The sequence below is a fragment of the Janthinobacterium sp. HH102 genome (genome assembly GCF_001758625.2).
In the GTDB taxonomy this organism is placed as follows: domain Bacteria; phylum Pseudomonadota; class Gammaproteobacteria; order Burkholderiales; family Burkholderiaceae_D; genus Janthinobacterium.
Genome location: NZ_CP062062.1, coordinates 4,616,718 through 4,674,388 on the forward strand (window position 1 = coordinate 4,616,718; position 57,671 = coordinate 4,674,388).

The 57,671-nt window shown below is 64.3% G+C and carries 47 protein-coding genes (2 of these 47 cut by a window edge); 18 read left to right on the forward strand and 29 right to left on the reverse strand.

Features of this window, described 5'->3' with window-relative positions; translation table 11 throughout:
* Positions 1-498: the 5' portion of a DUF2867 domain-containing protein gene (locus JAB4_RS21035; RefSeq protein WP_070224024.1), read on the reverse strand. 21 nt of this gene lie to the left of the window's left edge; the window shows 498 of its 519 coding nt (coding positions 1-498); its start codon is at positions 496-498; its stop codon lies beyond the left edge, outside the window.
* A gap of 66 nt (positions 499-564) precedes the next feature.
* On the opposite strand from JAB4_RS21035, the gene JAB4_RS21040 reads away from it, so the two are divergent.
* Both JAB4_RS21040 and JAB4_RS21045 read left to right on the forward strand, forming a co-directional pair.
* Positions 565-1,215: a TetR-like C-terminal domain-containing protein gene (locus JAB4_RS21040; RefSeq protein WP_083286954.1), complete on the forward strand. Its 651-nt coding sequence runs from the start codon at positions 565-567 to the stop codon at positions 1,213-1,215.
* A gap of 71 nt (positions 1,216-1,286) precedes the next feature.
* Positions 1,287-1,688, forward strand: a complete 402-nt coding sequence (locus tag JAB4_RS21045) for a hypothetical protein (protein WP_070224027.1) — start codon at positions 1,287-1,289, stop codon at positions 1,686-1,688.
* Positions 1,689-1,691: 3 nt separating this feature from the next.
* Here JAB4_RS21045 and JAB4_RS21050 read toward each other — a convergent pair whose 3' ends face one another.
* The 18 genes from JAB4_RS21050 to JAB4_RS21135 all read right to left on the reverse strand — a co-directional run bounded on the left by JAB4_RS21050 (position 1,692) and on the right by JAB4_RS21135 (position 33,363).
* Positions 1,692-2,225, reverse strand: coding sequence for a hypothetical protein (locus JAB4_RS21050; RefSeq protein ID WP_070224029.1), 534 nt, complete (start codon positions 2,223-2,225; stop codon positions 1,692-1,694).
* 128 nt (positions 2,226-2,353) lie between these two features.
* The gene (locus tag JAB4_RS21055) at positions 2,354-2,842 is read right to left on the reverse strand and encodes a DUF6396 domain-containing protein (RefSeq protein WP_139143554.1); all 489 of its coding nucleotides are present in this window, start codon (positions 2,840-2,842) and stop codon (positions 2,354-2,356) included.
* A 115-nt stretch (positions 2,843-2,957) separates the two neighbouring features.
* A complete protein-coding gene (locus JAB4_RS21060) occupies positions 2,958-3,452 on the reverse strand; it encodes a sel1 repeat family protein (protein WP_139143553.1) in 495 nt (164 codons plus the stop codon).
* Between the two features lie 4 nt (positions 3,453-3,456).
* Entirely contained in the window at positions 3,457-5,049 is a 1,593-nt protein-coding gene (locus tag JAB4_RS21065; protein WP_070308400.1) for a DUF6396 domain-containing protein, read from the reverse strand.
* Between the two features lie 2 nt (positions 5,050-5,051).
* On the reverse strand, positions 5,052-7,109 hold the full coding sequence (locus JAB4_RS21070; RefSeq protein ID WP_070224040.1) for a phospholipase D-like domain-containing protein: 2,058 nt from the start codon (positions 7,107-7,109) through the stop codon (positions 5,052-5,054).
* 25 nt (positions 7,110-7,134) lie between these two features.
* Entirely contained in the window at positions 7,135-9,909 is a 2,775-nt protein-coding gene (tssI, locus tag JAB4_RS21075) for a type VI secretion system Vgr family protein (RefSeq protein ID WP_070224041.1), read from the reverse strand.
* Positions 9,910-10,057: 148 nt separating this feature from the next.
* On the reverse strand, positions 10,058-12,211 hold the full coding sequence (locus JAB4_RS21080) for a S46 family peptidase (protein ID WP_070224043.1): 2,154 nt from the start codon (positions 12,209-12,211) through the stop codon (positions 10,058-10,060).
* Positions 12,212-12,298: 87 nt separating this feature from the next.
* Positions 12,299-14,422, reverse strand: coding sequence for a PAS domain S-box protein (locus JAB4_RS21085; protein ID WP_227742009.1), 2,124 nt, complete (start codon positions 14,420-14,422; stop codon positions 12,299-12,301).
* Positions 14,419-17,013: a chemotaxis protein CheB gene (locus tag JAB4_RS21090; protein WP_070224045.1), complete on the reverse strand. Its 2,595-nt coding sequence runs from the start codon at positions 17,011-17,013 to the stop codon at positions 14,419-14,421. The genes JAB4_RS21085 and JAB4_RS21090 overlap by 4 nt, the downstream gene beginning before the upstream one ends.
* A 138-nt stretch (positions 17,014-17,151) precedes the next feature.
* On the reverse strand, positions 17,152-18,573 hold the full coding sequence (locus tag JAB4_RS21095; protein ID WP_070224047.1) for an efflux transporter outer membrane subunit: 1,422 nt from the start codon (positions 18,571-18,573) through the stop codon (positions 17,152-17,154).
* The gene (locus tag JAB4_RS21100) at positions 18,570-21,821 is read right to left on the reverse strand and encodes an efflux RND transporter permease subunit (RefSeq protein WP_070224048.1); all 3,252 of its coding nucleotides are present in this window, start codon (positions 21,819-21,821) and stop codon (positions 18,570-18,572) included. The genes JAB4_RS21095 and JAB4_RS21100 overlap by 4 nt, the downstream gene beginning before the upstream one ends.
* Positions 21,818-24,934 carry an efflux RND transporter permease subunit gene (locus tag JAB4_RS21105; RefSeq protein WP_070224050.1) on the reverse strand — a complete coding sequence of 1,039 codons (3,117 nt, stop codon included), beginning with the start codon at positions 24,932-24,934 and terminating at the stop codon, positions 21,818-21,820. Before JAB4_RS21105 ends, JAB4_RS21100 begins: the two co-directional genes overlap by 4 nt.
* Positions 24,931-26,292 carry an efflux RND transporter periplasmic adaptor subunit gene (locus tag JAB4_RS21110; protein WP_070224052.1) on the reverse strand — a complete coding sequence of 454 codons (1,362 nt, stop codon included), beginning with the start codon at positions 26,290-26,292 and terminating at the stop codon, positions 24,931-24,933. The genes JAB4_RS21105 and JAB4_RS21110 overlap by 4 nt, the downstream gene beginning before the upstream one ends.
* Positions 26,293-26,728: 436 nt before the next feature.
* Entirely contained in the window at positions 26,729-27,262 is a 534-nt protein-coding gene (locus tag JAB4_RS21115) for a GNAT family N-acetyltransferase (protein WP_070224054.1), read from the reverse strand.
* Positions 27,263-27,351: 89 nt separating this feature from the next.
* A complete protein-coding gene (gene sppA, locus JAB4_RS21120) occupies positions 27,352-29,226 on the reverse strand; it encodes a signal peptide peptidase SppA (protein ID WP_070224056.1) in 1,875 nt (624 codons plus the stop codon).
* Between the two features lie 75 nt (positions 29,227-29,301).
* Positions 29,302-30,780: a sodium:solute symporter gene (locus JAB4_RS21125; RefSeq protein ID WP_070224058.1), complete on the reverse strand. Its 1,479-nt coding sequence runs from the start codon at positions 30,778-30,780 to the stop codon at positions 29,302-29,304.
* Positions 30,781-30,848: 68 nt separating this feature from the next.
* Entirely contained in the window at positions 30,849-32,066 is a 1,218-nt protein-coding gene (locus JAB4_RS21130; RefSeq protein WP_070224059.1) for a YeeE/YedE family protein, read from the reverse strand.
* A gap of 85 nt (positions 32,067-32,151) precedes the next feature.
* The gene (locus JAB4_RS21135; RefSeq protein ID WP_070224060.1) at positions 32,152-33,363 is read right to left on the reverse strand and encodes an MFS transporter; all 1,212 of its coding nucleotides are present in this window, start codon (positions 33,361-33,363) and stop codon (positions 32,152-32,154) included.
* Between the two features lie 144 nt (positions 33,364-33,507).
* On the opposite strand from JAB4_RS21135, the gene JAB4_RS21140 reads away from it, so the two are divergent.
* Entirely contained in the window at positions 33,508-33,744 is a 237-nt protein-coding gene (locus JAB4_RS21140; protein WP_034749909.1) for a DUF3820 family protein, read from the forward strand.
* Positions 33,745-33,752: 8 nt separating this feature from the next.
* Here JAB4_RS21140 and JAB4_RS21145 read toward each other — a convergent pair whose 3' ends face one another.
* Complete coding sequence (locus JAB4_RS21145) at positions 33,753-34,136, reverse strand: glutaredoxin (RefSeq protein WP_070224062.1); 384 nt, start codon at positions 34,134-34,136, stop codon at positions 33,753-33,755.
* 123 nt (positions 34,137-34,259) lie between these two features.
* Here JAB4_RS21145 and JAB4_RS21150 point away from each other — a divergent pair, with 123 nt between their 5' ends.
* Entirely contained in the window at positions 34,260-34,787 is a 528-nt protein-coding gene (locus tag JAB4_RS21150; RefSeq protein WP_070224064.1) for a hypothetical protein, read from the forward strand.
* Between the two features lie 13 nt (positions 34,788-34,800).
* Here JAB4_RS21150 and JAB4_RS21155 read toward each other — a convergent pair whose 3' ends face one another.
* Entirely contained in the window at positions 34,801-35,622 is an 822-nt protein-coding gene (locus tag JAB4_RS21155) for an APH(3') family aminoglycoside O-phosphotransferase (protein ID WP_070224065.1), read from the reverse strand.
* Positions 35,623-35,632: 10 nt separating this feature from the next.
* Complete coding sequence (locus tag JAB4_RS21160) at positions 35,633-36,121, reverse strand: Lrp/AsnC family transcriptional regulator (protein WP_070224067.1); 489 nt, start codon at positions 36,119-36,121, stop codon at positions 35,633-35,635.
* 77 nt (positions 36,122-36,198) lie between these two features.
* On the opposite strand from JAB4_RS21160, the gene JAB4_RS21165 reads away from it, so the two are divergent.
* The gene (locus JAB4_RS21165; protein WP_070224069.1) at positions 36,199-37,095 is read left to right on the forward strand and encodes a DMT family transporter; all 897 of its coding nucleotides are present in this window, start codon (positions 36,199-36,201) and stop codon (positions 37,093-37,095) included.
* On the opposite strand, the gene JAB4_RS21170 is transcribed toward JAB4_RS21165, so the two are convergent.
* Together JAB4_RS21170 and JAB4_RS21175 are read right to left on the reverse strand one after the other, a co-directional pair.
* On the reverse strand, positions 37,073-38,374 hold the full coding sequence (locus JAB4_RS21170; protein ID WP_070224071.1) for an ATP-binding protein: 1,302 nt from the start codon (positions 38,372-38,374) through the stop codon (positions 37,073-37,075). The genes JAB4_RS21165 and JAB4_RS21170 overlap by 23 nt on opposite strands.
* A complete protein-coding gene (locus tag JAB4_RS21175; RefSeq protein WP_070224073.1) occupies positions 38,371-39,048 on the reverse strand; it encodes a response regulator transcription factor in 678 nt (225 codons plus the stop codon). Before JAB4_RS21175 ends, JAB4_RS21170 begins: the two co-directional genes overlap by 4 nt.
* Before the next feature lie 203 nt (positions 39,049-39,251).
* Here JAB4_RS21175 and JAB4_RS21180 point away from each other — a divergent pair, with 203 nt between their 5' ends.
* From JAB4_RS21180 to JAB4_RS21190, 3 genes are read left to right on the forward strand one after another with little or no spacing between them, the layout of a single operon-like run.
* The gene (locus JAB4_RS21180; RefSeq protein ID WP_070224074.1) at positions 39,252-39,830 is read left to right on the forward strand and encodes a porin family protein; all 579 of its coding nucleotides are present in this window, start codon (positions 39,252-39,254) and stop codon (positions 39,828-39,830) included.
* Between the two features lie 8 nt (positions 39,831-39,838).
* Positions 39,839-40,618: a MipA/OmpV family protein gene (locus tag JAB4_RS21185; protein ID WP_227742010.1), complete on the forward strand. Its 780-nt coding sequence runs from the start codon at positions 39,839-39,841 to the stop codon at positions 40,616-40,618.
* Between the two features lie 5 nt (positions 40,619-40,623).
* Positions 40,624-41,304, forward strand: a complete 681-nt coding sequence (locus tag JAB4_RS21190) for a hypothetical protein (RefSeq protein ID WP_070224076.1) — start codon at positions 40,624-40,626, stop codon at positions 41,302-41,304.
* Between the two features lie 12 nt (positions 41,305-41,316).
* Here JAB4_RS21190 and JAB4_RS21195 read toward each other — a convergent pair whose 3' ends face one another.
* Positions 41,317-42,540 (reverse strand): MFS transporter, encoded by a 1,224-nt coding sequence (locus tag JAB4_RS21195; protein ID WP_070224079.1) that lies wholly within the window; start codon positions 42,538-42,540, stop codon positions 41,317-41,319.
* 98 nt (positions 42,541-42,638) lie between these two features.
* Between JAB4_RS21195 and JAB4_RS21200 the strand changes: the two genes are divergently transcribed.
* Both JAB4_RS21200 and JAB4_RS21205 read left to right on the forward strand, forming a co-directional pair.
* A complete protein-coding gene (locus JAB4_RS21200; protein WP_070224081.1) occupies positions 42,639-43,547 on the forward strand; it encodes a LysR family transcriptional regulator in 909 nt (302 codons plus the stop codon).
* A gap of 64 nt (positions 43,548-43,611) precedes the next feature.
* The gene (locus JAB4_RS21205) at positions 43,612-44,145 is read left to right on the forward strand and encodes a DUF4256 domain-containing protein (RefSeq protein ID WP_070224084.1); all 534 of its coding nucleotides are present in this window, start codon (positions 43,612-43,614) and stop codon (positions 44,143-44,145) included.
* 11 nt (positions 44,146-44,156) lie between these two features.
* Here JAB4_RS21205 and JAB4_RS21210 read toward each other — a convergent pair whose 3' ends face one another.
* Together JAB4_RS21210 and JAB4_RS21215 are read right to left on the reverse strand one after the other, a co-directional pair.
* Entirely contained in the window at positions 44,157-46,313 is a 2,157-nt protein-coding gene (locus JAB4_RS21210) for an EAL domain-containing protein (RefSeq protein WP_070224086.1), read from the reverse strand.
* 154 nt (positions 46,314-46,467) lie between these two features.
* The gene (locus JAB4_RS21215) at positions 46,468-47,394 is read right to left on the reverse strand and encodes a LysR family transcriptional regulator (RefSeq protein WP_070224088.1); all 927 of its coding nucleotides are present in this window, start codon (positions 47,392-47,394) and stop codon (positions 46,468-46,470) included.
* 166 nt (positions 47,395-47,560) lie between these two features.
* On the opposite strand from JAB4_RS21215, the gene JAB4_RS21220 reads away from it, so the two are divergent.
* From JAB4_RS21220 to JAB4_RS21245, 6 genes are all read left to right on the forward strand, one after another.
* Entirely contained in the window at positions 47,561-48,262 is a 702-nt protein-coding gene (locus JAB4_RS21220; RefSeq protein WP_070224090.1) for a pirin family protein, read from the forward strand.
* Between the two features lie 27 nt (positions 48,263-48,289).
* A complete protein-coding gene (locus JAB4_RS21225; RefSeq protein WP_070224091.1) occupies positions 48,290-48,676 on the forward strand; it encodes a DoxX family protein in 387 nt (128 codons plus the stop codon).
* Positions 48,677-48,832: 156 nt separating this feature from the next.
* Positions 48,833-51,076 carry a PhoX family phosphatase gene (locus JAB4_RS21230; RefSeq protein ID WP_070224092.1) on the forward strand — a complete coding sequence of 748 codons (2,244 nt, stop codon included), beginning with the start codon at positions 48,833-48,835 and terminating at the stop codon, positions 51,074-51,076.
* A 220-nt stretch (positions 51,077-51,296) separates the two neighbouring features.
* Positions 51,297-51,950, forward strand: a complete 654-nt coding sequence (gene ribA, locus JAB4_RS21235) for a GTP cyclohydrolase II (RefSeq protein WP_070224093.1) — start codon at positions 51,297-51,299, stop codon at positions 51,948-51,950.
* A 72-nt stretch (positions 51,951-52,022) separates the two neighbouring features.
* Positions 52,023-53,420 (forward strand): serine protease, encoded by a 1,398-nt coding sequence (locus JAB4_RS21240; protein ID WP_070300466.1) that lies wholly within the window; start codon positions 52,023-52,025, stop codon positions 53,418-53,420.
* Complete coding sequence (locus tag JAB4_RS21245) at positions 53,417-54,397, forward strand: FHA domain-containing protein (protein WP_070224095.1); 981 nt, start codon at positions 53,417-53,419, stop codon at positions 54,395-54,397. Before JAB4_RS21240 ends, JAB4_RS21245 begins: the two co-directional genes overlap by 4 nt.
* A gap of 94 nt (positions 54,398-54,491) precedes the next feature.
* Here JAB4_RS21245 and JAB4_RS21250 read toward each other — a convergent pair whose 3' ends face one another.
* A complete protein-coding gene (locus JAB4_RS21250) occupies positions 54,492-55,148 on the reverse strand; it encodes a CCXG family PEP-CTERM protein (RefSeq protein WP_070224184.1) in 657 nt (218 codons plus the stop codon).
* Between the two features lie 515 nt (positions 55,149-55,663).
* Here JAB4_RS21250 and JAB4_RS21255 point away from each other — a divergent pair.
* Entirely contained in the window at positions 55,664-56,002 is a 339-nt protein-coding gene (locus tag JAB4_RS21255) for an MmcQ/YjbR family DNA-binding protein (protein WP_046683867.1), read from the forward strand.
* Here JAB4_RS21255 and JAB4_RS21260 read toward each other — a convergent pair whose 3' ends face one another.
* Positions 56,003-56,623, reverse strand: a complete 621-nt coding sequence (locus tag JAB4_RS21260) for a TetR/AcrR family transcriptional regulator (RefSeq protein ID WP_070224096.1) — start codon at positions 56,621-56,623, stop codon at positions 56,003-56,005.
* Positions 56,624-56,713: 90 nt separating this feature from the next.
* Between JAB4_RS21260 and JAB4_RS21265 the strand changes: the two genes are divergently transcribed.
* Positions 56,714-57,671 carry the 5' portion of an MFS transporter gene (locus JAB4_RS21265; RefSeq protein WP_070224097.1) on the forward strand. 257 nt of this gene lie beyond the right edge of the window, so 958 of the gene's 1,215 nt are visible here — the first part of the coding sequence; its start codon is at positions 56,714-56,716; the stop codon falls past the right edge of the window.

Below are 57,671 nucleotides of genomic sequence, written 5' to 3' on the forward strand. Positions count from 1 at the left end.
GGCGCGCGCCAGCGAATGCCGTACGATCAGCTTGTGAAACGGCCGGATCAGCAGGATATAGGCACGCCCCACCCGGTTATGGCAATGCACGACGCTGGAGACGGTCACGTTGCCATGGCGGCCCGCGTCGCGGTTGCGCAGCACCGACAGGCGAAAGTCCAGGTGGCTGTCATCCTCGCCCAGGATGATCTCGTCGTCGCTGACGGCATAGATGCGGAAGATGCCGATGCGCTTGCCGGGCCGCGCTTCCATCTGTTTTGCCGTCCGGATGCCGAAACGCGCCACGATGGCGTCGCGCAGCACCATCAGCTTGCGCGCCCAGCCCGGCTGCTTGCCCAGCAGCTGGCGCGCCAGGCTCTGCATGTCCATCTGGCGCGCCTGCGCGGTGGGCAAATCGACGGCGTAGGCGTCGGCCAGGTTGCTGCCGGGATACAGCGGGGCGATGCTGGCGCCTGGCGGCAAGTCCACGGTGCGGACGGCAATGTTCATCTCATGCATGTGCTCTCCATGTTTTCAGTGATAACATGCCATCATACACGACAATGTGAACAGCGATAACATCGAATGACAACAACGAGCACCTATCATCACGGCAACTTGCGCGACACCCTGGTCGCCACCGTCATCGCGCAACTGGCGCAGCAGCAAGACGCCGCCCTGTCGCTGCGCGAACTGGCGCGCACGGTGGGCGTCTCGGTCGCCGCCGTGTACCGCCACTTTCCCAGCAAGGAAGCCCTGCTGGCCGAGGTGGCGGCGGCCGGTTTCGCCAGCCTGATACAGAAATGGGAAACGCAGCTGCCGCCGCCGGGCAGCTTGCCGGCCGAACAGCGCTTTCAATTGCTGGGCCAGCAATACATCGAATTCGCCCTGGCCGCGCCGGCCCACTACCGGCTGATGTTCGAGCACCAGGACGTGCGCCAGTTCCCCGCCCTGCAGGAAGCGGCGCAGGCGTGCTTCCAGTACGTGCTGCAGACGGCGGGCGCCGCCGTGCGCGAAGCGGGCCTCGACCCGCGCTGGGACAAGGCCGCCGCCAGCGCCGGCTGGTCCTTGGGCCATGGCTACGTGATGCTGCTGCTCAGTGGCCGCCTGGCCATGGCGGACGGCGGCGACGCGCTGTCGCCGGCCATGGTGCCGCGCTTTTTTCAATTGCCGGTGGAGGCGCTGCGGCAGGCGCCGCCGTCAGGAGCTTTTGACTCATGCACAACATCTCGATAGACACGCTCTCCGTAATCGCCAGGCAATGCCTTGCCGTCACGTGCCTGCAACGCTTTTGCCGGCACTTTGATGTGGATCATCCTGCCCTGTCCGCGTTCGCCGCTCACGTGTGGAAAGTGGCGCAGGTCGGGCCAGAGGATTTTGCCGCCTGGGAACGGGGCTTCGCTTCCCTGGCTGTGACGGGCATGGGCGATCCCTGGCCGGAAGACGTGCGTGCGCCACTGCCCGGGCACCTGCTGGGCACGCTGGAAGCGCTGGTGCAGCATGTGCTGGAAACGAGCGCCTGTACCTGGCATGGCGATGACCTTGCGGCCAGCAGGCGCCAGCTGGAAGCCGTCTTTGATATCTGTGCCAGGCATGACGTCGCCGTGCCGCAGCTTGGGCGCTATGCGCAGCCGGATGCGGCGCTGCGCGGCGGCTGGGGGCCGGTGCTCACGGACGAAGAAGTCAGGGCGTGGCAAGCCCTGATATAGCGCTCACGCCAGAAAGTCTTGGCGCACCTGTTCGAGCAGGCGCTCCTCTTCATCCGTATCGGCATCGATTTGCGTGACCACGGTCCAGAACGGCGCACACGTCTTGATCTGCTCGAAAGCACGGCTCGTTTCCAGCCGCACCATGGTTTTCCTGAGGCTGTGCAGATAGCCTTCCTCGATGGCGCAGAGCAGCTCGTCATCGGCAGCGTCGATCAGCTCGCTTAAAGCATCTTCGATCCTTGCGTAGCCCTCCTCCCACAATTGCCCGATTTCCGGCACGTCGGCTTCCATGCACTCGTTCGACCAGTCCGGAGGATAGTAATCGCGCGCCCTGTTACCGGGATCGGTGTCAAAGCTCAGCGAAATGGACGGGAACGATACGGCATTGAAGGCAAAGGCTGAAAATGCCTGATCCTTGAAAGCGGACGCGCCCAGCAGCGCCAGCGAGGCATTGGCCAGCCTGAACCAGGTTGCTTCAACGTCATAGGCTGTTTCAAACGCGTGCCAATCCGGCGGTAAATCGGGAGTCTGGGGCATGGGAACCTGTCGAAAAAGAATAGCGGTGGATAGTGCGCGGAATTATACGTGGGGCAGCCCATGCGGCAGGTCGTGGCGCGTGCACAGTGCGGGCGATGCCGGGGAGGCAAACCGGCGGGACGCTGCGCCTAGCCGGCGGCCAGGAAGTACGGTTTTTGTAACTGCGAGGCGTCGCTTGGCTGCGGGGTAGCTGGTGGTGGGCTGATGCCCTTGGCGGCATGCAGCAAGGTATCCCTGTCGCCATTCCAGGGCGGCAGATCGGCGGGCGGGAGCGGCAAGACCTTGTCCAGATTAGGAAAGCGCGCATTGGGATTGAATCCAAGTTCACGGCTAAGTACGCCGTAACGTTCCGCTCGCGCTTTATCAATGTACGGAACCAGCATATTTGCAAGATCAAACGGATCGCCGAATTCAATCGTGAGTTTGTTTGCGCATTTCTCGCAGCCCAGCCTTACTCCGGTATGTAATACTTGCAAGGCACGCTCTTTGGTTTCAGTTGTTCTTTCCCCATCAGACGTGCCGTCAGGCGTTCTTAATACAACATATAAATAAGATAAATCATATGCGGATGGGCCATATCCCTGCCCCAGTGCACACTCCATCATCTTGATTGCCACAGGAATATTCCCCCCACATTTCAGCACCCGGATAATCCTTCCCCGCAGTGAGTTTTTCTCCTAAAAAACCCAGCGCTTGGGGGTTACCCATCTGCGCCGCCTTTTGCCAAAAGGCTTAGGCACGCGTGATGTCGCCGTTAACGCCCGTGCCATTCGCGTAATACGTCCCCATCCGGTCATAGGCGGCAGGTATGCCCAGGCGCATCGCCTTTTCCACCAGTTGCACCGCTTCTTCCTCACCATATACAGGATCACGCCCTTCCACATACAGGCTGGCCAGATTGAGCATCGCCTTCCAGTGCAATCGCTCTGCCGCCTGACGCGTCAAATCGACGATTTTTTTGTAATCGCGGTCTTCCACAAAAATTTCAGGATCTTCCATGGCGCGCGCTTCGAGAAACCAGTCCTCGGCTTGCACATCGATGGGCGGCACCTTGCTTGCCTCGATTTCACAGATGAAGTCCGCGACATGCGGATTGAAGAGCGGCAGGCTCTGGTTACGTGGCAAGACTTTGTCGTTAGGCATTTTGCAGGCAAGCAGGCAGCACAAGACAATAAGCGACGCAAGGCGTCCTCTCGCGGCAGCCATGCTGGATTGATTGCTATCCATTGCCTTATCCAAGATCAGGAAGGGACGCATCCATCAAATGCCACGTCACGTCGTCGTCAGGCAAATCGAGCAGCCAGTCGCGGCGTGGTCGCGGGAACGGCGCGCCCTGGTTCAGCCACGCCTGGCGCCAGTACTGGTTGACGATGGCCCGCAGCGGATGGTCGGCCGCCAACCACGGTTGCCAGACGCCGCTGACCGGACAGACCTGGTCGCAAACGCAGCTCAACAAAGGCTCGGGCCGCGCCACCTCGCGCAGCAAACCCTGCACCGTGCGCGGTTCCACGGCGCCATGGTTGTGCCGTATCGTCAGGCACTGCTCCCACGTCACGGGGCCATAACGGCTGTTTCCGTCAGCATCGAGCACGCTGAAATGGCGGAACGCTTCGCCTTCACTGAACAGCCGGGCCGGTTCCGTCAAATCCTGCCCAGCGGCCGGTTGCCAGTATGCGGAAAACGGCGCAGTCGGTGCGTCGCTGTGCAAGCCGGTGGGACGCAGCGCATAGTCGGCGGCCAGGAAATATGGTTTTTGCAACAAAGAGGAGGCGCTTGGCTGCGGCATGGCGGGCGGCGGGCGGACACCCTTGGCGGCATGCAGCAAGGTATCCCTGTCGCCATTCCAGGACGGCAGATCGGCGGGCGGGAGCGGCAAGACCTTGTCCAGATTAGGAAAACGCGCATTGGGATTGAATCCAAGTTCACGGCTAAGTACGCCGTAACGTTCCGCTCGCGCTTTATCAATGTACGGAACCAGCATATTTGCAAGATCAAACGGATCGCCAAATTCAATCGTGAGTTTGTTTGCGCATTTCTCGCAGCCCAGCCTTACTCCGGTATGTAATACTTGCAAGGCACGCTCTTTGGTTTCAGTTGTTCTTTCCCCATCAGACGTGCCGTCAGGCGTTCTTAATACAACATATAAATAAGATAAATCATATGCGGATGGGCCATATCCCTGCCCCAGTGCACACTCCATCATCTTGATTGCCACAGGAATATTCCCCCACATTTCAGCACCCGGATAATCCTTCCCCGCAGTGAGTTTTTCTCCTAAAAAACCCAGCGCTTGGGGGTTACCCATCTGCGCCGCCTTTTGCCAAAAGGCATAGGCACGCGTGATGTCGCCGTTAACGCCCGTGCCATTCGCGTAATACGTCCCCATCCGGTCATAGGCGGCAGGTATGCCCAGGCGCATCGCCTTTTCCACCAGTTGCACCGCTTCTTCCTCACCATATACAGGATCACGCCCTTCCACATACAGGCTGGCCAGATTGAGCATCGCCTTCCAGTGCAATCGCTCTGCCGCCTGACGCGTCAAATCGACGATTTTTTTGTAATCGCGGTCTTCCACGAAAATTTCAGGATCTTCCAAGGCGCGTGCTGCGAGAAACCAATCCTCGGCTTGCGCATCGATGGGCGGCACCTTATTCGCCTCGGTTTCACAGATAAAATCCGCTACATGGGGATTAAAAAGCGGCAAACTTTGGTTCCGTGGCAGGACTTTGTCGTTAGGCATTTTGCAGGCAATCAAAGGAGCAAAGAGAAGAACTGCCAACGCAACAAATGGCAGGCGAAAGAAGACAGTATTTTTTTTACTCATGATCAGCCCAGGCGTATGGTGGAGCTGCGTTTGTCTTCCAATGGCAGCAGGAAACCGGTCATTTTCTTTAAAAGTGCATTTTCAGATTTATCCCATTTTTTCTTGCGATTTGCGCCCATCAGCTCCACCCACTTCCGATAAGCATCCACAATCTCCGCCTTCGTCCCCTCCCCGCCATCAACCAATCCCCCGCTATGCATGCGCCACACCCGCTTGCGCAAATCGCGGGCCACGCGGTGGTCGACGGTGGCGATATTGATTTCGCTATCGACGGCCATGCTGCGCTGGTTCAGGTTGGCGCTGCCCAGCGTCATGAACACGTCGTCGACCAGCATCAATTTGGAATGGATGTAGATTTCACGGTAGCGCCAGCGGTCCTTGTCAAACGCACTGACATTGAGCATGGCCACCGATACCTTCAGCCCGAATTCGCTTTCGAGTGTCATCACGCCGGGTTTGTTGATGCCGTTGGCATGCTGCACCACGTCGGGCAACTTGACTTCCACCTCGTTGGTGATGCCGAATCCGCCTCTGACATGCCGGGTTTTCGGCTGCTTGTTGTAGTCATCGATCATGGTGTTTTGACCCGTCATGCCAGCGTGCTGCCCCAGCGCCGCCAGCGTATCGTGGGTGCGCGGCACCATCTGCGCGCGCTCCGGCACGGGGATGACGATGAATACATGCATGACCGGCATATCACGCATGGTCTTGCCAGCTTTCAGGCTTCCGGCCTTCCAGGCGGCGACCACCGTCTTGCGCTCGGCCAGCAAGTGCCGGGCCCATTCTTCATACTGGAAATACTGGTTTTCCACGTACAGGTAGCCGGCCGCCAGGCTGGCCTGGGTCACGGCGCGAAAATAGGTTTCCTTGATCGTCTTGTCCTGCTCCTCGGGCTGCGTCAGGACGATCTGCACGGTGGAGTCGCTTGGCTCGGCCTTATCCAACAGCCGCGCCGGTGGGCTGCCACATGGCAACTCCCAGCTGACACAGGATTTGGAAGCCGAACGCGTGCGGTCGTCGATCGCGCGATCCCACGCCTTCACGAAATTATTGTAGAGCGCGATCAGCGCACGGCCGCCGTCGATGCGGCAGGCGTAATCCTGATAGGGCTTCAAGGTGGCGAAGCCGCCATCCGCGGCCATTCCCTGCACACACTCGCGCCGCTCGTTGACGCCGCCCTGTTCGCGGCGCGTATCGTCGAGCAGATGGGCCGTCGTGTCCCAATAATCGGTCACCGAGTTCAGGCCCATCACGTAACCGACGGCCTTGGCGCCCTCTTCATGGTCGAAATCGATCAGGACCGGCTTCTGGTGGTGCGTGCCCAGGTATTGCATGCCGGGCTTTTCGATTTCCCCCATCGTCAAGCCGTGCGGCTGGTTGATTTCGGTCGCGATACTCTTGCTGATCGCGGCGCTGTCGCCGTGCCGCAAACGAATCTCCAGGCGCCCCAACAAGCCATGGAACGCGGCCGCATACCAGCTGTGGCAATATTCTTCACGCGCCAGCATCGGGATATCCTCGGGCCGGACGATATCGCCCCTGAAAGCACTGCTTAAAACAAGTTTTTTCCTGACTGCCTCCTGCAACATCGCCAGGCTGGCTTTTGCGCTGATGTCATCAAAGCGCTGTCCACCGGTTTTCCATGGCGAGGTACCGTGCGAATGGCCCGGCATAGTGCGCGCTATCGGCGAACCGATCCGGTCATACCAGACCAGCAAGCGCACCCTGACGTGACGCCGCGTGGTGGCGTCGATCAGCAAGTCGCCAAACGTTTCGCCCCGCGGCCAGGTGGCGCTGTTGCCGCGCACCAGTTCCATGCCCGGGTCGAAACCCCAGCAGCACAGGTCGATCGAATGTTTAGCCTTGGCGATCTCGCCGGCGATGTCGGCGAACCCTTCCTGTCCGCAAATGAACAGTGTCAGCTTGTTGTTGTGCGTAATCGGATGAGTGGCCTTGCCCTTCAGGTTGCGGTTTTCCAGCAGCCACTGGAGCGAACTCGTCGCAGTCCGTCCGACTTCGTCGATATGGGTGGTTTCGATGCGGCCGCTCGATTCCGGCATGGCGCTCTCCAGTCAGTGTCGTGAATCATTGAACCCAGCGGCTGTCGCTGGTGTCGTCGAACGCGCGCAAGCCGCGGTTCGACAGCGTGTGTTCGCCGCCCGGCGCCGCGTCCGGGTCGAAGCGTGTGCTCGCCTGCAATGAAAACTCTTCGCCATTGCCAAGGACGACACGGTAGCGGGGCGTGCCGTCCTGATGCGCGATCAGGATGCGGCCGAATTCGTCGGTCAAGCCGCGTTCGACTTCGGCTTCCCCGTTGTACAGCGTGTACGGCACATTGGCGTACTGGCCGCCATCCGCATGGGCCTGTATCGTATGCTGCAATTGCCCCGCTACCGGCGCGACGGGCGGTTCCAGCTCCGGCTGCGGCCGGTTCTTTGGCGCCAAGGTTTCCAGGTTTCCATGGAACAGCGTCGGCGACGCAGTAAAAAACTGTACCTTGTCGCTAATTTCAAGCATGCAATTGGCGCCATGCAGACGCACGCCTTTGCGGCCGCGAATATGCACCCAGTCGGTCTGACTGATCAATTCCAGCACCTTGTGAGCAACGATATCGACCGCATCGGTTTGCGCCGCGATCTGCACCGGGCCGGCTGCGGCGATCAGTTTCATGCCCGCCTTGTGGACGAACAGGCGGAACGCCGCGCCGATGCTGGCGAACAGGCCGCCGCCGGCCGCCAGCGACAGGTCGCGCCCGGTCGTCAGCGCCGTGTGCTCGGCGCTGGCGATATGCGTCGATTGCGCGCTCGTCGTTTCGATACCGGCCGGACTGGCCAGCACCAGATGCGGCTTGGATAGTTCGGGAAATGCGCTTTCGCCACTGCCGGCACCGCCCTTGATCCCGGCATGCTGGTCATTGAGCACATCGGCGGCGGCGCCCTGCTGGGCGGCGCTTTCTTGCGCCCCGTAATGCTGCGCCAGGGCGGCAAGCGCCTTGTGCCGTTCAGCAGCCTCGGCCAGCCGACGCAAGGTTTCATCCATGCTCTTGATATGCGAGGCGGCGCCATGGCGCGCTTCGGTGGTCAGCAACATGCCGCGGCCGGCGCGCGCCACGCCCCAGGCGTCTGACGCCAGTTCCCAGCCCTCGCCACGCGCATCCTTGCGCCCGCTGGCGTCTTCGATGCGGCTGATGCAGCCGAGCGACAATTGGCTGTGCTGATGATCGCTTTTCAGTTGCGCCTGGATGCGCTGGTGCGTATCGTCGAGCACCAACTGATTACCGCGCACGCCGCAGCCGCCGCCAGGCATCAGCTCGGCGCTGCGCCAGCCGCCCAGCATGCGTTGCCCCGGCAAATTCCACGGCGGCGCATGGTTGCCGTTGTACACTGCGCCGACGATGACGGGACGGTCGATATTGCCGTCGAGAAATTGGATCAGCACTTCCTGGCCGATGCGCGGCAACGCGATCTGGCCGAACGCCTGGCCCGCCCATGGCGTCATGACCCGGATCCATGGCGAACTGCCCGCGTCGAACTTGCTCAGCCGGTCCCAGTGGAATTGCACCTTCACCCGGCCCAGCCCGTCGGTATGGATGGTTTCGCCTGCCGGCCCGGTGACGATCGCCGTCTGCACCCCGGGCAACGCGCAAGGCGTGCTGTTGAAGTGCCGCCCCGGATACCAGCGGATGCTCTTGCGGATGCAGTTAAACCGGTTTTCATAATGCGACTTCGCGCCCGTGCCTGCCTGGTAATTGTTGCTGGCGATATGATCGACCGACAGGATCAGGTATTCGCGCGCGCCGATGTCCGGGCGCGCCGCCTCACCTCTGGCCGGCATGGCTTGCTGGGCGCTGAAGTGTCCGCCCAGCGTGAAACTGCGCCCGGCCTGGGCGCAGCGGTGATTGCCGCCAGCTTCGAAGTATTGCGCCTGGCAGTTCTGTTCCTCCAGGCGGCGTTGCACCAGCGCTTCGCCGTCGCCCATGCCGGCATAGCCATAGCCGGTGTTTTGATACAGTTCATGGGCAAACACGTCGCCCTGCTGGTGCAGCGCATAGCCGCTGGCGCGGCTGGCATACGGATGCTTGTAGTTGAAGCTGGCCAGCGTGAGCGAGCCTGAAGCGATCTTGCGTATTGCCTGCCAATCGCGTATGCCGTCGCGCTCCAGCGAGCCCGCGCCGCTGCGATACACCATCTCGTCGGCTTCGCTGGCATGGCCGTCGCCAGGATCGATGCTGTCGCTCAGCCAGGTATTGTCGCCCAGACACAGCGTATGACCGTCGGCGCGATGTTCATACCAGTAATGGATACCCTGGTCTTCCCAGCGCCGGTGCAGATGGTTGTAATCGGTTTCATTATGCTGGTTGGCGCAGCTTAAAATTGCTTTTTCCTCATGCAGCCGGTTTTGCCAGTCGCGCTGCACATAATGATCGAAGGTCGTTTCGCTGATGTCGATGACCGTGCGTTCGTGGAACGAGACGTTGTCCATGCGCAGCCTGGACAACGCCAGCCAGGGTTGCAGCACCATCTGGTAGAACGCGAAACCGCCATCGCTGCGCAACAGGCGAAATTCGCCGACATAACCATTAAAATAGCGCAAGCTGCCATCATCGCGCACCAGCGAAATCGTGACCATGCGTCCCATCATCGCCGTCAGGGGGACGTGGAGATTATCGGACAGCAGTTCGACGTCGAAGCGGAAGTCGCGCGACATTTCCTCGTGTGCCCGCAAGCTGTTGACCAGCAGCGCGGTATCGGGCGGACCGTCCTCGCGCGGAAAATCCATGCGCAGCAAGCGGCTGTCCTGGACTCGCCTGTCCGCCCCGAAAAGCCGCGCCAGATCGGCTGCCAGCTCGCCATCATCCATGTTGCCTCCATCCCATAGTTTCCCTGGTCCATGCTAACCATGGTGGACGCTGGCATATTGATGGAACTCAAACCAGTTGCCCATACGCAAAAAAGCCGCATCGGCCCTGGGGCGGATGCGGCTTTGTTCCAGCGCTTGCTAAAACTGATTACTTCGCGGCTTTGGCAGCTTTCGGATACTTGATGGTCATTTCCTGCAGCAAGTTATCCGCGTGGTCCACTTCCTTCATCACCCACAGCATGTAGCGTATGTCGAGGTGGATGGCGCGCGTGATGGCCGTGTCGAAGTACCAGTCCTTGGTGATCGATTCATACGTCGAATCGAAGTTCAGGCCGATCAGTTCGCCGCGCTTGTTCATCACGGCCGAGCCGGAATTGCCGCCCGTGGTGTCCGCGCTGGTGAGGAAGTTGACCGGCACGGTACCCAGCACCGGGTCGCGGAACTGGCCGTAGCGTTTTTGCTTGACGGCGTCGATCAAGCCTTGCGGCGCTTCGAACGGGGCCTTGCCCGTGACTTTCTCGACGATGCCTTCCACGGTCGTGAACGGCCCCTTGGTGATGCCGTCGCGCGGCGAGTACGGCGAGACCGTGCCGTAGGTCACGCGCAGGGTCGAGTTGGCGTCAGGATAGACCGGCTTGCCTTGCGATTTCTTCCACGCAATCACGGCTTGCATGTATTGCGGAATCACGCGTTCCAGGTTGCCGTCGATTTCCTTGCGGCGCTCTTCCAGCGCCAGTTCCACCGGATACAGCTTGACGGCCAGCTGCATGAAAGCGTCGTCGGACTGGGCAACGGCAGCCTGGTCCTTGTCCAGCCAGGCCAGGCGCTTGGCCGTGTCAGCCAGTTGCGTCTGCTGGTACAGGGCCGCCACGGCCGCTGGGGCCGGCAGCAGCGCGTCCAGGCCTTGCGGATGGCTCTTCGCCGCCAGCTGGGCGTAACGTTTCAGGCCCGCTTCAAAGCGCGCCTGGTCGACCTTGTTGACGTACGACTGTTCCAAACGGGCCAGACGGGCCTTGATGAAGGCCAGGTCGCGCTGCTGGAAGCCCGATTCGCGCTCGGCGTCCGGCTTCTGGCGCTCTTGCGACAGACGGTAGACGGTGCGCGCGCTTTTCAGCAGGTCGCTGTTGGTGGCCACCGTCCAGGCGAACTCCTCTTCGCTCAGGGCCATGTCGCTGGCGATCGCCGCGTCCAGTTCGGCCAGCAGGGTGGCCGACACGTTCGGCTGTTTCGCGTACCAGGCGCGGAACTCGGCATCCTGCCCATCCTTGATGGCGGCGATGTCCTTGCGGGCGAAACCGTCGAGCAAGCCCTGGGTTTTCTTCAGCACGTTGTTGATGCTTTTCACCACGCTCGCGTAGCGCACGGCGGCGGCCGCATCGCCCTGCGTGGCGGCGGCCATCACGGCCAGGTCGGCTTGCAGTTCGGATACTTTCAGGGGGAAGGCCGTATCGCGCGCGAAGCGGATTTCCGCCGGCAGCTTGTAGCGGCTGGTGCGGCCAGGGTAGCCCGCCAGCAAGATGCCGTCGCCGGCCTTCAAGCCTTCGGCCGAGACCACCAGGAAGTCCTTCGACTTGTAGGGAACGTTGTCGGGCGACGGGTCGGCCGGACGGCCATCCTTGCCCACGTAGGCACGCAGGAACGAGTAGTCGCCCGTGTGGCGCGGCCATTCGTAGTTGTCGGTGTCGCCGCCGAAGTTGCCGATCTTGTCCGATGGCGCATACACGAGGCGCACGTCGCGTATCATCATCTGGCGGATGCGGTAGTACTCGAGGCCGCGGTGGAAGGCGGGCACGGAGCAGCGGTACATCTTGTCCGTCTCGCATTCGGCGATCAGGTCCTTGATGCGCTTTTCCACGGCTTCGTGGCGCGCGCGGCCGCTCATGTTGGCCGTCAAGCCTTTCAGCACGCGCTCGCTGACGTTTTCCACCTTGTCCGTCACATACACGAGGCTGTTCGGACCGCCCGGCAGCTCGCTAGCGCGCGTCTTGGCCAGAAAGCCGTCGGTGATGTAATTGTGTTCCGGCGTGGAATTGCGCTGCACGGCGCCGTAGGCGCAATGGTGGTTCGTCACCACCAGGCCCGCGTCGGAGACGAAAGCGGCCGAGCAGCCGCCCAGCGACACGATGGCGCTCATCGGATGCTTGCTCAGGTCGGCGAGTTTTTCTGCAGGAATGTCGATGCCGACCCGTTTGAGCTCGGCTTTCAGCTGTGGCAGCTGGTGTGGTTGCCACTGCCCTTCGTCGGCGTGTGCGCCGGCGAACGCGCCCAACAAGGCGACTGGTAAAACGATTGTTTTGAACAAGATATGCCCCTCCGTAAATAGCAGGCGAAAGTATAGCCTGTCCAAGGGACCTGAGTCGGCAAAAATTAACCCATTGCAATTTCTGTATCAGGCGGCTGGCTGCCTCACTCCCTGCAGGGGAATCTGCAGGGCCAGGCGGCAGCCGGCGCCCGACGCCGGCAAGCCCACCTCGAAGTGCCCGCCCAGCGCCGTCACCCGCTCGGCAATGCCGATCAGGCCAAAACACTGTTTCTTGCGCTGCTGCTGCGGCGTGATGCCGATGCCGTTGTCGCTGATGGTCACGTACACGGCGCAGGCATCCGAACTGAGCTCGATCTCGACCTGGCTGGCCTGGGCATGGCGCATGACATTGCTGAGCGCTTCCTGCACGATGCGGAACAGCACGATCTCAGCCTGGCTGCCGATGGCGGCAAACAGCGCCTCGTCGCGTATCAGCAGGCGGCAGGCGACGCCGCTGCGCTTGCGGAAGTCGCCCACCTGCCATTCGATGGCGGCCTGCAAGCCCAGGTCCAGCGCCATCGGGCGCAGTTCGTTGATGATGCCGCGCACGCTCTTGATGGTCGTGTCGACGTTGCTGAGCACGGCGCCGACGCGGCCGTGCAAGCGCGGATGGGAACCCTCGGTGCGGGCGCTGAGCATGGAGATATCGATGCGCAGCGCCAGCAGGTTTTGCCCCAGTTCATCGTGGATATCGCGCGAAATGCGCTTGCGCTCGTCTTCCTTGGCCGTTTCCAGGTGCAGGGCAAGCTGGCGCAGCTGCGCGTGCGACTGGCGCAAGGCGCCATCCATCAGCTTGCGTTCCGTAATGTCCGTGTGCGCCACCACCACGCGCAACGGCCCTTCGCCGAGGAAACGGCTGATCCTGGCCTGCGACCAGCGGGGCCCCGAGCGCGTGGCAAACTCGTATTCGAGCGCAAACGTGTCGGCAGTGCCGGCAATGACGGAGCGGATGCCGGCGGCCAGCTCGCGTCCGGCGCTGCGCTGCCAGCGCGGGTCGGTCTCGCAAAATTCCAGGTACTGCAGCGGCGGCTGCTTTTGCCCGACGAAGGCCAGGCAAGCCTGGTTCGCATGCACGACGCTGCCCGCCTGGTCCAGCACCAGCACGCGGTCCGTCAGCGAATCGATGGTGGCGTGAAAGAAGCGCTCGGCATCGCGCAAGGCTTCCTGCGCCCGCTCGCGCTGGTGCACTTCCAGCTGCAGGTGCTGGTTGGCCCGCAGCAGTTCGGCCGTGCGGTCGATGACCCGCTGGTCCAGCTCGCGGTGCAGTTCGCGCAGGTCCGCCTCGGCCAGCTTGCGTTCGGTGATATCGGAAAACACGCCGACAAAATGGCTGATGGCGCCATCGGCCGTGCGCATGGGCGTGATCGACAGCGATTCGACGAAGCGCTCGCCATTCTTGCGCCGGTTCACCAGTTCGCCATACCAGCTGCCTTCCTCGTGCAGGCTGCGCCACATGGTTTCATAGAAATGCGGCAAATGCGTGCCGCCGCCGAGGAAGGACGGATCGCGTCCGATGGCTTCCTCGGCCTGGTAGCCGGTGATGGTGGTGAAGGCGGGGTTGACGGAAATGATGCGGTTGGCGCTGTCCGTCACCAGCACGCCTTCGCGGATACTGTCGAGGATGACGAAGGCGCGCCGCAAGGCCGATTCGCGCGCATGCTCATCGCCCAGGTCCGTCACCAGCATGCGCGCCGTGGCGCTGTCCGCGTCGAAATTAGCTTCGATGCGCACCATGCCGCCCATGCCGCCCGCCTCGCCTTCGAACAGTTGCGCCTCGAGCACCTGGCGCGCGCCGCAGGTAAAGACGGTGTCGAGGAAGCGGCGGAAGCCGCCCTGCGCCTGGGGCGCGACGAATTGCTCGAAGCGCCGCCCCAGCAGCTGGTTCTTGTCGCGCTGCAGCAAGCCGCAGGCGGCCACGTTGACACGCGTGATCACGCCCTCGCGCGCCAGCGAGAAGTAGCTGACGGGCGCCTGTTCATACAGCTGCGCATAACGGTCGCGGCTGCTTTCATATTCATTCTTCAGCTGCTCGAGCTCGGCCAGGGCCGCGTTCTGCATTTCCAGCTCGATCTGGCTGACCTGCAACTCATGCAGCTGGCGTATCACCTCTTCATTCGACTGCGGCACGGGCTGACGCTGCTGCGCCGCCAGTTGTTCGGCCTGCTCCCGCAATCGGGCCGGCACGCTCTCCTCGTCGAATGGTTCGTTCATGAGGCGCTCTCCCCTGCTTTCCCGTCTGCCGCGACGCCGGACTGGATCTGGCGCAGCTGGGCTTCCAGCAGCTTCGATTCCGTGATGTTGATGAAGGTCACGACCACGCCATCGATCACGTTTTCGATCGTGCGGTACGGCATGATGCGCACGTTGTACCAGCGCCCGTTCTTGGTCGGTACTTGCCGTTCGCAAAACACCAGGCTGCGGATCACTTCGAGCGCATCGTCTTCCAGGCCCGGATAATCGAGGTCGTTGACGATGTCGCTGAGCGGGCGGCGCAAGTCCGTCTGGATCAATTTGTAGATTTGCGTGGCCGGCGCCGTGAAGCGGCGGATGCGCAAATCGCTGTCGAGGAAGATGGTGGCGATATCGGTGCTGTTGAGCAAGTTTTTCATGTCGCTATTGACGAGCGACAAATCATCGACTTTCGATTGCAGCTCGGCATTGACCGTGTACAACTCCTCGTTGAGCGACTGCATCTCTTCCTTCGAGGTGGTCAATTCCTCGTTCGTCGACTGCAGCTCTTCATTGGTCGACTGCAATTCTTCGTTGGCCGATTTCAATTCCTCGCGCGAGGTCTGCATCTCGTCGCGCACGGCCTGGATTTCATTGCGCGCCTGCGCCAGCTGCTGTTCCAGCTCCAGCACCTTGGGGTTAGGCGAACGGCCGCGCCGCGCCTCGGCCACCAGAGGCGCACTGGAAAACGTGACAAACACCATGCCGCGCAGGGATTCGGGCTGGCTCAGGGCTTCGGCGCTCAGATCCACGCCCAGCGATTGCCCCAGGTGGTCCTTGACGACCAGGCCCTTCAGGCGTACCACGCTTTCGCTTTGCAGCGCCTGCTTGATCAGGCTGGCCAGCTCGTAACGCAAGCCTTCGCGCGCCATGGCATGGATATTCCAGTTGGCCTTGCCGGCCGCCGGTTCGAGAAAGGCGCCCGTGCGGCCGTTGATGTACAGGATGTCGCCATCCTGGTTCAGCAGCGCGGCGGCCGGCGAATATTTCTGGAGCAATAATTGCTCGACATGGGCTTGAATCTTTCCAGTCATGCTGACTTCTCTCGTGTCGCTAGGTGTGGGGGGGGATGCCAACGATACCTTGGTGGGAAAATACGTGGGCAGGCGCTGGCGCGCCAGATTGTCGAGGCGGCGGTACAGCCGGGTCGACGTGGTCAGCGGCGAAAACAGCTCGGAAAAATGACCGGGCGTATCGGCGCTGCCCAGCAGTAAAATCCCATCGCGGTTCAAGGCGTAATGAAACAGGGGAATGAGGCGCTGCTGCAGCTTGGCATTCAGATAGATCAACAGGTTGCGGCAGCACAGGATGTCGAGCTTGGTGAACGGCGGGTCCGAAATGATGTTTTGCTGGGCGAAGATGATCGTGTTGCGGATCTCTTTCTTCACATGGTAGCCGTGCTTGTCATTGACAAAGAAACGCTCCAGCCGCTCGGCAGATACGTCGCTGATGATGCTGTGCGGAAAGCGCCCCTGGCGCGCGCGGTCGATGGCATCGGCCGACAGATCGGTGGCGAAGATCTGCAGGCTGTATTTCGACGGCGGGTTGATGCCGGCCACCACTTCATGGAACACCATGGCCAGCGAATACGCTTCCTCGCCCGTGGAACAGGCGGGCACCCAGGCCTTGAAGGCGCGCCCGTCCGGGTGGGCCGCCAGCATTTGCGGCACGACCACCATCTTCAGGTATTCCCACACTTTCGGATCGCGGAAAAAGCTCGTCACGCCGATCAACAATTCCTTGAACAGCAAGTCGATTTCCGCGGGATTCTCGCGCAGGTAGGGAACGTACTCTTCCATCGACGTCATTTGGTACAAACTCATGCGCCGTTCGATGCGCCGCAATACCGTATTGATCTTGTAGTCGGTAAAACTGTTGCCCGTGTGCTCGGACAGCAGGGCGACGATTTCCTGCAGCGAATTGCGGCCGTTCGGCTCATGCCCCGGCAAGCTGAGGAAACTGCTGCGGAACAGATAGGTGATGATCTTGTCAGGCATCTTGTCGGGGAAATCGACGAGGTCCACCACTTCGGCGGCAATCGCGCTTTGCGGCATCATGTCGAACTTGGCCGTATCGGGATGCTGGGCCAGGGTCAGGCCGCCCGCCTGCTTGATCGCCTGCAGGCCGCGCGTGCCGTCGCTGCCCATGCCGGAAAAAATCACGCCGACGGCCAGTTCGCCCAGCTCGCTGGCCAGGCTTTCGAAAAAGGTATTGATGGGCAGGCGGTGTCCGCGCAGCTGCACCGGCTCGCTGAGCACGAAACGGCCCTTGGCCAGGCCCAGGTCGGCATTCGACGGGATCACATAGATATGATTGGGCCGCAACTCCGCCTGGTGCGTGATTTCCGTGACGGGAATGCTGGTGGCGCGCTGCAACAATTCCGGCAGCATGGCCTTTTGCGTGGGATCGAGGTGCTGGATCACCACATAGGCAATGCCGCTTTCCTGCGGCACGTTCGCCAGAAAAGCGACGATGGGATCGAGCCCGCCGGCGGAAGCGCCGATGGCCACCACGGGAAAAACGATGGTGGCCACGTCGGGAACGGACATATTACTGTGTTTGCTGCGTGTCATCGTCTGCAAGAAAGCAGCCACGGCGGGGCCGTCAGGCTGGGAATTGATAATCTTGCATTCTAGCACTCAAGATGCGCAGGAAAACGCGAATTTGGCGCAGGGGTTTTCGCCTGCGCCAGCCTGCCCCTGATCGCCCCCTTACTGCGTCTGCGGCGCATGCCAGCCGCCTCCCAGCGACTGGATCAGGGCCACGGCCGTCGTCTGGCGGTCCGCCTGGGCCTGCACCAGCGAACGGCGCGCCGACAGGGCCGTTACCTGCGCCGTCACCACGTCCGTGTAGCCGACCTGGCCCGCGTTGTAGCGGTTCAGCATCTGCTGTTCGACCTGGTCGGCGGCCGACGACGCCTGCTGGCGCAAGGCCAATTGCTCGGCCAGCGCGCGCGTGGCCGACAACTGGTCTTCCACGGCGCCAAAGGCACTCAATACCGTCTGGCGGTAGCGCGCCACAGCCGCCTCATGGCCCGCCTTGGCAGCATCGACGCTGGCCGTGGTGGCGCCCGCGTTGAACAGCGTTTGCGCGGCCGACACGCCCAACGACCACAAGCTGCTTGAAGCGTTGAACAGGTCGCCCACCTTGCTGGCGCCGGAACCGTAGGAACCCGTCAGGTTCAGGCTCGGATAGTAGGCCGAGCGGGCGATGCCGATCTGCTCGTTGGCCACGGCCACCCTGCGCTCGGCGGCGGCGATGTCGGGACGGCGCTGCAGCAGGGTCGATGGCACGCCCAGCGGCACCTCGGGCACGGTCAGGGTCCACGGCGCCGCGGCCAGACTGAAGTCGGACGGTGCGCGGCCCAGCAGGATGGCGATCGCGTGTTCGAGCTGGGCGCGGGCGCGCGTCTGACTCGACAGGTCGATCTGCGCATTGGCCAGCTGCGTCTGCGCCTGCAGCAGGTCGGACTTGGCGGCGATGCCCGAGTTAAAACGGTTGCCGGTGATCTCGAGCACGCGCTTGTAGCCATCGATGGTGGCGTTCAGCAGCGCGATCTGCGCATCGCTCTGGCGCAGCGAAAAGTAATTGGTGGCCAGCTCGCCCTGCGCCGACAGACGCGCGGCGGCCAGGTCGGCCGCACTGGCGGCCGCGCTGGCATCGGCGCCCGTCACGCCGGCGCGCAGCTTGCCCCACACGTCCGGCTCCCACGAGGCGCCGATGGCGGCCTTGAAGTTGTTGTTCGTCTGCTGCTCGCCCCCGCCACCGGAACGGGCGCCGCTGCCCGTCAGGTTCACGGTGGGGAACAGCGAGGCGCGCTGTTCGCGCACCAGCGCGCGCGCCTGCTCGTACGAAGCGATGGCGGCCGCCACGTTCTGGTTCGAGATGTCGATGCCTTCGGCCAGCTGGTTCAATTGCGCGTCGCCGAACAGGGTCCACCAGGGACCGCGCTCCAGGGTGTCGGCCGGCGCGGCCGGTTGCCAGCCGGCCGCCTCCTTGAACGTTTGCGGCGCGGCGGCCGTCGGCGTTTCATACGCGGGGCTGACGGCACAGCCGGCAAGGAGAACTGCCGCGGCCAAAGCCAGCAGGCGGCGTGCGGGGACGGCGGAGGAAATAGGTTTTACTTGCTTCATGATTGTGTGCTCGGGTTATCTGGCCCAGGAATGCGGCTCAATTGCTGCTCGTCGGCGCTGCGCGTGCGCAGCTTGTCGAGCAGGATGTAGACCACCGGGGTGGTCAGCAATGTGAGTAACTGGCTGGCGATCAGGCCGCCGATGATGGCGACCCCCAAGGGCTGGCGTAGCTCCGACCCCTCGCCGAAACCGATCGCCAGCGGCAAGGCGCCAAGCGCCGCCGCCAGGGTGGTCATCAGAATGGGGCGAAAACGCAGCAAACATGCCTCGCGCACCGCCTCCACTGCACTCAAGCCGCGCGAACGCTCGGCCTCCAGCGCGAAGTCGATGATCAATATAGCATTTTTCTTGACGATACCGATCAACAGGAACACGCCGATCAGGGCGATGATGGAAAACTCCATGCGGAACAGCAGCAAGGCCAGCACGGCGCCCACCCCCGCCGACGGCAAGGTCGACAGCACGGTGACGGGATGGATCAGGCTTTCGTACAGGATGCCCAGCACGATGTAGATGACCACGATGGCCGCCAGGATCAAGAGCGGCTGCTCCTTGTTGCTGTCCTGCGCGCTCTTGGCCGAGCCCTGGAAGCTGCCGCGCACGTTGACGGGCATGCCGATTTCCGACTCCGCCTGGGCCACGGCGGCCTGCCCGTCGCTGAGCGGATAGCCGTCGGCCAGGTTGAACGACACGGTGGTGGCCAGCTCGCCGCCCTGGTGGTTGATCGACGTCGCGGTCGCGCTTTCCGCAAAGCTGCTGAACGAGGACAGCGGCACCATGTGCGCCAGGGTCGTGGACAGGGCCGAGCCGCTGGACGGGTCGCGCGCCGCCGTCGTGTTCGACGTCGCCGCGCCCGTCGCCGCAGCGGTGGTGCTGGCCGTCGCCGTCGTGCTGGTGGCCGCGACGGCCGCCGCATTCGACGCCGGCACATACACGGAGCGCAGCGCTTCCGGGCTTTGCGCATAACGGGGCGCCACTTCCATGATCACGTGGTACTGGTTCAGCTCATCGTAGATGGTCGCCACCTGGCGCTGGCCGAAGCTGTTGTACAGCGCATTGTCGATATCCTTCACTTGCACGCCCAGCTGCGTGGCGCGGTCCTTGTCGATGGAAACAAAGGTTTCCACGCCGTTTTCCGCCTGGTCCGTGTCCACGTCGATCAGGGCCGGCTGCAGCTTCATCTGGTCGGCCAGCTTCGCCGCCCACTTCTTCAGGTCCGCCTGGTTGTCGCTGATCAGGGTGTACTGGTACGTGGAATTGCTCGAGCGCCCGCCCATGCGCAAATCCTGCACGGGGTTGAGGAACAGCGAAATGCCCGTCACCTTGGCCAGTTGCGGACGCAGGCGCGCGATCACGGCTTGCCCCTTGTCCGTGCGCTGCGAGGCCGGCTTCAAGTCGATGAACATGAAGCCGCCCCCTGCCCGTCCGCCGCCCGTAAACCCCACGACGGTGGCGACGGCCGGGTCGTCCTTGATGATGTTGACCAGCTGGCGCAACTTGCTCTGCATGGCCTGGAACGAGATGCTCTGGTCGGCGCGCATGCCGCCATTGATCTGGCCCGTATCCTGCTGCGGGAAAAAGCCCTTGGGCGCGGCCGCGAACAGGTACACATTCAGGCCGACGACGAAGACGAGGATGGTCATCACCAGCGCGGCGCTCGACAGCGCCCAGTCCAGGCAATGCTCGTAGACTTTCAGCATGCGCTCGAAACCCCGCTCGAACCAGCGCGCGACCCGGCCCGGCGGCTGGTGCTGCTGGCCGCTTTTCAGCAGCCAGGCGCACATCATCGGCGTGGTCGTGAGGGAGATGACGAGCGAAATCATCACGGCGGCCGACAGGGTGACGGCGAATTCGCGGAACAAGCGCCCCACCTGCCCGCCCATGAACAGCAGCGGGATGAAGACGGCCACCAGCGACAGACTGATCGACAGCACCGTAAAACCCACTTCGCGCGCGCCCAGCAGGGCCGCCTTGAAGCGGTCCATCCCCGCCTCGATGTGGCGCTGCGTGTTTTCCAGCACCACGATGGCGTCGTCGACGACGAAGCCCGTGGCCACCGTCAGCGCCATCAGGGACAGATTGTTCAGGCTAAAGCCCAGCATGTACATCACGCCGAAGGTGCCCAGCAGGGAAACGATGGTGGCCACGGCCGGGATGATGGTGGCGCGCACGCTGCGCAAAAAGGCGCTGACCACCAGCACGACGAGCACGATGGACAGGATCAAGGTGAATTCGATTTCGTGCAGCGACGAGCGGATGGAATTGGTGCTGTCGGACGCCACCTGCAGCTTGATGTCGCCCGGCAGCTGCGCCTGCAGTTGCGGCAGCAGCGCGCGCACGCCGTCCACCGTGGCGATGACGTTGGCGCCGGGCTGGCGCGTGATCAGCACGATGACGGCCGGGTCGCCATTGAACAGGCCCAGGGTATTGTTGTTCTCCACGCCGTCGACCACGTCGGCCACGTCGTCGAGGCGGATGGCGGCGCCGTCGCGCCAGGCCACGACCAGGCTGCGGTAGTCGTTTGCTGAGCGCCCGCCCGACGCCGTCGCCGCGCCCGAATAGATCTGCAGGCTGCGCTCGTCGCCGGAAATGGCTCCCTTGGGGCGGTTGGCGTTGCTGGCCTGGATGGCCGCCCGCACGTCCTCCATCGACAAGCTGTAGTGATTGAGCTGGTACGGCAGCAGTTCCACGCGCACGGCGGGCAGCGAACCGCCGCCCAGTTCCACGTCGCCCACGCCTTTGACTTGCGCCACCTTTTGCTGCACCAGGTTCGACACGGCATCGTAGATCTGGCCCGGCGTGCGCGTCTTCGACGTCAGCGCCAGGATGATCACGGGCGCGTCGGACGGATTGGCCTTGCGATAGGTGGGATTGCTGCGCAAGGTGGCCGGCAAGTCCACGCGCGCGGCGGCAATGGCCGCCTGCACTTCGCGCGCGGCCGAATCGATCTTGCGGTTCAAGTCGAACTGCAAATTGATGCGCGCCGAGCCCGTGCCCGACGACGACGTCATCTCGTTCACGCCCGAGATCACGCCCAGGCGCCGTTCCAGCGGCGTGGCCACCGACGTGGCCATGGTCGCGGGGCTGGCGCCGGGCAGGCTGGCGCTGACGGAAATGGTCGGATAATCGACCTGCGGCAGCGGCGAGACGGGCAGCACGAAGAAGGCGCCGATGCCCGCCAGCGCGATGCCGATGGTCAGCAGCACGGTGGCGATGGGGCGCTTGACGAACGGTTCGGACAGGTTCACGCGGCGCTCCCCGCACCCGGCTTATCGAGACTGACAGCGTTCTTCCCTTTGCCCGCGAAGCGCTGGCCCAGGCGGTCGAAGCCCAGGTAGATGACGGGTGTGGTGAACAAGGTCAGCACCTGGCTGACGATCAGGCCGCCGAAGATGGCCAGGCCCAGCGGACGGCGCAATTCGGCGCCCTCGCCCCAGCCCAGCATCAGCGGCACGGCCGCGAACAGGGCCGCCAGGGTCGTCATCAGGATGGGACGGAAACGCAGCAGCGCCGCCTGGTGGATGGCTTCCTGCGGACTTTTCCCCTCGTCGCGCTCGGCCTCGATGGCGAAGTCGATCATCATGATGGCGTTCTTCTTGACGATGCCGATCAGCAGGATGATGCCGATGATGCCGATCACGCCCAGGTCCTGCCCCGAGATCATCAGCGCCAGCAGGGCGCCCACGCCGGCCGACGGCAGGGTCGACAGGATCGTCAGCGGGTGGATGTAGCTTTCGTACAGCACGCCCAGCACGATGTACACGCAGACGACGGCGGCCAGAATGAGCCACAGCTGGTTCGACAGCGAGTTTTCATACGCGCCGGCCGCGCCGAGGAAGGTCAATGTCACCGATGGCGGCAAGGCGATGTCTTTCGCCGCCTGGCGGATGGCGTCGACGGCGCTGCCCAGCGCCACGCCTTGCGTCGTATCAAAGCCGAGCGTCGTGGCCGGATACTGCGCCACGTGCGTGATCTGCAGCGGCGCCTGTTTTTCGCTGACGCTGGCAAAGGCGGACAGCGGCGTCGACTTGCCGGAACCTGTGCGCACCTGCAGGTCCGACAGGTCGGCCGGCGTCGTGACGATGCCCGGCTGCGCTTCGAGAATCACGCGGTACTGGTTGGTTTCCGTGAAAATCGTCGAAATGATGCGCTGGCCGAAGGCGTTATATAAGGCGTCGTCGACGGTGGCCGTGGTCACCGACATGCGCGCGGCGCTGTCGCGGTCGATGGCGACCGTCACGGCGGCGCCCGTGGCGCCCGCATCCGTGACGACGTTGCGCAGCTGCGATTGCTCGCGCATGCGGGCGGCCAGCTTGCCGGCCCATTCGGTGACGGTGGCCGTATCGGCCCCTTCGAGCGAGACGCGGTACTGCGTCGGCCCCGATTCCGCATCGATGGTCAGATCCTGCGTCGGCTGCAGATACAGGGTCACGCCGGCCACCTTGGCCACGCGGTTGCGCAGGCGTTCCATGATCTCGTCCTGGCTGCCGCTGCGCGGACGCTTCAGGTTGATCAGCATGCTACCCGTGTGCAGCATGGTGTTGTTGGCCGCATCGACGCCGACGAGGGAACTCAAGGTATCGACAGCGGGGTCTTCCAGCAGCGCGCTGGCAGCCGCCTGCTGCAAGGTGGCCATGCGCTCGTACGAGACGGCTTGCGAGGTTTCGATGCGCGCCTGCAGCTGGCCCGTGTCCTGCGTGGGGAACAGGCCTTTCGGAATCGTGATGTACAGGATGACGGTCAGCAGCAAGGTGGCCAGGGCGACGAGCAGGGTCAGGCCCTGGCGCTTCAGCACCCACACGAGCGCATGGTCGTACTGCACGATCACGCGGTCGAGGAACGCCTGGATGCGCTGGCCCGTGGCGCTGATTTTTTCATCGGCGTGGCTTTTCAGCCAGCGCGCCGACATCATCGGCACCAGGGTGAGCGACACCACGGCGGAAATCAAGATGGTGATGGCCAGGGTCATGGCAAATTCGCGGAACAGCCGGCCCACCACGTCGCCCATGAACAGCAGGGGAATCAGCACGGCGATCAGGGACACCGTCAGCGAGATGATGGTAAAGCCGATCTGCGACGCGCCCTTCAATGCGGCGGCCATCGGCGTTTCGCCCTCCTCGATGTAGCGGGCGATGTTTTCGATCATGACGATGGCGTCATCGACGACAAAACCCGTGGCGATCGTCAGCGCCATCAGCGACAGGTTGTTCAGGCTATAGCCGAGCAAATACATGACGCCGCAGGCGCCGATCAGCGAAATCGGCACGGACAGGCTGGCGATCACCGTGGCGCGCAGGCTGTGCAGGAAGGCGAAGATCACCAGCACCACCAGCAGCACGGATAACAGCAGTTCCATTTCCACGTGCTCGACGGAAGCGCGGATGCCCGTCGTGCGGTCGCTCAGCACGTCGAGCTTCATGGCCGCCGGCAGGCTGGCCTGCAGGTCGGGCAGCAGGGCCTTGATGGCGTCGACCGTCTTGATGACGTTGGCGCCGGGCTGGCGCTGCACGTTCAGGATGATGGCCGGCTGCTTGCCCGACCAGGCACCGAGGCGCGTGTTTTCCGCGCTGTCGACGACGTTCGCCACGTCAGCCAGGCGCACGGGTGCGCCGTTTTTATAGGTGATGATCAGGCGCTTGTAGTCTTCCGCCGTCACCAGCTGGTCGTTGGCGTTGATGGTAAACGAACGCGTGGGGCCGTCGAAACTGCCCTTGGCGCTGTTGACGTTGGCCGCCGCGATGGCCGTGCGCAGGCTGTCGAGGCCCAGGCCGTACGAGGCCAGCAATTTGGTGTCGCCCTGGATGCGCACGGCGGGACGCTGGCCGCCCGACAGCGAGACGAGGCCCACGCCGTTGACCTGGCTGATCTTCAGCGCCAAACGCGTGTTGACGATGTTCTGCACCTGCGTCAGCGGCATCGTGTCCGACGTAATCGCCAGGGTCAGCACGGGCGCGTCGGCCGGGTTGATCTTCGCGTACACGGGCGGCGCCGGCAAGTCGGTCGGCAGCAGCGAGCCGCCCGCGTTGATGGCCGCCTGCACTTCCTGCTCGGCCACGTCCAGGGTCTGGCCCAGGGTAAATTGCAGGGTGATGAGGGAAACGCCGGCCGCGCTGGTGGAACTCATGCGCTGTAGACCCGACATCTGCCCGAACTGGCGCTCCAGCGGCGCCGTCACCGTCTGTCCCATGACTTCGGGACTGGCGCCCGGGTACAGGGTCTGCACCTGGATGGTGGGGAAGTCCACCTGCGGCAAGGCGGCCAGCGGCAGGAACTTGAAGCCGACCAGCCCCGCCAGCACGATGGCCAGCATCAGCAGCGCCGTGGCGACGGGGCGCTGGATGAACGGCGTCGATGGACTCATTGCGCTGCGCCCTTCGCCGGAGCGGTCGCCGGCGCACTGGCGGGAGCGGAGGCGGTGGCCGAAGCGCTGGCCGCGCCCTCAGCATGCTGGCGGCGGTGGCGGCGTTCGCCGTTCGCGCCGGCAGCACCTGCGCCGCCCATGGCCGGCTTGTCGCCCGCCAGCATGACCTTCGCGCCTTCCTTCAGGCGGTCGGCGCCTTCCGTAATGACTTGCTCTCCCGCTTCCAGGCCGGCGCGGATTTCCACCATGTCGGTGGTGGCCTGGCCCCGCGTGACCATGCGCACGGTGACGGTCTTGTCGGCCTTGAGCACATACACGAAGTCGCCGTTGTTACTGTGACGCAAAGCCGTGACGGGCACCAGCACGGCGCCCGTGATGTTGCCCAGTTCCAGACGCACGTTGACGAACTGGCTGGGGAACAAGGCCATCTTGTCGTTCGTGTAGCGGGCCTTGGCGCGCACGGTGCCCGTCTGCACGTCGACCTGGTTGTCGAGCGCCGTCAAGCTGCCCTTGTCCAGCGTATGCGTGCGCGTGCGGTCCAGCGCCAGCGCCGCCAGGGCCGAGCCGCCATTCAGGCGCTCCTGGATGGTCTGCACCTTATCCTGCGGCACGGAGAATTCCACGTCGATGGGCGAGAGCTGCGTCACCACCACCACGCCGCCCGTGTCGCTGGTGCTCACCAGGTTGCCGATATCGACCACCTTCAGGCCCGCACGGCCGCTGATCGGCGATACCACCTTGGTGTAGCCGAGGTTCAGCCTGGCCGTGCCTTCGGACGCGCGGTCCGTCATGACAGTGCCTTCCAGCTGCTTGACCAATGCGGCCTGCGTGTCGACGTCCTGGCGCGCGATGGAATCCTGGCCCAGCAGGGTTTGATAGCGTTTCAGGGTCAGGCGCGCGTTTTCCAGCTGCGCTTCATCGCGCTGGCGCTGGCCCGTGGCCTGCATCAGCGCCATCTCGAACTGGGCCGGATCGATCTGCGCCACCACCTGGCCCGCCTTGACCATGCCGCCTTCCTTGAATTTCAATTCCTTCAAAATGCCCGACACTTGCGGGCGCACCGTCACGGTGGATGCGGCCGTCACCGTGCCCAGCGCATCGAGCACCACGGGCAGGTCGGACTTGACGGCCGTGGCCACGCCGACGGTGGTCGAGGGAGCGCCGCGGCGTCCGCCAGGCCCGCCGGGTCCGCCCGGGCCACCGGGACCGCCGGCACCGCCCTGGGCGCTGGCGCCGGAATGGGTCAGATACCAGGCACCGCCCCCCAGCGCCGCCATCACGGCCAGCGCGATGACCGTGCCGACGATTTTCGAACGGCGGCTGCGCCGCGGGGTATGGGGTGTTGTCTGCGAATCCATCGCTTATCCTTGTAGTGGCCGCTGGCACGGCGATTCTGTGGCGCCGGCCGAGGTGGAACACACTCAGGCCGGACGACCGTTTTTCGGGGTTGTTTCGGTACACAGCCGGGGAGTCAAGAGCTGAAAATCAGCTGAAAAAACATCGCTCTCCAGCGTGAAACGACTCTAGCATAGTCATGTAACTGTTTCATTTCTACTTGAAACAATTACACACAGCCTGGCAGGCATGGGAGGACCAGGCGGGCCGGCAGGCGGGCCGACCCTGTGGGGTAACGGTGGAAAAATCAGGCTTGCGGGGCGTCATCGCCCGGCGTGCGCCAGACGCGGGCGACTCGCATGCAGATACAAACTCGCTACAAATCTCCCGCCAGCCGCCTTGACCCGGCGCCGCGCGGGGATCAAGTGGTCACAGACGGCGGCGATTCTTTACCTGAATTTACAAGGTCATGCCGAGGATGACATCCTGGTAGTCGGTGCGGCCGACGCGGAAGGTGCGCCGTCCCACCTGCGCAAAGCCGCAGCGCACATAGAACGCCAGCGCGTCGTGGTTTTCCGCGTACACGCCCAGCAGCACGCGCCCTGCCCCGCCGGCGCGCGCTTGGCTCAGCGCCGCCTGCATCAGGCGCTGGCCCACGCGCCGGCCCTGGAAGCGGTGCAGCAGGTAGATGCGCTTGATTTCCAGGTCGTCCGGACGCGGGTCCGCCACCGGCAGGCTGGCGGGACTGAGCACCAGATAACCGACGGGTGCGCCGCCGGGCATGGCCTCGGCCAGCCACAGGCGCATGGCCGGCAGCGCCAGCCAGTCGCGGTACAGCTGCGCGTCATGCTGGCGCTGGCAATGGGCGATGACGTCGGCGCCATCGAGGATGCCGGCGAACGCTTCCAGGAAGGTGGCCTGTCCCACCAGCGCCAGCGCCTGTTCATCGCCCTTGATGCAAGGGCGGATGGTGATACCCGTGGGTCCACTCATGTCGCTTGCCATAGTCTGCTCCTCAAGGAAAACAAGCCGGGCGAAGCCGGCTTGGAGATGTCATCTATATTGCCGTGTAAGGCCTGACCTTACTTGCCGCCCAGGGGCACCTCGCACAGGCAGTGCGTAAGCGCCATGAACGGTTTGCGCTCGCGCGTGATGCCCGACAGCCAGGAGAGGTCCTGCGCCATGCCCAGCGCCGCGTCGGCCGGCAAGCCCGTGCCGGCCAGGCCCAGTTTCACGTGTTCGCCCAGCCCCAGCGAGGCCATGGCCTTGGAACCGAACATGCCGATCAGGCGATCGACGTTCGACGTTTCCTGTTCCAGGTAGGTCACGCGGTAGTCGGCGCCCAGATTGGCCCGCTTGGCGGCCGAGGCCAGCGCATCGCCATAGCTGCCGATGCGGTCGACCAGGTTGCGCTCTTTCGCCTGCAAGCCCGTCCAGACGCGGCCCTGCGCCACTGCATCGATCTTTTCCGGTGTCGTCTTGCGCGCCTTGGCCGCCAGGTTCAGGAAGTCGCCATACACGTGGTTGATCGAACCCTGGATCACTTCGGCGAAGCGGGGATCGAGCGGGCGCAAGGGGTTGCCCGCGTCGGCCAGCCACGTGGTCGGCGAGCCGGCCGTGTGGATGCCCAGCTTTTCCACCACCTTGTCGGCCGTCGGCAGAATCGCGAACACGCCGATGGAGCCGGTGATGGTAGCCGCGTCGGCGATCACTTCATCGGACGAGGTGCTGATCCAGTAGCCGCCCGAAGCGGCCACGTTGCCCATCGAGACGACCACCGGCTTGCCGGCGGCGCGCGTCAGTTCCAGTTCGCGGCGGATCAGTTCCGAGCCGAAGGCGCTGCCGCCCGGCGAATCGACGCGCAGCACGACGGCCTTGATCGACTTGTCTTCGCGCGCCTGGCGGATCAGGCGCGAGGTGGACAGGCCGCCGATGGCGCCCGGCGGCGCGATGCCGTCGCCGATTTCGCCCGAGGCGATGACCACGCCGACGGCATCGCCGATGTGCACGGGGCGCAGACGCGCCAGGTAATCGGTGTAGTTCACCTGGCGGAAGTTCGTGCCTTCCGTGTTCTTGGCGCCGCGCGCCATCATGAACTGGCGCAGCTCATCGCGCGTTTTCAGGCCGTCGACCAGTTTTCCATTGAGCGACAGCTTGGCAATGTCGCCACCGGCAGCCGTCATCAAGGCTGGCAGGTTGTCGATCGTTTGCATGATCGCGCCGGCCGGCAGCTTGCGCGCCTTTTCCACGTCCGTCGTGTAGGTGGTCCACAGGCCGTTGTTCAGGTAGCGGTCCGCTTCAGCCGCCGCTTCGGACGGGCCGTTGGCGATGAAAGGCTCGGCCGCGCTTTTATACGTACCGACCTTCAGCAGGTTGACCGTCACGCCCACCTTGTCGAGCGCGTCGCGGTAGTAATTGCGGTAGCGGCCAAAGCCTTCCAGCATGACGCCGCCCATCGGGTGCAGGAACACCTCGTCGGCCTTGGCCGCCACCAGGTACTGGCGCTGGTTGTAGCTCGAACCCCAGGCCGTCACTTTCTTGCCCGTGGCGCGGAAACGCTCCACGCCGGCCGCCACTTCGCGCAGCGACGCCAGGCCGCCCCCCTGCAATTCGTCGAGCAGGATCACCATGGAACCGATGTTCTTGTCCTTGCCGGCCGTGTCGAGCACCGCCAGCACGTCGCGCAGCTGCACGCTTTTCTTGACTTCGCCGCTGACATTGGCCAGCACGGCTTCGCGCACGCCGCCCGGGGTTTCCTCGACCAGCGGGCCTTGCAAGTCGAGTACCAGGGTGGTCTTGTCCGCCAGGGGCTTGGCGCCGCCGCCAAAGATGGCGATCAGGATGGCGATGACGATCAGCAGGAAAATCAGGTTGATGACCGCGCGGCGGGTGGCGTCCAGCGCGCGCCAGAATGCGCCAAAGCCGCGGCGTAGCGGCGGGAAGGGGTTGAGTGACATCGATGCTCCGTGAGGTTATGTACCTAAAGGAAATCAATATAGCTGAAAATGGCCGCGATCGCCTTGGGATTCGTCTTATTTTGACAAGTATTGCGTGTCCTGGCCGCCCTGCCGTGGCGGCGTGGAAATGAGGAACAGGCCTGCGAGTACCAAGGCGCCGTTCAGGATCAGCAGTTCCAGGCCGATGCGGTAATGCTCGAACAGCCGCGCCTGCTCCCCTTCGATCAGCGCGCACAGCAGCGGCCCGGCCACGGCCACCAGCGGCACCCAGCGGTCGCGCACGCCACGCCGGCTCAGCAGGCCGAAGGCGAACAGGCCCAGCAGCGGACCATAGGTGTAGCTGGCCAGCTTCAGGATCACGCCTATCATGCTGGGGTCATCCAGCCATTTGAAGGCCATGATCAATATCAGGAACAGGGCGGCGAACCCCAGGTGCACACGGCGGCGCCAGCGCATCTGCGCGGCCGCGCTCAAGTCCGGCCTGCGCTGCACGCCCAAAATATCGATGCAAAAGGTGGACGTCAGCGCCGTCAATGCCCCATCCACGCTGGGAAACAGGGCGGAAATGAGGGCGATGAAAAAAATCAGCTGCACCACGGCGGGAAAGTGCCCCAGCACGACGGCGGGAAACAGTTTATCGCCTGTCGCGCTGACGCCGGCCAGCGGCGCATACAGGTGCAGCAAGCCGCCGAGGAAGAGGAACAGCAGCAGCACGCCCGTCAGCACCACGGTCAGGCTCAGCATGTTCTTTTGCGAGTCGCGCAAGGTGCGCACGGAAATGTTCTTTTGCATCATTTCCTGGTCCATGCCCGTCATGGCGATCGTGATGAACATGCCGGCAAGAATATGCTTCCACACATAAGCGGGGCTGTCCGGGTCGACGGTGAAGATGCGCGTGAACCCTTGCGCGCGCATGCGCTCCAGGCTGTCGACGAGGGACAGGTCCATCGCGCGCAGCAAAAACACGCTGCAGATGACGAGGCCGGCAAGCATGCACGCCGTTTGCAGGGTGTCGGTCCAGACGATGGTCTTCACGCCGCCCTCGTACGTGTACAGCAGGATCAGCAGCAGCACGACGCACGACGTCAGCCAGAACGGCACGCCCAGGCTGTCGAGTATGGTGGCTTGCAGGATATTGACCACCAGATACAGCCGCGCCGTGGCGCCCAGCAGGCGCGAGACGATGAAAAACGCCGCCCCGCTCTGGTAGGAGCGCCGGCCCAGGCGCAGTTCCAGGTAGCGGTAAATGGAAGTGAGCTGCAGCCGGTAATACAGCGGCAGCAAGATGAAGGTGATGGCCAGGTAGCCGAGCACATAGCCGATCATCAGCTGGATATAGCCGAAGCCGTTGCTGCCCACGGCGCCCGGCACGCTGATGAAGGTCACGCCCGTGAGCGTGGTGCCGACCATGCCGAAGGCCACCAGCATCCAGTTGCTGTCCTTGTTGCCGATGAAGAAACTCTCATTGGTGGCGTGGCGCGAGGTGCGCCATGCCACGCCCAGCAGGATCAAAAAATACGCGAGGACGACGGCAAACAGGATGAGGGGGGACATGGGCGATACGCTGGCGGCAAGGTGAACAGGGGCCGAAATATACAGCAAAGACCCTGTTTATGCCGGCCTCAGCAGCCGGTCGGTTTGACTTTCTCCACTTCCAGGCCGAACCACGGGCGCAAGCGCGTGCCGATGACGTTGCCCAGGAAGGCGCAGAGCAGCCACAGCCAGCCGTGCAGGCTGCCCGAGATGATACCGCTGAAATACGCGCCGATATTGCAGCCGTAGGCCAGGCGCGCGCCGTAGCCGAGCAGCAAGCCGCCGACGACGGCGGCCATGATCGAGCGCAGCGGGATGCGCCACACGGGCGCGTAGCGGCCGGCCAGGGCCGCCGCCAGCATGGCGCCCAGCACGATGCCGATGTCCATCACGGAAGTCTTGTCCTGCGTCAAAGGCGCGGCCAGGGCGGCCGCGTTGGCCTTGGTGGACCAGTAGGCCCAGCTGGCCGTGTCGATGCCGATCGCGGACGCGGCTTTCGCACCCCACAGGGCGAACGCGGACGTCACGCCCCACGGACGGCCCGACAGCGCCAGGGTGATGAAATTGAGTACGACGAGCGCGATGGCGCCCGCCACCAGCGGCCAGGGGCCGTGCAGCCAGGGCGACGCCTGCGCCGGGCGCAGCGGCGTGGCGACGAGCTTGCCGTGGCGGCGCTTTTCCACGAAGACCGTGATGCCGGCGATCAGCGCGAAGACGATCCAGTTCAGCGCCAGCGCGGGCACCAGGCCCAGGCTTGTGACGAGGGAAATGGGCTGCAATTGCGGCAGCGCCGTCCAGAACGGCATGTGCGCCGTGCCGATCACGGAGCCGACGATGAAGGCAGCCAGGGTGATGAGCATGCGCGTGCTGCCCCCGCCGACTGTATATAAGGTGCCGGAGGCGCAGCCGCCGCCCAGCTGCATGCCGATGCCGAAGATGAAGGCGCCGAAGATGACGGACGTGCCGGCGGGAGACACCAGGCCGGCGACGGGCGTGCCGAACAGGGTGCCGGCCGACAGCGCGGGAAAGAACAGCGCCACGCCCACGGCCAGCATCAGCATTTGCGCGCGCAAGCCGTCGCCGCGGCCATCGGCAATGAAGACGCGCCAGGCCGATGTAAAACCGAAGGCCGCGTGATACAGGGTGATGCCGAGCAAGGCGCCCACCACGTACAGCGCGGACTGGGTGGCGCCCACCGTCAGCGCCAGGTACCAGGCGCCTAGCACGATGAGCAACAGGGCCACGCCCAGCGGTTTCGGGTTGATGGCGGCGCGCAGGCGCAGCGGTGACATTGCGGTATCGGACATGGGGAGTATGGGCGAGAGAAAGGGAAACACCATTGTAAACCCTGCTCTCGCCCGTGCCAGCGACTTGCTTGCAGATCAAGCAGGCTTAGTGCCCCACCGCATGCAGCGATTTCTCGCCGCCGCTGCGCACGGGAATCGGGTTCAAACGGTCCATCCGGCCGCTCAGGGCCGTCAAGCCGAAGGCGCCCAGCACGACCAGCGCGCCGATCCAGCCCGTGTGCACGAGGCCCAGGTGTTCTACGATCAAGCCGCCGCCCCAGGCGCCGCCGGCGATGCCCAGATTAAAAGCGGCGATATTCAGGCCGGAAGCGACGTCCACGGCGCGGGGCGTGAAGTGTTCCGCTTGCTGCACGACATACACTTGCAAACCGGCCACGTTACCGAAGGCCACGGCCCCCCACAGCAGCACGGTGATGACGACGAGCACGGGATGCGGCGCCGTGAAGGTCAGCAGCAGCAAAACGGCTGCCAGCAGCAAAAAGATCAGTTTCAGGGCACTCACTGGACCCTTGCTGTCGGCCAGCTTGCCGCCCCAGATATTGCCGAACGCCACGGACACGCCATACACGAGCATCACCGCGCCCACGGCGCCGGCGCTGAAACCCGACACTTGCTGCAAAATCGGCGCCAGATAGGTAAAGGCGATGAAGGAGCCGCCATAGCCGACGGCCGTCATGGCATACACCAGCAGCAGCCGGGGCTGGCCCAGCACCCGCACTTGCTGCAGCAGCGAGGCGGGCTTGCTGTGCTTGATGGTCGACGGCACGTACAACAGGCTGCCGATGAACGCCACCAGACCCAGGGCCGAGACGGCGAGGAAGGTTTCGCGCCAGCCGAAATGCTGGCCGATGAAGGTGCCCAGCGGCACGCCCGTCACCAGGGCCACGGTCAAGCCCGTAAACATGATGGCAATCGCGCTGGCCGCCTTGTCCTTCGGCACCAATGACGTGGCGATGGTCGAGCCGATGGAAAAGAACACGCCATGCGCCAGCCCCGTCAGGATGCGGGCGACGACGAGAGTTTCATAGCCCGGTGATTTCCAGGCGAGCAAATTGCCCAGGGTGAACAAGACCATCAGCGACAGCAGCAGGGTTTTGCGCGGTATCTTGCCCGTCAGGGCAGTCAGCACGGGTGCGCCGACGGCGACGCCCAACGCGTACAGGCTGACCAGCAGGCCGGCCGAGGGCAGATTGACGCCCAGGTCAGCGGCGATGGTGGGCAACAGTCCCACGATGACAAACTCGGTGGTTCCGATGGCAAAGGCGCTGAGGGTCAGCGCGAGCAAGGCAATGGGCATGGCAAACTCCGATCAATGATGTTGGCATGCAGTATCGGGGGTTTCTTTGTTCCGAAAAATACCTGATCAGGCAGAAGATAATTGCGCTCAACTCAACAATGCAATGGTCTGCTACACTGGCCGCATCAACACGGGGTCACCACCATGAATTCAGAAAAACTGGCGCTGCTGGTCACGCGCGAAATGCCATACGGGAAATATCAGGGACGCTTGCTGGCCGACTTGCCGGGACATTACCTAGGCTGGTTCGCGCGCGAGGGCTTTCCCTCGGGCGAACTGGGCAGTTTAATCGCGTTGATGTACGAACTCGACCACAACGATTTACGCAGCTTGCTCGACCCCTTGCGCACGCGCAAGTCGCCGTGGCGGCCGGGCGAGTAAGGAACAGGTCAGAACTGGCGCAGCTTCTTCGCCAGCATGGCGCTGAACTCGCCATTTTCCACGAGCTTTTGCAGCTCGCTGGCGCCGCCGATGAGCACGCCATTGACGAAAATCATGGGAAACGTGGGCCAGCCCGTCCACATTTTCAAGGCATTGCGGCGGTGCCACTGGTTCAGATAGCTGCCGTATTGCAGGTACTGGTAGGGCGTGCCCAGCACGTCGAGGATCTTGCGCGCCTTGCGCGGAAACGGATTGAGCGCCATGCCGACCACCACTACCTGGTGCGCGGCGATGGCCGCCTGCACCTCGCGCACGATGTCCTGGTGCTTGCTGCCGATCAAAGGGCGGGCGGCGGGATGGATCTGGGCTTCGTCGAGGATGGCGCGGGTCATGAAAGTCCTGGGGTCAGTGGCACGTGGCGTGCGGATCACGCATTGTGCCACGCACACAGGCTGGCGTGGGCTACACTGCGCTTCTTCTCCCCTACACGTCAATATATGCAAGCAATCCCTCCCATGGCTGAGTGGCGCCGCACCCGCCGCCTGATCGGCTCGCTTCTGCTCGCCGCCTGCGCCTCCAGCGCCCTGGCCGCTGCCGATCCCGGGCTCGAAAGCGGTCTGATCCAGGCGCTACACCTGAAAAAGGGCACGACGCAAAGAGTGGGCACCTCCGGCAAGGCGATCCGGGCCTACATGCGCGAAGGCTACATCGGCAAGCACCCCGACCAGCGCTTCGACTACACCGATTATTACCTGCTGCAAAAGCCCGCCAGCTTCATGGGGCATGCACTGGTGCTGATCGAGGAAGAATACATCACGCAATACATCGGCTGCTGCGTCAGCCCCGGCGTGGGCGTGACGGTGAAGGTGCGCGGCAGCACGCAGAAGCTGCAAGCGTTCGCCCGCGCCCAGCGCTGCACCTTGAGCGACCCCGTCGATATCGGGCATGCACTGAGCGAGGTTGCCATCAAGACTAGGATGCCCAAGGGCCATTATGCGTCCTTGAGCTGCCGCGAACGCGATGCCGAGCGCGAAGAGCCTTGATGGCTGGCAGCCTTCAAAACAGTTCGTCGAGCAGCAAATGGAATGCCAGCTTGCCTTGATCGATATCAAGGAGCCCATATTGCTCAACAAACCTTTGCTGTAGCGCGGCGTCCAACTCACCGAGAGCACGCCAGGCGATGGCCAGGTCCTGGTAGCGGTTGGCAACGCCGGCCCGTCCCACGTCGAGGCAGCCGACGACGGCGCCTTCGTGCAGGAGGATATTTTCCAGCGAGAAGTCGCCATGCGTGACGACGAGGTCGGGCGTGAGCGGCTGGCAATCCTGCAGCGCCGCCCACACCTGTTCCGCCGTCCAGCCTTGGCGCGCGATATCGAAATCATCGGTGTCGACGAGGCCCGCATCGATGCGCTGGCGCGCCTGGGCCAGCCGGACGGCAGGGCTGGCGTCGAACGGGCAGGCATCGACGGGCAGCGCATGCAGGCGGCGCAGGAAGGCTGCCAGCGCGTCGGCCACGGCGGGGCCAATCTCGGGATTGGCTTCCAGTAATTCGTGCGCCGTCTTGCCCGGCAGCGCCGCCGTCAGCAGCCATGCCTGCTGCCGGTCTGCCGCCTGGGCGAACTGGAGCACGACCGGCACGGGCAGGTATTGCGCCAGCCAGCGCAGCCGCGCCAGTTCATCGGCCAGCTCGGCGGCGGCAACACCCTTGCCATGCTTCAAAAACAGGTCCGGCGCGCCGTCCCTGCCCTGCAGCCTATAGACGGCAGCGTCCGATTCGCCGATGCTGTCGCGCGTCCATCGATAGCCGGCCACGGCGGCGCGCAGGCTGGCGGGCATGGCTGCCGTCACGGCCGCTTGCTTCTTGTTGGAGATCGTCATCCGTCCGATCCTATGCCAGCGGCACGTGCAAGCCCATCTTGAGGCAGGTCAGCGCCACCGAGGTACGGTAGCGCCGGATATTGTCGTCGCCGCCGAACAGGCGTTCCGTCAGTGCCTCGTATTCGGCCATGCTGCTGGCGGTAATGATCAGCAGGTAATCGGCCTCGCCCGTGATGCCGTAGCACTGCTGGATGGCAGGCTCGGCCATGATGCGCGCGCGCATGCCGGCCGTGCGCTGCGGGTGCTCGTCGTGCAAATGCACTTCCACCGTCAAGATCAAGGGACGGCCCAACCGGCTCGCGTCGAGCACGGCCACCTCGTTGCGGATCACCCCGCTTTCGCGCAGGCGGCGGATGCGCCGCTGCACGGCCGGCGCCGACAAATGCACGGCCTGGGCGATTTCACGCTGCGAAGTCGTGTTATCGCGCTGCAAGATGTCGAGGATGGCCAGGTCGAAACCATCGAGCGCGGGGGAAGACGTGAGCGAAAGTTGCGTCATGGAGGTCAAAATGCAGTGCAAATATCGGAGCAGACACAATAAACTTTCACCATTCCGATATCAAGCCTTTTATCACCATGCCATTACGCCGCTATTCCTCGTTCATTCCCCTGCTCGCCATCCTCGGTTCCGTCACCGCGCTGGGGCTGGGCACCTCATGGGCCAAGCACAGCCTGTTCCCGCTGGTCGGTGCGCAAGGCACGACGGCCGTGCGTGTGGGCTTTTCCGCGCTGCTGCTGTTGCTGTTCTGGCGCCCGTGGCGCTGGCAGCTGAGCCGCGCCGACCTGCGCACGGTGGCCCTGTACGGCGCGGCGCTGGGCTTGACCAACCTGTGCTTCTACATGGCCTTGCGCACGATCCCGTTCGGCATCGCCGTGGCCATCGAGTTTTCCGGCCCGCTGGCAGTGGCGCTGCTGGCCTCGCGCCGCCCGCTCGACTTCGTCTGGGTGGCGCTGGCCGTGGCGGGACTGGCGCTGCTGCTGCCGCTCGGCCACGACGTCAGCAATCTCGATCCCACGGGCGTGCTGTTCGCCCTGGGCGCGGCCGTCTGCTGGGCCTCGTACATCGTCTTCGGCAAGCGCGCCAGCCATCTGCATGCGGGCCATTCGGTCTCGCTGGGCCTGGCCATGGCCGCGCTGGTGGTGGTGCCTGTGGGCGTGATGCATAGCGGCGCCGCCCTGCTCTCGCCCGCCGTGCTGGGCATCGGCCTGGGGGTAGCGCTCATTTCCAGCGCGATACCGATCTCGCTGGAAATGGTGGCCCTGAAGCGGCTGACGCCGCAAGCGTTCGGCATCATGAGCAGCATGGAACCGGCCGTGGCCGCCATGCTGGCCTACATCCTGCTCGACGAGCGGCTCGGTGCCGGGCAGTGGCTGGCGATTGCCATGATCATGGCCGCGTCCATGGGCAGTTCCTACATGGCGCAGCGGCAGAGACGCGGCGCGGCAGCGCTCAGGCCCGAATACAAATCGTGAAGCGCGCGCCGCCCAGCGGCGAATCGTCGACGGCGATGGCGCCGCCGTGCAGCGCGACAGCCCTGGCGGCGATGGCCAGCCCCAAGCCGTGGCCTGCGGCCGCATGGTCCTGCTCGCGCTCCAGGCGGTAGAACGGGGCGAACACCCGTTCGCGCTGGTCGGCGGGAATGCCGGGACCATCGTCCTCGATAACGATGCGCAGCGCCTCGCCATCGCGCACGGCCGACAGCGCCACGCGCGCCACGGCATATTTGGCCGCATTGCCCAGCAGGTTGCCGACGGCGCGCGCCAGCAGACGGGCGTCGCCGCGCAGCTCGCCCAGGTCGGTGGCGATGCCGGCGTCCACCTGGCGCGGCAAGGCCGCCGCCAGGCAGGCGTGCAGCAGGGGCGCCAGCGCGAAGGACTGGCGCGGCAGCGCCTGCGCATGATCGAGCTGCATCAGGCCCAGCAGCTCATTGACGAGGGTTTTCAGTTCCTCGACGTCGGCGCCCATGGCGTCGACGCGCCGCTGCAGGTCGGGCTGGCCTTTCGCATGCCGCGCGGCCAGCAGTTCCAGGCCGAATTCCAGCCGTGCGATCGGCGTGCGCAGCTCGTGCGACACCGACAGCAGCAAATGCTTGCGCGCCTCCAGCAGCGAACCGATGCGCCCGGCCATGTCGTTGATGCGGCCCGCCAGCGGCGCGATGCTCGATGCGGGGCTGACCCGCGCCCGCGCGGCCAGGTCGCCCCGTCCGAAATCGTCGGCCATGCGCGACAGCGCCGCCAGGCTGCGGCCGTGCGCGCGCGTCCACCAGCCCAGCGGCAGCAGCAGGAATAGCGCGATGACGGCAAAGCGGATCGCTTCCATGCGCAGCGCCTGGCCCACGTCGATGGGCAGCTTCTGCGCGTGGAGCACGTCGTCATCGCTGCCGGCATAGCGCGCGCCCGTGACATCGACGCGCCGGTAAAAGCCCTTGCCGCCCACGTCCATCACGACAGCGCCTTGCAGCAGCGGCGCGCGCCGGGCGGCCGGCAGCGCCGCCAATACTGTGGCCAGCGGCTGCAGTTCCAGCGTGACGTCCGACACTTCGCGCACCTTGTTCAGGCGCGGCAGCCATTCGTCGGCGGGCGCCTGGTCGATGTACTGCTCCAGCAGGAAGATCTGGCCGGCCGCCTGGTCGCGCGCGATGTGCTCGAGCGGATCGCCGAACAGGCGGCTGAAGGTGAAGTAAATGACGCCGCTGCCCAGCGCGATAGCCAGCAGCACCAGCAGCGCGAAACGCCAGAACAGGCGGCTCATTCCCAGGCCGAGGGCGTGAGCAGGTAGCCTTCGCCCCACACCGTCTTGATGCGCTCGGCGGCGGTGTCGTCGAACTTGCGGCGCAGGCGCGAGATGCAGTTGTCGATGCTGCGGTCGAGGCCATCGAATTCGATGCCGCGCATCTTGACGAGGATGTCGTTGCGCGACATGACCTTGCCCGCGGCATCGGCCAGGATGGCGAACAGCTTGAATTCGGCGCTGTTCATGGCGATTTCCTGACCGCGCCAGTGCACGGCGCGGTTCTCGCGCGACACGCGCAGCTGGCCGATGACGATATCGCTGCCGGCCGCCGCGCTGCCGCGCCGCTGCAGCGCGCGCAAACGGGCCAGCAGCACGCGCGGCTGGATCGGCTTGTTCACGTAGTCGTCGGCGCCCTGCTCCAGGCCCGAGACTTCGTCGAAGGTGTCTTCGCGCGCCGTCAGTATCAGGATGGGCACGGCGCTGAGCTGGCGCAGCTGGCGGCACACCACCAGGCCGTCGACGCCGGGCAGGGTCAGGTCGAGTATTACCAGCTCGGGCTGGGTATCGCGAAAACGCGCCAGGGCCTGGTCGCCGCGCGTGACCACATCGACCGCATAGTCGTATTGCTCCAGGTATTCCTTGACCAGCGCGGCCAGCCGCGCATCGTCCTCCACCAGCATGACACCTTGCATCGCTCCTCCGCGCCGCCATTTTTGTGGCGTATTGTAGTGGAGCGCGGCGCGCCTGTGGCAAATTCGACAATCCCGTACACATTGCTACACTTTCTATACAAATGCGGCCTACAAATTGAGGACAATTCGAAGACAAACACGGGCGGATTCCGGGACGCTGTTTGCCTAACATTCATGGCTCTTACCTCAACCGGAATCAGAACATGAAAAAATTTGCATGCAGCACCCTGCTCGCCGTCGCCGCCACCTCGCTCGTCCACGCCGAAGGCCTGTACGTGGGCGCCAACATCAGCCCAGCCAGCGACGGCAAGATCCAGTATGCGGCTGGCGGCGCGACAAGCCAGCGCGACGCCAGCGGCAAGGCGCTGCCATTCGGCGTCTTCGCCGGCTATGAACTGACGCCGGCCTGGGCGCTGGAGGGCGGCTACCGCGCCAGCGGCGGCGCGACCAGCTTCGACCTCGACCCCGGCTACCGGCTCAGGGTGCGCGCCAGCGCCGCCTACCTGGCGGCGCGCGGCACCTGGCGTCTGGACGAGGACTGGTCGCTGTTCGCCAAGGCGGGCATGGCGCGCAGCCGCGTCAAATTCTCCATCGACGGCAGGAATGCGCCGCCCGGTGAATCGGCCGGCAAGACGGGCCTGTACGCGAGCGTGGGAGCGGCTTACCAGATCAACAAGGACGTGGCGCTGCAGCTCGAATGGGAGCACGCCCCGACAGTCAGATACGAAGGACTCGACAGCACGATGAACCGCATCGCGCTCGGTGTCCGTTTCGGTTTTTAAAGGATGGCATGCACAAGTTCGCTCCCCGTTTTTCTTCCCGTTTTCCCCCACGGCTGTTGCTGCCGGCGCTGCTGCTGGCCGGCGGCGCCGGCGCGCAGATGATGCCCGACGGGAGCCGGGACATGTACGTGGGCGCGGCCGTCACGGGCAGCTCCGCGACGGACGATGGCGCGCCGCGCGCCGCCGTCCTGCGGCCGCTGCTGCAGGTCCAGTGGAGCAATGGCGTGTTCGTCTCGGCCAGCGGCGTGGCGGGCATGCACCTGTCGGCTACGCCGGGCATTGAATACGGCCCGCTGCTGGCCGCCAGCAACGCGCGCGATCCGGAAGATGGCTGGCGCCTGCGCGGCACGCGGCGCATCAAGGGCTCGCCCGACGTGGGCGGCTTTTATGGCTATTACCTGGGCGAGCAGATGCGCGTCACGTCGAACCTGGTGTACGACACGAGCGCGCACGGCTGGCGCGCGCAGCTCGCCGTGCAAAAGACCCTGCCCTCGCTGGCGGCCCATCATACGGTGACCCTGTCGGCCGGCGTGTCGCTGGCCAGCGGCGCCGTGATGGAGGAGCGCTACGCCGTCAGCGTCGCTGCCGGCGGCGCGCGCGACTACCGCCCGGCCGGCGGCGTCACCGCCATCGAGGCAGGCGTCAACTGGAACTGGGCGCTGAGCAGCAAGTGGCTGCTCAACAGCGCCGTCACGGGCACGCGGCTGGGCAGCGGGCCGGCCGGCAGTCCCGTCATCGAACGGCGCAACGTCATCAGCTGGTCCACCGGCCTCGGTTACCGGTTTTAAGCGGCATGCGCACATCCCTGCTTCTCGGCCTGGCATTGCTGCCCGCGTTCGCAGGCGCCCAGGAAGGCGGCGACTGGATCGCGTATCGCGACGCCTACCGCCACATGATCTGGTTCGAGAAGTACGGCAAGCCCAAGCAATTGCTGCAGCAGCATCTGCGCTTGCGTCCGCGCGACGCCAGCGTGTCCACGGATGGCTTGCGCCTGACCTTGCACGGCAAGGACGCGCAGCTGGCGCTGCCGCTCGATGCTTTGGGGCGCGCCGTTTTCCCGTTTTCCAAGGCTGCCTATGACGACAACGCGGAGCTGACCTGGAACCGCAAGCCGGGGCAGATCTCGTCAAGCGCCTGGGTCTCCATCGTCACGCGGCCCGATGGCGTGTATGCGGCGGCCGACCTGCGCGCCGCCTGCGAACAATTCCTCGCCTATACGCGCTACGCCGGCAGCGCTGGCGGCAAGCGCTGCGCCGGCGTGCAGTTTGCATATGCGAGGACGGATGCGGCGCAAGTGCGCTATCAGGGCGGCGATGGCGCGGCGTTCCCGCTGGCGGCGCAGGACGGCCCCGCCTTTCCCGGCGACGCTGCCAGCGGCTTTCGCGTCTACGCCTTCCGTTTCCATGCGCATCCGGACGGGGGCCAGGTACTCACCGGCGGCACGCCGCTGGCGATCACCGCCCTGCTGGAATAAGGCGGACCGCGCTCAGTGCGCGGCCGCCCCCGCCACGTGGGCGGCAAGGTTCCTGCGCGCCAGCCACGCCAGCGGCAACAGGGCCAGCAAGGCAGCCGCCACCCCGGCCCATGGCGACGACGCCATCAGCTGGCGCGACACCATCAGCGCGCCGAGCATGGAACCGAAGGAAATGCCGAGGTTGAACGCGGAAATGTTCAGGCCGGAAGCGAAATCGACGGCCTGCGGCGTGTAGCGCTCGGCCGTCGCCAGCATGCCGGCCTGCAAGGCGGGCGACAGGCCGAAGGCGAACACGCCCCAGACGAACAGCATCACCGTCATCAGCCACTGGGACGTGATGGCCAGCGCCACGCCCACTTGCGTCACGGCCAGCAACAGCAGCATCGATCGCAGCGCTTTTTGCCAGCCCAGGTGGCTCGTCAGGTAGCCGCCCGCCAGGTTGCCGGCAAAGGTGGCGATGCCGAACACGATCAGCAGGGCGCTGGCCATGGTGGCGGAAAAGCCCGTCACATCCGTCAGGATGGGCGTAATGAACGTGAACGCGGCAAAGCTGCTGCCGAAACCGAAGGTGGTCACCGCCATCATCGTCAGGATGGGGCCGCTGCCGAGCGCCGCCAGCTGCGTCATGGCCTTGCCGCCCTTGCCCTGCTGCAAACCGGCCGGCAGCCAGCGCGCCATGGCGGCCAAACCCAGCGCGGCCAAGACCACCACGGCAAAGAAGGGCAAGCGCCAGCCCATCAGATTACCGAGGAAGCTGCCGAACGGCACGCCGATCACCATGGCCAGCGTCAGTCCCGCAAACATCACGGAAATCGCCCTGCCCGCCTGCGCCTTGTTCACCAGGCTGGCGGCCACGGTGGCGCCGATGGCAAAGAAGGTGCCGTGCGCCACGGCCGTGATGACCCGTCCCGCCAGCAGCAATTCAAACGTGTGGGAAAAGGCGGCCAGCAGGTTACCGGCCAGGAACACGCTCATCAGCCCCAGCAAGGCCGCCTTGCGCGGCAGGCGCGACATCAATAACACGAGCAGCGGCGTGCCGATGGCCAGCGCCAGCGCATACAGGCTCACCAGCGAGCCGGCCGATTCGATGGAAATGTGCAAATCCTTCGCAATGGCGGGCAAGATGCCGACGACGATGAATTCGGTCACGCCGATGGCAAAGGCGCCGACGGCCAGCGCCAGCACGCCGGGCGGCATCGTGCTGGCGGGAGGGGAAACAGGGGCTGCGGTGGTCATGATGGCTCCAACAAATGGTTCAAGCGGGCCAGTGTATCGAGATAAATACTTTTGATATAGACTCCAATAATGGAAACACCTGTGAAATGGATTCAATAATGGCCAGGCAAGACATCAACCGCGCGTTCGAGATGGCCGTGTTCGTGGCCGTGGTGGAAACGGGCGCCTTTTCCGCCGCCGCGCGCCGCCTGGCCCTGACGCCGTCGGCCGTCAGCAAGCTCGTCAATCGCCTGGAAGCGCGGCTCGGCGCACGTTTGCTCCAGCGCAGCACACGCCAGCTGCACACGACGCCCGAGGGCGACGCCTTCTTCGTGCAGTGCAAGCGCATCCTCGACGATATCGATGGCGCCGAGCGCGAAGCATCGCAGGGCGCCGCGCCGCGCGGACGCCTGCGCATCAACTGTTTCGTGCCGTTCGGCGTGCGCCACCTGCTGCCCATCCTGCCCGAGTTCGCGCAGCGCTATCCCGACATCGTGCTCGACGTCGTCGTCAGCGACGCCATCGTCGACCTGCTGGAAGACCGCACCGACATCGCCATCCGCACGGGCACGCTGAAGGCATCGAACCTGGTGGCGCGCAAACTGGGCGAAGACACGATGGTCGTCGTCGCCTCGCCAGCCTACGCGGCGCGGCACGGCCTGCCGCGCACGCCGCAGGAATTATCCGAACACAATTTATTGGCCTTCAACTTCCGCTGCCAGAACGAAACGTGGCCCTTCCTCGACGGGAGCGGCGGCACCTTGCAGGTGGCGCCGCAGGGCAATACCTGCGTCAGCGATGGCGAAAGCATGCGCCAGCTGGTGCTGGCGGGCATGGGTCTCGGGCGCTTTTCGCGCCAGCACGTGCAGCGCGACATCGAGCAAGGCCGACTCATGCCAGTGCTGCAGGACTACAATCCGGGCGACAAGGAACTCGTGCACGCCGTCTTCGTGGGACCGGGCCTGCAAGTGCCGGCCAGGGTGCGCGTGATGCTCGATTATCTGCTGGAAAAAGTGCAGCTGGGATGAGCGCCGCCCGCCGGCATCGCGTCTTATAATCGGCCATATCGCTGAACTTCCAGAGAGCCGCGCCATGCATGACGACTTGATCCGCACCTTGCAAACCCGCTTCAGCCGGCACATGCACCGCCATCCGGGATGGACCTGGGACAAGGTGCTGGCGCGCTTGAACGCCGCTCCCGCCAGCCTGGTGGCATTGCAGAAAATGGAAGACACGGGCGGCGAACCGGACGTCATCGGGCACGCCGGCGAGACGGACGCCGTCACGTTTTGCGATTGCTCAACAGAAAGCCCGATCGGCCGGCGCAGCCTGTGTTTCGACGCGGCGGCCCTGGCTGCGCGCAAGGCCAACAAGCCGGCCGGCAGCGCGCTCGCCATGGCGCAGGCGATGGGCATCGCCTTGCTGACGCAGGCGCAGTACCGGCAGCTGCAAGAGCTGGAACCGTTCGACCGCAAGACCTCGAGCTGGATCGCCACGCCGGACAGCATCCGGGCGTTGGGCGGCGCCCTGTTTGGCGACCGCCGCTATGACCAGGTCTTCGTCTATCACAACGGCGCCGAATCGTATTATGCGAGCCGGGGCTTTCGCGGACTGCTGCGCGTCTGAGCGACGCCGGTTCAGACCGCCTCTTCCAGGCGCAACTGCCGGCCTTCATCGAGCATCAGCTCGAATTCGGCCGCCGGCACGGCCGGGCTGAACAGATAGCCCTGCAGCTGGTCGCAGCCGAGTTCGCGCAGGAAGCGCATCTGCTCGGCCGTTTCCACCCCTTCGGCGACGATTTCCTGGCGCAGCTGCTGCGCCATGGTGACGATGGCGCGGGCGATGGCGCAATCGTTTTCCTCGAAGGGCAAGCCGATGACGAACGAGCGGTCGATTTTCAATGTGCTGATGGGGAATTTCTTCAGGTAGGCGAGGCTGGAATAGCCGGTGCCGAAGTCATCGAGCGCCAGCGCCAGTCCCATGGCCACCAGCTGGTTCATGATGCCGATGACCTTGTCGGCGCCGCGCATCAGCAGGCTTTCCGTGATTTCCAGCATGATCTGGTCGGGCCGCACCTGGTAGCGCTCGAGTACGGCCGCTATGCGCGCCGGCAACTGTTCATCGAACTGGCGCGCCGACAGGTTGACGGCAATGGCCGGCATGTGCAGGCCACGGTCTTCCCAGCAGCGGATCTGGCGGCACGCCTCGTCCAGCACCCAGGTGCCCAGCTCCAGAATCAGACTGGTTTCCTCGGCGACGGGGATGAAGACGCCGGGCGAAACCATGCCGCGCATCGGATGCTTCCAGCGCAGCAAGGCTTCCGCGCCTACGATGCGTCCGCTGGCCAGGCTCACTTTCGGCTGGTAATGCAATTCCAGCTCCTTGTCGCCGAGCGCCAGCCGCATTTCGCTTTCCAGGCGCAGATGCTCCTTGGCCCTGCGGTTCATGTCTTCGCGGTAGAACAGGAAGGTCGATTCGATGGTCTGCCCCGCCTTGGCCACGGCCACGTCGGCAAAGCGGAACAGGGCCGGCGCTTCCAGGCCGTCTTCCGGATACACGGTGATGCCGATGCTGGCGCCCACGTGCAGCGCGTGCGCGTCGATATTGATCGGCGCCTCGAGCAGGTTGAGCAGCTTTTGCGCCACGTTGGCCGCGTGTTCGCGCTTTTCGATGTGCAGCAGGGCCACGACGAATTTGCTGTTGTCGACCCGCGCCAGGATGTCGGCGTCGCGCAGGGCGCCGCGGAACAGCTGGCCGATGGCGATCACCAGCTGGTCGCCCACTTCATGGCCCAGGGTGTCGCTGATGGAACCGATGCGGCTGATGTCGATGACCATCAGCGCGCCATGCGTGCCTTGCCGTTTCGCTTCCGCCAGCCCCTGGTCGACCAGCTGGTTCAGCAGGCAGCGGTTGGGCAAGCCCGTCAGGCTGTCGTAGTTGGCCATGCGCTGCATGCGCGCTTCGGCATCCTTGTGCACCGAGATATCGGAAAACAGGGAAAATACATGGCTGATTTCGCCGAATTCGTCGCGCACGACGCTGATGGTGACGTCTTGCGGGAACAGTTCGCCATTCTTGCGCTTGCCGATGATTTCGCCGCGCCAGGAGCCGTGGCCGCGCATGGCGGCGCGCACCTTGGCGCGGAAATCCGGGTCGTGCACGCCCGAGCGCAGCAAGTCCGGCGTGCGGCCGATGGCTTCGGCCGGCGAATAGCCGGTGATGCGGGAAAACGAGCTGTTGATCGAGACGATGCGCTCTTCCGCATCCGTGATCAGCACGGCTTGCTCGCTGTCTTCGATGATGCGGGCGTGCAACCGGACCTTGTCCACGTCGGACAGCGGCTCGCTCATGGCCGACAGGCGCACGGCCATGCCGCAGCCCTTGCCCGCCTGGTCGTGGATCACATGGCGGTGCATGCGCAGCCATGTCACCATGCCCGACTTCTTGCGCCGGCGCACATCGGTGGCCACGTCGCCCTGCGTGAAATGCAGTTCCAGCACGCTCGCTTCCGCGTCGTCTTCCGGATACAAAAACAGGATGTGCTGGCCCAGTGCTTCCAGTTCGGAATAGCCGAACATCTGTTCGGCGCCATGGTTCCAGCCGATCAAAAAGCCGTCGGGATCGATTTCCAGCAAGGCGTCAGGAGGCGCCACGCGCACCACGGGCCGGCTGGCGCCGCGCAGCCGCTCCAGCTCTTCCTCCAGCCGCGCCAGGGTGGCGGCCTGCTGCGGCCCCGCCTGTTCACGGGCATCCTGGGCCAGGCGCAGGCACAGCGCGACCTTCGCCTCAAGCATGGCAACCCCACTCTTGGACCAGGTCAGGGGAAGGTATCAGGGGCGCTGCGGTGTGTGTAATCATCAAAATCCCACTGTGGGGCGTGGAGGTCGGGCGGGAAATACTGTGAATATGGTAACTTAAAAGTGTTGGCGTATGTCAACATTTTAAGGCCTACGCCGAATGGCCGGGCAGATGTTGCGCCAGGCGGGCAAACACATCTGGTTCGCGCATGCGCGCCATCCACCAGCGCAGCGCGGCGCCATCCTCGCCCACTCTCCAGGCCAGGTAAAACGTTTCCGACGGTTTCGGCTCTTCCACGGCCTTTTCCACCAGCAAGCCACGCGCGATGGCGGCGCGCGCACACGGCCCCGGCAGGAAGCCAAAGCCCAGCCCCAGCACCTGGTAATCGAACTTGACCTGCATGTTCGGCACGCTCAAGGCATCTTGCCCCAGCAGCAGCCCCACCGTGCGCGGCGCCATCTGGCGCGCCGAATCGGCCACCACCACGGCCCGGTGCTGCTGCAAATGGCCGCGCGACAAGGGTTCGGCCACCTGCGCCAGCGGATGCGTGGGCGCCACGGTAAAGACGAAGTCGAGCATGCCGATCGGCTGCGCGATATAGCCGCCGCCCGCCGGCCCGTCGCCTGGCGCGCCCACCAGCAAATCGGCGCGCCGGTCCAGCAGCGCTTCCCAGGTGCCCGACAGGGTGTCTTGCGACAGGCGCAAGCGCGTCTGCTGCGCCACGTCGTAAAAGGCGCGCACGTCGTCGGCCAGGGCCACGGCGGAAAACATGGAATCGATGCCGATGGATAATTCCGTTTCCCAGCCGGACGCCACCCTGCGCACGCGGTGTTCGAGGTCCTGCGCCGCCTTCAGCAAATACCTGCCCTCTTTCAGCAATTCCTGGCCAGCCGCCGTCAGCATGACTTTCGGGCCATTGCGCTGGAACACCTGCACGCCCAGGTCGTCCTCGAGCTTGGCCACCGTATAGGAAATGGTGGACGGGACTTTATGCAACTCCTTGCCGGCCGACGAGAACGATCCACGGCGGTCGATGGCGTCGACGATTTGCAGCGCTTCCAGGCTCAGTCTTAACATTCGATTTTTTCGATCATAGGTCGCAAGATTTTCCGTTTTTCTTTCTCTTCTGAGGCGCCTATACTTTGTTCATCGTACAGCGAAGGGCAGAGAGAAGCCAAGGCATAGCGCCAGGCAACGGTCCTTCGAAATTATCGCACATTAACCTTTAGAAACGGAGTTCACCATGTTACAGATTCGTCATAGCGAAGAACGCGGCGCCGCCAACCACGGCTGGCTCAATTCCCACCACAGCTTTTCCTTCGGCAGCTACCACGATCCGCTGCACATGGGTTTTGGCCCCCTGCTGGTGATCAATGAAGACCGGGTCACGCCAGGCCAGGGTTTCGGCACGCACGGCCACCGCGACATGGAAATCATTTCGTATGTCCTCGACGGCGCGCTCGAACACAAGGACAGCATGGGCACCGGTTCCGTGCTGCACTACGGCGATGTCCAGCGCATGAGCGCCGGCAGCGGCGTGCGCCACAGCGAGTTCAATCATTCAAACACGGATGGCTTGCACTTCCTGCAGATCTGGATCCAGCCGAACGTGACGGGCATTCCCCCCAGCTATGAAGAGAAACACTTCACGCCGGAAAGCAAACGGGGCAAGCTGCGCTTGATCGCCTCGTCCGACGGCCGCCAGGGTTCCGTGCTGATCCACCAGAATGCGGCCATCTACGCCAGCATCCTGCAGGAAGGCGAGCAGGCCGAACATGCGCTGGAAGAAGGCCGCCTCGCCTATGTGCACCTGATCCGCGGCAGCCTGGTCGTCAACGGCACGCCCTTGAAAGCGGGCGATGCGCTGAAACTGACGCAGGAAGCGGCCGTGATCCTCACGCAAGCAGAGGACGCAGAGTTTCTGGTCTTCGATTTACCGAAATAATTGATAAATACAAAGAAAGAGAAAATCATGGAAAACAGAACCAACGTATTGCTGCCCCTCGGCCGTGCCGCCCTTGGCGTGCTGTTCTTTGTCTCGGGCTTGCTGAAAATCGGCGGCTTTGCGGGGGTGGCCGGCTACATGGCCAGCCAGGGGTTGCCGATCGCCAATATCTTGCTGGTGGGCGTGATTGTGCTGGAAGTGGGCGGCGGCCTGCTGCTGATCACGGGGTGGCAGGCGCGCTGGGCGGCGCTGGCCTTGGCGCTGTTCCTGATTCCGACCACCGTGATCTTCCACGCCTTCTGGAGCGCCGATGCGGCCCACTTTCAGGACCAGCTGACGAACTTCCTGAAGAACCTGTCCATCTTCGGCGGCATGCTCTTGCTGGTGGAGCGCGGCTTTCGCCAGGCCAAGTGAGGCCAAGGCTGCCTGACCGGAGGGCCCCGTCATCGACGCGTCCGGTCCGGCCGGCAGCCTGTCACCGTTTTGTCATCAAGCTGACATGGCGCTGTCACATACGCTGACTATCATGCGGTTGCCTTTAAATCACGCAACCACAGGACATCGCAGCCCATGAACAAGCCCAACGATCTGGCCATCCGCGCCACCGATCTGAACGACATCGACAGCAACGCGTCCCACGACAACCATTTCAACAGCATCCTGAACGCCCGCCTGAGCCGCCGCAACTGGCTGCGCGGCAGCGCCGTCACGGCCGCTACCGCCGTCATGGGTTCGATGGGTCTGTCCGCCTGTGGCGGCGGCAGCGATGCGGCGGCCGTCACACCGACGCCAACGCCGACACCCGAAAAACTGCTGGCCTTCACGGCCGTGCCGAAAAGCCTGGCCGACGTCGTGTCGGTGCCGGCCGGCTACACGGCCACCGCGCTGTATGCGTTGGGCGACTCGCTGCGCGCGGCCACGCCAGCCTACAAGAATGACGGCAGCGATACCGATTTCGACAACCGCGCCGGCGACCACCACGACGGCATGGAATACTACGGCCTGTCCGCCGCCGGCGCGCCGCTGGCCTCCGGCGCCGAACGGGGCTTGCTGGCGATGAACCACGAAGCGACCACGGACGAAAAACTGTCCTCGCACTTCCTGCACGTGAATGGCGGCACCACCACGCTGCCGCGCCCCGCCGCCGAAGTCGACAAGGAAGTGGCCGTCCACGGCTTGAGCGTGGTGGAAGTCAAGAAGACGGGCAGCACCTGGGCCACCGTCAACGATTCCGCCTTCAACCGCCGCGTCACGCCGTTGACGGACATCGAGCTTGCCGGCCCCGTGCGCGGCAACGCCCTCGTGGTGACCAAGTATTCGCCGACCGGCACCAAGACGCGCGGCACCATCAACAACTGCGGCACGGGCAAGTCGCCATGGGGCAGCTACCTGTCCGGCGAAGAAAACTGGGCCGGCTACTTCACGCGCTCGGCCACCGACAACGCGGCGCGCGGCGACAAGTCCGTGGTGTCGCTGAACCGCTATGGCCGCAGCCAGGGCGGCGCCTCGCGCCACGGCTGGGAAACGGGCGGCAGCGACGACAAATACGCGCGCTGGAACCTGAGCAAGACCGGCGCATCAGCCGACGGCAGCGACGATTACCGCAATGAGCTCAACGGCATGGGCTACATCGTCGAAATGGACCCGTACGACAAGACCAAGGCGATCCGCAAGCGCACGGCGCTGGGCCGCTACGCGCACGAAAGCGCCGCCTTCAGCGTGCCGACCGTGGGCCAGCAGCTGGCCGTCTACATGGGCGACGATTCGCGCAACGAATACATCTACAAATTCGTCACGACGGCCGTCTGGGCCGCCGCGGATGCGACGCCTGCGGACCGTATCGCCACCGGCGACAAATACCTCGATTCGGGCAAGCTGTACGTGGCCAAGCTGGCCGCCGACGGCACGGGCCAGTGGATCGAGCTGTCCCTGTCGAACGCGCAGATCCAGGCGTACGGCGCCTACAAGTTCGCCGACCTGGCCGACGTGCTGGTCAATGCCCGCCTGGCGGCCGACGCCGTGGGCGCGACGAAGATGGACCGTCCGGAATGGTGCTCGGTCAACCCGGCCAATGGCGAAATCTATTACACGCTGACCAACAACTCGAACCGCACCGTCAATCCGAGCGGCTCGTCGCAGCTGGCGCCCGACAGCGCCAACCCGCGCGCCTACACGGACATGAAGGGCAGCAGCGCGCAGAACGGCAATCCGAACGGCCACATCATCCGCTTCAAGGAAGGCACGGGCGCGGCCGCGGCCACCAGCTTTACGTGGGATGTCTACCTGTTTGGCGCCGAGAGCGGCGCCGACGCCAGCAAGATCAACCTGTCGAACCTGACGGCCGACCAGGATTTCTCGAGCCCGGACGGCCTGGCCTTCAGCCCCTACACGGGCATCTGCTGGATCCAGACGGACGATGGCGCGTACACGGATGTGACCAACTGCATGATGCTCGCGGCCATCCCCGGCAAGGTGGGCGACGGCGCCAAGTCCACCCTGAACTACGCCACGGCGGCCGGCGGCAACCTGGCCGTCGATACCTTCATCGGCAAGAAACCCACGGCCGACACGCTCAAGCGCTTCCTGGTGGGGCCGGTCGGCTCGGAAATCACGGGCATCAGCGAAACGCCGGACGGCAAGACCATGTTCATCAATATCCAGCATCCGGGCGAAAACACCGCGCTGGCGAATATCGGCGATCCGTCCAAATACACGAGCCAGTGGCCGGCCAACGCCGGTTACGGCGCCGGCAAGCGTCCCCGCTCGGCCACCATCGTGATCACCAAGAACGACGGCGGCCGCATCGGCAGTTGATGTGACGTGCCTGGCGGCGGCATCCGCCAGGCATAGCCAGACATCGACCTTGTAAAAGGAGGAAGTGCCCCTAAGTAAGGTTCATCACCAGACATTGCAACGACCGAATGGCAACCGGGGAAAACGTTTCCCTGCTTTTTGGTATGATGGCAAGGCGCGCCGGCACCGGAGTGGTGTCGCGCGCCTTTTATTTTTGACAATTACTTATATGAGCACAACCATGCAAAGCGGCGCAGACCTCCTGGCGACAGGCGAATTGGATTACACGACTTCCTGCGCACTGCCGACGCCGTGGGCCCAGTTCACCCTGCACGCCTTTGTCGAACACGCCACGGGCAAGGAACACCTGGCCATGGTGCTGGGCGATATCGGCAACGGCGAACCGGTGCTGGCGCGCGTGCATTCCGAGTGCCTGACCGGCGACGTGCTGTTTTCGCAGCGCTGCGACTGCGGCGCCCAGCTCGAAGGCGCCTTGAAACGCATCGCCGAGGAAGGCCGCGGCATCTTGCTGTACCTGCGCCAGGAAGGGCGCGGCATTGGCCTGATCAATAAAATCCGCGCCTACCGCCTGCAAGAAGCAGGCGCCGACACGGTGCAGGCGAATGAACAGCTGGGCTTCAAGGCCGACGCGCGCAACTACACCTTGTGCAAACCCATGTTTGCGCAATTCGGCATCCACAGCCTGCGTTTGATGACGAACAACCCGCGCAAGATCGCGGCAATGGAAGCGCTGGGCATCACGGTGGCCGAACGGGTGCCGCTGCTGGTCAACCGCAATGCGTTCAACCAGCACTACCTGAATACCAAGCAAAGCAAACTGGGCCACATGATGACGCCGGAAACGGCGCCGGCGCTGGAAGACGGCGCCCTGTAATTGCCAACCGGCTAGCCGCGCCGGCGCGGCAGCGCGCCCCCCGTTTCGCTCCTGCTCACGCACAAAGGATGCATGAAATTCTCTGACTACGCCTGCTTGCTTGCCAGCCTGTGCGCTGGCGCAGGCGCCCACGCGGCCCCGGCCCCGGCGCCTGCGCCAGCCGCGGCCACCGCCGCTTCGACTCCCCCCGCCAAGCCGCCGCCAGCCACCGCCGCGCCTGCCGCCACCGAACATGCGGCCCTGCCGCCGCCCTCGTCGGCCGCGCAAAAACTGTACACGGCCGCGCGCGCCGACATTTTGCAAGTGCGCGTGCTGCTGAAAAACGGCCGCACGCAATCGTCCGTCGGCTCGGGCTTTTTGATCGGCACGGGCGACCTGGTGGTGAGCAACTATCACGTCGTGTCGCAATTCGCCCTCGACCCGGACACCTATGTGGGCGAATGGGTCGACACCAGCGGCCAGCGGGGCAATGTGGAATTGCTGGCCGTCGACGTGCTGCACGACCTGGCGGTGCTGCGCGTGAACCGCCACGGCACGGGCTTTTTCAAGATGCCGGGGACGCTGGCACCGCTGACGCAGGGCCAGTACCTGTACTCGATGGGCAACCCGCTGGACCTGGGTTTCGCCATTTCGGAAGGTTCGTACAACGGCGTCGTCACGCGCAGCTTCTACGACCAGCTGATGTTTACGGGACCGATCAATTCCGGCATGAGCGGCGGCCCCAGCGTCACTGCGAATGGCGACGTCGCGGGCGTGAACGTGTCGAAACGCCTCGACGGCGAACTCGTCAGTTTTCTCGTGCCGGCCCGCTATGCGCAGCAATTGCTGGCCAAGGTGGCGCAGCAAGGCAAGCCGCCGAAAGACTTCAAGCCGCTGGTGACGGCGCAACTGCTGGCGCACCAGGACGTCATGCTGGCGCGCCTGCTCGACACGCCGTTGAGCTTGAAAGCCATGGGCCCGTACCGCGTGCCCGTGCGCGAGTCCGACCAGATGCGCTGCTGGGGGCGCTCCAACGTCAAGTCCGACAAGCCTTATTTGCTCGACAACACCAGTTGCGCCATGGAGTCGGCCATCTTCATTTCCGGCGCCCTGCAGACGGGGCAGGTGTCGATGCGCCACGAATTCCTGCGCAGCAGCGAACTGGGCCCGCTGCGCTTTTCCGAGCTGGCCAGCGCCTCGTTCAAGAATGAAAGTTTCGGCAGTTACAAGAGCGCGCACCTGACAGGCCCCCATTGCACCGAACAGTTCGTCAAGAACAAGACCCTGCCCCTGCGCGCCGTGCTGTGCGTGCGCGCCTACCGCAAGTTTACGGGCCTGTACGACTTTGCCCTGCTGGCCGCCAGCACCGATGAGCCACTGATGAGCCTGCAAAGCCGCATCGACGCGCGCGGCGTGTCCTACGCCAACGGCATGCGCGTCACGCGCACCTTCCTCGAAGCGCTGTCGCGGGAAAGCAGCCGCAAGCCATGAAGCCGCCCTATTACCTTGAAATCCTCGCCGAGAATGGCGAAGTGCAGCGGCGCCAGCGGATGGAGTCCCTGCCGATCCGCATCGGCCGCGGCTATGACAACGACTTCATCCTCGACGATCCGCATACGGCGGCCGAGCACGCCATTGTCGAGGACGATGGCGCAGGCGGCCTGCTGCTGCGCGACCTGGGCAGCCATAACGGCGTGATCCACCGGGGACAGCGGCAAGCGCAAGTGGCCCTGAACGGCAACAGCATCGTGCGCCTGGGCCACACGCGCCTGCGCGTGCGCGCCAGCGACCATCCGGTGGCGCCCGAACTGGGCGACACGACCAGGCATGACTGGGAAGGCTTGCGCCCGGCCGTCGCCGGCCTGGCCATGATCGGCGCTTCGGCCGCCTTCAGCAACTGGCTCAGCGATGCGGACGCCTTCGATCCGATTTCCTACCTGATGATCATCGCCACCGCGCTGGCCGGCGGCCTTGTGTGGTCGTCGATCTGGGCCGTGGCGAACCGTCTGTTCGGCCATGTGGCGCGCTTCGGCCGCCACCTGTTCATCATCGGTTGCGGCTTGCTGGCCATGGAAGTGTGGGAACTGGGCAGCAAGGTGGCGGCGTATGCGTTCTCGCTGGAAGCGCTGACGCGCTACGGACGGCATGTGTTCATCGTCATCGTCTGCGCCATGATCTACTACCATCTGTGCACGATCAAGCCCCAGCATCCGCGCCGCTTCGGCCTTGTCGCCGTCGTGCTGGCCATCCTTGGCTCGACCCTGATTTTGCTGAGCAACCTGCAGATCAGCGGCCGCCTGGCCGACGAGGCGTACATGTCGGCGCTCTACCCGCCGGCCTTGCGCCTGAGCCCGGATCACACGACGGATGCCTTCTTCCGCGATGCGGCCAGCCTGCAGCGCGCCGTCGACGCCGAACGGGGCAAGGCGGCCAAGGGCGCCGACGAAGACGAAGACAGCGGCGATTGACGATGCAAGCGCCGCCAGGCAAAAAGCCCGCCGAGTCCTGACAGACCGGCGGGCTTTTTTTAAATGCGCCGCGAGGCGCGCAGCGTATCGCTGTTTAGAACTTGGCTTCCTGCTTGCGGCGCGCCGTAAAGCCCAGCAAGCCCAGTCCGACCAGCAGCATGGCGTAGGTGGTTGGCTCAGGGACGGCCGAGATCAAGCCATCGTTGGCGCCGAAGCTGACGAAATTGTTGTTGCCCGCCTTGAACTGCGCTTGCTGGCCGCCATCGCAGCAACCTTCCAGGCCATAAATGCTCAGGGTATGGTTACCGGCCGACAAGGCGCTCGAACCGCTGAGGAACTGGCTGCCATTGTTGTAGTTGCCTGCCCACCACATGTCATTGCTCTTGAAGTCCAGCGCCACGCCGTCGAGGAACAGGGCGCCGCCCTTGCCGAAGTCGACGCCGCTGCGGAAGCTCCAGGCGCCAGCATCGGCCGCGCTGACGCCAAAGTTGATGACGGATTTGAAGGCAATGTTCGAGCCGCTGCCGAACAGGCCGCTGTTGTTGACGTTATCGTAGCTGGCAATCGTCGTCGAGCCATAGCCGGCGCCTGGCGTGGCCACGGCGGCGTTCACGGCGGATTCATAGGCGGCGGCGGAGCTTTGCGCGCCAGCGTTCGAATAGCCGGTGGACACGGTGATGGTGCTGGCGTTCGCGTGGGCAAACGCACCGACAACGATCAGGGACAGGGCGATTTTAGGCAAGTTTTTCATGATGGTATCCAGTAAGTAAGTATTCAGTGGGCGCAGCAAGGTGCACTGGAGCTGAATACACGCTGCATTGAGGCGTGTCGGCATAGCGCCAGGAATTGCAAGGATGAGCGGTCGGGGGCGTGAACTTCCGCGTGACAATGCGGACTTGCGGCGTGCCATGGCGGCACTGCAAGCGTCCTGGAAAGGGTTCGGGTTCCCGGGACAAGGCCAGACAATTGACGGGTCAGGTAAGACGATGGAGCTATTCTAGCGTAAATTCCCCAGAAGAAAAGTATTTTTCTTTTGACCATGAAAGATATTTTTCTGGCAATCACCTGCCCGGCGGCAGAAAAGCGCCAGCTTCCACTCTGGCGCGACGGCCATCTGCGGCGCGCGGCATGTCGCGGCGGCACCACAGATCAGGCCGTCAGTGTCGCATCGCGCGCATTTCTTTTCGCATGCCGCTGCACCACGGGGCGAAACAGCATGGCAAAATGTAGTCACGCTGCTATCTGTCCGATGAGGGGGAAAGAGGAATGGTCGACCTGGAAGAACTACGCTATCTGGCACTGTCGTTTCCCGACACGAGCGAGGAAGAACACCACGACCGTCCAGCCTTCCGCGTGGGCGGGAAGATCTTTGCCACCCTGCCCGATGACGAGCACATCAACGTGCTGCTCGATGCGGAAGCGGCGCATATCGCCACCGTCATCACGCCGTCCGGCTGCGAGAAACTCTGGTGGGGCGAACGCCTGGCCGGCATCACGGTATGCCTGGCGGACGCGGAACTGGACATGCTGGCCGCCGCCCTGACGGCCGCCTGGCGGCGCAAGGCACCGAGCGACCTGGCCAAGACCATCGCCCCGACGGGATAGCTACATCGGCCAATTGCGCAGCAGCAAGCCCACCATTTGCTGCAATTGCTCGCGCGAGACACCGGCGGCCGCCTGGATGGCCATGCCCTGCGACAGGGTCACGACAAAGCGCGCCTGCTGCTCCGGGCAGGAATCGGGCGGCAGATCCCCCTCCTCCTTCGCGCGCCGCAAGCGGTCGCGCAATTTGATTTCACCGCGCAGCCGGCGCGCGAACAATTCATCGCGGATCGGCAAGGCGTCGTCGCTGCAGGCGAGCGCCGCATTGACGCCCATGCAGCCGTGCGGGCCGTCCGGCATGGTTTGCGCGTCGACATACTGCGTCAGCAGGGCTTCCACCACCTGGCGCGCCGTCGGCTGTTCCAGGGCCGCATCGAAAAACCGCATGCGCGTGTCGCTGTAGCGCTCGAGCGCCTTGTGGAACAATTGCTCCTTGTTGCCGAAGACGGCATACAGGCTGGGCCGGTTCATGCCCATGGCCTTCGTCAATTCCGGCAAGGAACTGCCCTCATAGCCCTTTTCCCAGAACACTTTCATGGCGCAATCGAGCGCCTCGTCCGCGTCGAACGTGCGTGGCCGCCCCGTTTTCGCCTTGACGACTTCCTCTTTTTTATCTTGTTTCATACCGTTCGGTAAAAAATTATTGACAACACTGTCTGCCTGCCCTGATTATATACCGACCGGTTAAAAACCTCCCGGCTTTTCAGGAACCCTATGCACACACCTTCCAACACCTCTGCCGACGATACCACCGTGGCGCCGTGGCTGGCCGTCTTATCGGTCGGCATCGGCGCCTTCGCCCTCGTCACCTCCGAATTCCTGCCCGTCGGCCTGCTGCCCGCGATGGCCGCCGAACTGGCCATCAGCAAGGGCCAGGCGGGGCTGATGATCACCACGCCCGGCATCGTTGCCGCGTTCGCCGCCATCTTCGTCACCGTCGGCTCGGGCCGGCTGGACCGCCGCATCGTGCTGCTGGCGCTCACCGCCCTGCTCGTCGCCTCGAACCTGCTGGTGGCGCTGGCGCCCTCGTATGCGTGGATACTGCTGGGCCGCGCCATGCTGGGCGTGGGCGTGGGCGGCTTCTGGGCCATCGGCAGCGCCATCGGCCCGCGCCTGGTGGCGCCGCAGCATGCCTCGCGCGCCATGTCCATCATCTTCGCCGGCGTCTCGCTGGGCACGGTGGCGGGCGTGCCGGCCGGCGCGCTGGTGGGCGATCTGGTGGGCTGGCGCGTGGCTTTCGGCGCGGCCAGCGCCATTGCCGTGCTGGTCTTCATCGGCCAGCTCTTGCTGCTGCCCAAGCTGCCGCCGACACAGGCCATCCGCCTGCGCCAGCTGCCGATGATTTTCGGCATCCGCAAGGCCAGACTGGGCCTGATCGCCACGGCCATGCTGTTTACGGGCCAGTTCGCCGCTTACACGTATATCGCGCCCTTCCTCACGCAGATCTCGCACTTGGCGGCTGGCACAGTCAGTGCCATGCTGCTCGTGTACGGCGCTTCCGGCTTCATCGGCAACCTCGTGGGCGGCTGGGCGGCCGGGCGCTACGAACGGGCCGCGCTGATGGTCACAGGCGCCGTGCTGGGCCTGTCCACCCTCGCCCTGGCCGCGTTCGGCAGCCACTCGGTGACGGCCATGCTGCTGGTGGCCGTCTGGGGCTTCGGTTTCGGCGCCA

Coding starts and splice junctions, on each gene's coding strand:
- JAB4_RS21135 (WP_070224060.1), bottom strand. CDS start 33,363: ATGCCCATTGCCTTGCTCGCGCTGACCCTCAGCGCCTTTGCCATCGGA.
- ribA (WP_070224093.1), top strand. CDS start 51,297: ATGCAAAGCGGCGCAGACCTCCTGGCGACAGGCGAATTGGATTACACG.
- JAB4_RS21205 (WP_070224084.1), top strand. CDS start 43,612: ATGCATGACGACTTGATCCGCACCTTGCAAACCCGCTTCAGCCGGCAC.
- JAB4_RS21130 (WP_070224059.1), bottom strand. CDS start 32,066: ATGTCCGATACCGCAATGTCACCGCTGCGCCTGCGCGCCGCCATCAAC.
- JAB4_RS21125 (WP_070224058.1), bottom strand. CDS start 30,780: ATGTCCCCCCTCATCCTGTTTGCCGTCGTCCTCGCGTATTTTTTGATC.
- JAB4_RS21160 (WP_070224067.1), bottom strand. CDS start 36,121: ATGACGCAACTTTCGCTCACGTCTTCCCCCGCGCTCGATGGTTTCGAC.
- JAB4_RS21175 (WP_070224073.1), bottom strand. CDS start 39,048: ATGCAAGGTGTCATGCTGGTGGAGGACGATGCGCGGCTGGCCGCGCTG.
- JAB4_RS21225 (WP_070224091.1), top strand. CDS start 48,290: ATGGAAAACAGAACCAACGTATTGCTGCCCCTCGGCCGTGCCGCCCTT.
- JAB4_RS21110 (WP_070224052.1), bottom strand. CDS start 26,292: ATGGATTCGCAGACAACACCCCATACCCCGCGGCGCAGCCGCCGTTCG.
- JAB4_RS21260 (WP_070224096.1), bottom strand. CDS start 56,623: ATGAAACAAGATAAAAAAGAGGAAGTCGTCAAGGCGAAAACGGGGCGG.
- JAB4_RS21255 (WP_046683867.1), top strand. CDS start 55,664: ATGGTCGACCTGGAAGAACTACGCTATCTGGCACTGTCGTTTCCCGAC.
- tssI (WP_070224041.1), bottom strand. CDS start 9,909: ATGGATGATGGCGAGCTGGCAGCCGATCTGGCGCGGCTTTTCGGGGCG.
- JAB4_RS21240 (WP_070300466.1), top strand. CDS start 52,023: ATGAAATTCTCTGACTACGCCTGCTTGCTTGCCAGCCTGTGCGCTGGC.
- JAB4_RS21145 (WP_070224062.1), bottom strand. CDS start 34,136: ATGACCCGCGCCATCCTCGACGAAGCCCAGATCCATCCCGCCGCCCGC.
- JAB4_RS21065 (WP_070308400.1), bottom strand. CDS start 5,049: ATGAGTAAAAAAAATACTGTCTTCTTTCGCCTGCCATTTGTTGCGTTG.
- JAB4_RS21165 (WP_070224069.1), top strand. CDS start 36,199: ATGCCATTACGCCGCTATTCCTCGTTCATTCCCCTGCTCGCCATCCTC.
- JAB4_RS21190 (WP_070224076.1), top strand. CDS start 40,624: ATGCGCACATCCCTGCTTCTCGGCCTGGCATTGCTGCCCGCGTTCGCA.
- JAB4_RS21250 (WP_070224184.1), bottom strand. CDS start 55,148: ATGAAAAACTTGCCTAAAATCGCCCTGTCCCTGATCGTTGTCGGTGCG.
- JAB4_RS21185 (WP_227742010.1), top strand. CDS start 39,839: ATGCACAAGTTCGCTCCCCGTTTTTCTTCCCGTTTTCCCCCACGGCTG.
- JAB4_RS21115 (WP_070224054.1), bottom strand. CDS start 27,262: ATGAGTGGACCCACGGGTATCACCATCCGCCCTTGCATCAAGGGCGAT.
- JAB4_RS21095 (WP_070224047.1), bottom strand. CDS start 18,573: ATGAAGCAAGTAAAACCTATTTCCTCCGCCGTCCCCGCACGCCGCCTG.
- JAB4_RS21050 (WP_070224029.1), bottom strand. CDS start 2,225: ATGCCCCAGACTCCCGATTTACCGCCGGATTGGCACGCGTTTGAAACA.
- JAB4_RS21170 (WP_070224071.1), bottom strand. CDS start 38,374: ATGAGCCGCCTGTTCTGGCGTTTCGCGCTGCTGGTGCTGCTGGCTATC.
- JAB4_RS21230 (WP_070224092.1), top strand. CDS start 48,833: ATGAACAAGCCCAACGATCTGGCCATCCGCGCCACCGATCTGAACGAC.
- JAB4_RS21105 (WP_070224050.1), bottom strand. CDS start 24,934: ATGAGTCCATCGACGCCGTTCATCCAGCGCCCCGTCGCCACGGCGCTG.
- JAB4_RS21070 (WP_070224040.1), bottom strand. CDS start 7,109: ATGCCGGAATCGAGCGGCCGCATCGAAACCACCCATATCGACGAAGTC.
- sppA (WP_070224056.1), bottom strand. CDS start 29,226: ATGTCACTCAACCCCTTCCCGCCGCTACGCCGCGGCTTTGGCGCATTC.
- JAB4_RS21200 (WP_070224081.1), top strand. CDS start 42,639: ATGGCCAGGCAAGACATCAACCGCGCGTTCGAGATGGCCGTGTTCGTG.
- JAB4_RS21090 (WP_070224045.1), bottom strand. CDS start 17,013: ATGACACGCAGCAAACACAGTAATATGTCCGTTCCCGACGTGGCCACC.
- JAB4_RS21220 (WP_070224090.1), top strand. CDS start 47,561: ATGTTACAGATTCGTCATAGCGAAGAACGCGGCGCCGCCAACCACGGC.
- JAB4_RS21150 (WP_070224064.1), top strand. CDS start 34,260: ATGGCTGAGTGGCGCCGCACCCGCCGCCTGATCGGCTCGCTTCTGCTC.
- JAB4_RS21155 (WP_070224065.1), bottom strand. CDS start 35,622: ATGACGATCTCCAACAAGAAGCAAGCGGCCGTGACGGCAGCCATGCCC.
- JAB4_RS21040 (WP_083286954.1), top strand. CDS start 565: ATGACAACAACGAGCACCTATCATCACGGCAACTTGCGCGACACCCTG.
- JAB4_RS21140 (WP_034749909.1), top strand. CDS start 33,508: ATGAATTCAGAAAAACTGGCGCTGCTGGTCACGCGCGAAATGCCATAC.
- JAB4_RS21245 (WP_070224095.1), top strand. CDS start 53,417: ATGAAGCCGCCCTATTACCTTGAAATCCTCGCCGAGAATGGCGAAGTG.
- JAB4_RS21210 (WP_070224086.1), bottom strand. CDS start 46,313: ATGCTTGAGGCGAAGGTCGCGCTGTGCCTGCGCCTGGCCCAGGATGCC.
- JAB4_RS21195 (WP_070224079.1), bottom strand. CDS start 42,540: ATGACCACCGCAGCCCCTGTTTCCCCTCCCGCCAGCACGATGCCGCCC.
- JAB4_RS21085 (WP_227742009.1), bottom strand. CDS start 14,422: ATGAACGAACCATTCGACGAGGAGAGCGTGCCGGCCCGATTGCGGGAG.
- JAB4_RS21215 (WP_070224088.1), bottom strand. CDS start 47,394: ATGTTAAGACTGAGCCTGGAAGCGCTGCAAATCGTCGACGCCATCGAC.
- JAB4_RS21060 (WP_139143553.1), bottom strand. CDS start 3,452: ATGGATAGCAATCAATCCAGCATGGCTGCCGCGAGAGGACGCCTTGCG.
- JAB4_RS21180 (WP_070224074.1), top strand. CDS start 39,252: ATGAAAAAATTTGCATGCAGCACCCTGCTCGCCGTCGCCGCCACCTCG.